Source organism: Saccharopolyspora sp. NPDC000359 (assembly GCF_040300525.1).
Lineage (GTDB): Bacteria > Actinomycetota > Actinomycetes > Mycobacteriales > Pseudonocardiaceae > Saccharopolyspora.
Map to the genome: position 1 here is coordinate 1 of NZ_JBEPDU010000034.1, position 56,064 is coordinate 56,064.

Sequence of the window (56,064 nt, forward strand, 5' to 3'; positions counted from 1 at the left end):
CTTGCTGTGGTGCAACTCGTTGATCTCACCAGCGATCGCCGGCTCCAACGCCGCGTAGTCGTAATCCAACTCCGGCAACACGTACTGCGCCATCGAGCGTCTCCCTTCGCTGTCGACAGACTCTAGCTATTGCCACCCTATTGCAACTACCCAGGATGGAGGCGTTGATCTCACCAGCCGGGCGAGTCGCGCGAACAGTCTTGCTGACCAGCGGAAACGCCGTGCTCGGGAGAAAACTGGCCAGTTGACCGGGCTCGGCGGGTGGGGCAGCATCGCCTGCGTCCCCGGGAGCGGGAGAAGCCGGTCGAAGTCCGGCGCTGACCCGCAACGGTAGGCCGCGCACGTCGCGGCGAGCCCGATCGCCCGCTCGCGAGGGGAGGCTCCAACGACTGTCGCGGTCTGCGGTCGGGGTCTGGGACGCCCGCGTGCGGTCCTGGTCTCGCGCAACCGCGCACGACCCCGGAAGGCACGATGCGCCGCACATTCGCCCTGCTCCTGGCCGCGCTGTTCCTGACCGGCTGCACCGCCGCCGAATCCCAGCAGAACGGTCTGCGCGTGGCGAACTGCGGCAACGTCGAGACCTTCGCGCGCCCACCACAGCGCGTGGTGAGCCTCAACCAGCACGCGACCGAGGTCCTGCTGGCGCTCGGGCTGGGCGACCGGCTGGTCGGCACCGCCTTCCCGGACGACCACGAGCCGCCGCCGGAAGTGGCCGCCCAGTACGCCGACGTGCCGCTGCTGTCCGCCCGGTACCCGTCCTACGAGCGCATCCTCGAAGCCGAGCCGGACCTGGTCGTCGGCGGCTACGCCAGCGCCTTCGACGAGGCCGAGGGGCGCGGCCGCGAGCTGTTCGAGCGCAACGGCATCAACACGCTGCTGCTGTCGGAATCCTGCGCGAGCGGGCCGAGCGGGATGGGCACGCTGCTGGCCGACATCACGATGTTCGGCGAAGCGCTCGGGCTGCAGGACAACGCGCGCCAGCTCAACGCCGACATCGAGGGCCGGGTGCGCGCGGTCGAGCAGCGGTTGCGGGGCGTGCCGCCGGTCGACGTCTTCGTCTACGACTCCGGCGAGCAGGCCGCGTTCACCTTGGGTGGCAACGGTGTTGGCAACGACGCGCTGACCCGGGCTGGCGGGCGCAACGTGTTCAGCGACGTGCCGAAGGTCTTCGAGGACGTCAGCTGGGAGCAGGTGGCCGCGCGGTCCCCGGAGGCGATCGTGCTGGTCGACTACCTCGGGGCCCCGGTGCAGCACAAGCAGTCCTACCTCGAAGGCCACCCGCTGGCCTCGGGCACACCCGCGGCGCGGAACCACCGGTTCAGCACCATTCCGCTGGTCGAGCTGACCGAGGGCATCCGGTTCCCCGCCGCGGTCGAGCGCCTGGCCCGCGACCTGCACGGCGCATGAGCGGACGGGGCGGCGTGAAGCAGCGGCGCACCGCGTTCGTGCACGCCGGGCTGCTGGTTGCCCTGGTGGTGATCGGTGGTCTCGCGGTGTCGCTCGGGTCGGTGCAGCTGCCGCTGGGGCAGGTGTGGCGGATCGTGCTGGAGCCGGTGGTGCCGTGGATCGAGCCGGACTGGAGCCCGGCGCGCTCGGCGATCGTCCTCGACTCGCGGATGCCGCGGGTGGTCGGCGGGATGCTGGTCGGCGCGGCGCTGGCGCTGTCCGGGGCGGTCGCGCAGCTGGTCACCGGCAACCCGCTGGCCGACCCGTACCTGCTCGGTGTCTCCGAGGGAGCCGGGTTCGCGGTGTCGCTGACCATCGTCCTGGGTGTCGGGGCCGGGGCCATCGGGATGCCGGTGGTGGCCTTCCTCGGCGGGCTGGCCGCGCTGGTGACCGTGCTGGCCGTGGCCGGGCGCTCCGGGTCGGTGACCACGCTGGTGCTCGGCGGGCTGGCCGTCGGGCAGGTGGCGTTCGCCATGACCTCGTTCGTGCTGCACGCCTTCGGCACCGGTGACCAGGCTAAGCAGGTGCTGTTCTGGATCAGCGGCGGGCTCGGGGCGGTGCGCTGGGAGTCGCTGCCGGTGCCCGCCGTGGTGCTCGGGCTCGGGCTGGTCGCGGCGGGTGCTTCGGGGCGGTGGATGAACGTCCTGCACAGCGGTGACGACGCCGCGGCGTCGCTCGGGATCAACGCGCGGGTGTTCCGGACGTGCTGCCTGCTCGCGATCTCCCTGCTCGCCGGGACCGCGGTCTCGGTGGCGGGCGGCATCGTGTTCGTCGGACTGCTGGTGCCGCACGCGGCCACCTTCCTGGTCGGCTCCGAGGCGCACCGGCTGCTGCCGGTGTCGGCGCTGCTCGGCGCGGTGTTCCTGGTGCTGGCCGACCTGGTGGCGCGGCTGGTCGTCGCACCGGGGGAGCTGCCGGTGGGGGTGCTCACCGCACTGGTCGGCGGCCCGGTGTTCCTGGTGATGTTGCGGCGGCGGAGGAGGATCGCATGAGCCTGCGGGTCTGCGGGATGCGCGTCGACCTGGGTGGGCGACCGGTTCTGTCCGATGTGGACGTGGAGGTGCGCTCGGGGGAGGTGTTCGGCCTCGTCGGGCCCAACGGCAGCGGCAAGACGACCCTGCTGCGCACGCTCTACCGCGCGATCCAGCCGACGGCGGGGGCAGTGGAGGTCGCCGGGGTGGCGGCTGGTGGGAGGCGTCTGCTGGCGCGCGTGCTGGCCGCGACCACGCAGGAGCCGGAGGCCCGAGCGGCGCTCACCGTCCGGGAAGTGGTGTCACAGGGCCGGATCCCGCACCTCGGCCTGCTGGACCGGATGGGCGCTGCCGATCGGGAGATCGTCGATGACGCGCTGCGGGTGACAGGCCTGCTCGACTTGGCGGAGCGTGACGTGCGCCTGGTGTCAGGCGGGGAGCACCAGCGCACCTCGATCGCGCGGGCGCTCGCGCAGCAGCCCCAGGTCCTCGTCCTCGACGAGCCGACGAACCACCTCGACCTGCGCCACCAGTACGGAGTCCTGGCCCTGCTCCGCGACCTCGCGGCGAAGGGTCTGACGATCCTGCTGACCCTGCACGACCTCCGCCTGGCTGTGGAGTTCTGCGACCGCCTGGCGGTCCTGGACAACGGCCGCATCGCAGCGACCGGAACCCCCACCGGAGTCCTCTCCCAGGACCTCCTGGCAGAGGTCTTCGGAGTCCAGGCCCACCTCAGCACCCACAACGGCCACTCCAACCTCACCATTACCGGAGTGACCTGACCGACTGGGCAGTCAGCCGACTGGCCAGGTGTGGACTGGTTCTCCGGCGTCGGCCAGGGCGATGTAGTGCTCCAGCATGGTGGCGAGGGCCGTCTGCCGGTCCGCGCCGCGTTCCTCCAGGCGGGCCACGGTTTCCCGTTGCCACGTCGCGCCGTTGCGGCGGGACAGGCAGCGCTGCTCGATCACGCCGAGGTAGCGCTCGCGGGCCTCGTCGGAGACCCCGCACGCGCGCAGGCCGTCGTGGGCCATCGGCAGCAGGCGGCGCATCACCAGCTCGTCCGGGGCCACCCACCCGATGCCCGGCCAGTACAGGTGCGAGTCGAAACCGCTGCGGGCACCGGCGAACAGGTTGTCCTCCGCCGCCGCGAACGACATCTGCGTCCACAGTGGTCGGTCCTGCTCGGTGAGCGCGCGCTGCGCACCGTAGAAGAAAGCCGCGTTGGCGATGATGTCCACCACCGACGGGCCCGAGGGCAGCACCCGGTTCTCGATCCGCAGGTGCGGGACCCCGTCCACCAGGTCGTACACCGGGCGGTTCCAGCGCCAGATGGTGCCGTTGTGCAAACGCAGCTCGGCCAGCATCGGGGCGCGGCCCGCGTCCAGCGCGGCCACCGGGTCCTCGTCCTCCGGGTCGGGCAGCAGCGCCGGGAAGTACCGCACGTTCTCCTCGAACAGGTCGAAGATCGAGGTGATCCACCGCTCCCCGAACCACACCCGCGGTCGCACGCCCTGGTTCTTCAGCTCCTCCGGCCGGGTGTCGGTGGCCTGCAGGAACAGCGGTACCCGGGTCTCGTGCCAGAGCGCTTTGCCCAGCAGGAACGGGGAATTCGCGCCGATGGCCACCTGCACCCCGGCCAGGCACTGCGCGGCGTTCCAGTGCGCCGCGAAGTCCTCCGGGGCGACCTGCAGGTGCAGCTGCACCGAAGTGCACGCCGACTCCGGCAGGATCGAGTCGGCGTAGGAGCGCAGCCGCTCGATGTGGTAGCCCTCGCCGAGCGGTACGCCCTCCATGTCCAGCAGCATCTCCTCGCCGCGGGCCAGGAAGATCTGCTCGTTGAGCAGCGAGTAGCGCGGGTTGCGGGACAGCCAGCCGGGGTCGAAGTGCGCGCTGCGCAACGTGGGGAGCGTGCCGATCATGACGACCTTCGCCCCGGCGTCGTGCGCCCCGGCGTCGGCCCGCCGGAGCGCGGCGCGCATCCGGTCCTCCAGCTTCAGTGCGCTGTCCCCGGCGAGCACCCGCGGCTCCACGTTCAGCTCGATGTTCTGCTGACCGAGCTCGGTGGTGAACAGCGACGGCTCGTCGATCTTCTCCAGCACCTCGGCGTTGGACATCGACGGTTGCATGCCCTGGTCCACCAGGCACAGTTCCATCTCCAGCCCCATCTGCTGGTGCGGGAAGGAGAAGTTCCCATCGGCGAGCATCCGGGCCAGGGCATCCAGGCCGCGTTGCATCTTGCTCCGATACCGCTGCCGGTCCACCGGCTTGAAACCTCGGTCGTCCACGTGCCGTCCCATGCCGTCTCTCCGCTCGATCGGCAGCACGTCAGCGCCCAGCGCTGGGGAAACCACCGTGACACATCCCTACCCGCCGAGCCAGCGGCCAAAACGGTGTCACCGAGCGGCGAGGCGGGTGATCACGTGGAGGCCTGGTCGAGCCGCTGCACCTCCTCCGCGGTGAGCTCCAGCTCAGCGGCGAGCAGGAGGGTGGCGAGCTGATCGGTGGTGCGGGCGCTGGCGATCGGAGTGGTGACGGTGCGTTGCGCGCGCAGCCAGGACAACGCGATCGAAGCCAGTGGGACGTTACGCTGCGTGGCGATTTCGTCCAGCGCGGCGAGCACCCGCAGGCCGCGGTCGTGCAGGTGCGCGCGGGCGCCTTCAGCGCGCGGGCTGCCGAAGTCGTCCTGGCCGGGGCGGTACTTGCCGGTCAGGAATCCCTTGGCGAGGGCGTAATACGGTGCCACGCCGAGGTTCTCCGCGGCGCAGAGATCGGCGAGCTCGCCCTCGAACTCGTCGCGCTCCACGCGGTTGTACTTCGGCTGCAGCGCGGTGAACTCGGCGAAGCCCTCGCGGCGCGAGACCGCCAGCGCTTCGGCGAGCCGCGGCGCGGTGTAGTTCGACGCCGCGATGTAGCGGACCTTGCTCGCGTGCACCAGGTCGTCGAAGGCACCCAAGGTCTCGGCCAACGGGATGGTCGGGTCGTCGTCGCCGTGCGCGTAGTAGAGGTCGATGCGGTCCGTGCCCAGGCGACGCAGTGAATCTTCCGCCGCCTTGATGTTCGCCGCCGACAACCCGCGGCGCTGCGGCATCCGACCCACCTTCGTGGCGACCACGACGTCGTCGCGGTTGCCGGGGGCGCGCAGCCACTCGCCGATGACCGCCTCGGACAACCCGCCCGCATTGCCCGGCGCCCACGCGGAGTAGGCGTCGGCGGTGTCGACGAAGTTGCCGCCTGCCGCCACGTAGCCGTCGAGGACGGCGAAGGACTTGTCGCGGTCAGCCGTCCAGCCGAACACGTTGCCGCCGAGGCAGATGGGGAGGACGTCGAGTGCCGTGCTGCCGAGCTGAGCCAGCCCCGAACGTGCTCCGGCACGCTGAGGACCGACCGGGGCAGCGCGGCGGGGGTGGGTGCGAGAATGCGGTACGTGGCGCATGTGGTCGAGATCGATGAGGCCGACGATCCGCGGGTCGACGACTTCCGCGACCTGTCGCGCGCGGACCGCCGACCGGACAGGCCGGGCGGGCGCGGGCTGGTGATCGCCGAGGGCGTGGTGGTGGTCGAGCGGCTGCTCGCCTCGCCGTACCCGGTGCGGGCGCTGTTCGGAGTGCGGCGCCGGATCGAGGAGCTGGCCGAGGCGACCGCCGCCCTGGACGTGCCCGCCTACGTCACGAGCGCCGACGTGATGGCGCAGGTCGTCGGCTTCCACCTCAACCGCGGCGTGCTGGCGGTGGCCGACCGCGCCCCGGTGGTGCCGCCAGCTGAGCTGGTCGAGCGGTCCCGGCGCCTGGTGGTGCTGGAGGGCATCGGCGACCACGAGAACCTGGGCGCGCTGTTCCGCAACGCCGCCGCGCTCGGCGTCGACGGGGTGCTCCTGGGCGCTGGCTGCTCGGACCCGCTGTACCGGCGCAGCGTGCGGGTGTCGATGGGGCACGTGCTCCGGGTGCCGTTCGCGCACCTGGAGTCGTGGCCGGAAGATCTCAAGCTGCTGCGCGACAACGACTTCCGGATCGCCGCGCTGACCCCGCGGGCGGATGCGGGACCACTTCGCGATGCGGGGCTGGACGAGGGGCGGGTCGCGGTGCTGCTCGGCTCGGAGGGCCCCGGCCTGACGGAGGAAGCGATCACCGCCGCGGACCTGGCGGTGCGCATCCCGATGGCCAGCGGGGTGGATTCGCTCAACGTCGCGACGGCCGGGGCGATCGCCTTCCACGCGATGAGCGGGGCGTGATGCGCGAGTCCGACTGGGAACTGCACGCGCGCTCCGGTCGCGCAGTGCTGGTGCGCGACGCCGAGCAGGAGGTGGACCCGAGCCGCCTCCGGCTGCCCGACTCGCTGGTCGAAGCCCTGCACGAGTGGGCGCACGTCGCGGAAGCGGCGCACGCGGAGGACACGGCGGCCGCCGACCTCGAACTGATCTCCCAGCGCGGACGCCAGCTGGCGATGCGGCTCGCCGCGGAAACCGGCGGCCAGGTCGGTTACCTGGACCCGCTCAGCGGCCGCGTCGCCCGCATCGGCCGACCCCGGCCCGCGGCCCCGCGCCGCTACGCCGTCCCGGTGCCCCCGGACGAGCCGACGCCGTGGGGGCCGGGCCTGGTGGTGAGCACCATCGTCGGAGCGATCGCGACGATCACCCTGGTGGTGGTGACCGACGGTCTGGCGGACGTGAGCGGTGTCCTGGCGACGGTGGTGAACCTGGCGGTGGCGGCGGGCTTCGCCCCGTCGATCTGGCTGGGCCGCCACATCGCGGTCTGGCGCTGGGTCGCCTACGGCACGGCGGCAGGCATCGTCCTGGCCTGGCTGGCCCTCCTCGTCAGCCTCCTAGGCCCCACCCTCCCGCACGACTGACGAAACCCCCGCGCCCCGCCCTTCCGCCACCCTCACAACTCCAATGGAACTCAGACGTCCAATTTCCATTGAAATCGCACAAGGCCCCGACACACCCCGGTGTGTCGGGGCCCGACACGCCGAGGACTCACAGTTTCAACCGAAACTGTAAACCCCATGGCGGCGGAGTCGAAATGTTCACCCCTCGCACAATCCTCGACGTACGTCGGTGTGTCGTGGTCCGGGCACGCCGAGACATACAGTTTCAGTTGAAACTGTGGAATTTTGTGGCAGCGGAGTCGGTGGTTCATTGCTTGCATGGGGTTCTGGCCCGACGCGCCCCGGTGTGTCGGGTCCCCGACACGTCGGGGTTTGCAGTTTCAATTGAAACTGCGGATTCTCCGTGGTGGTGGGGGCGGAGGTTTACTCATTCGTGTGAGACTTTGGCCCGACGTACGTCGGTGTGTCGGGTCCCCGACGCGCCGGGGTTTGCAGTTTCAATTGAAACTGCGAGGCCCCTGTGGTGGCGGAGTCGGAATGTTTATCAGCTCGCGCAGGGGCTCGATGTGGGTCGGTGTGTCGGGTCCTTGGCGCGCCGGGACTACAGTTTCAGTTGAAACTGTGGGGTTTCGTGGCGGTGGATTTGGATGTTCGCTTATTCGCATGAGCGGCCGAACGACGTGCTTCGGTGTGTCGTTGGTTCGAGGCGTTGGGGTGCGGTTTCTGTTGGGTTGTGGGGGACCGCGGTTCTTGAGCGGGGGTGGACAGCGGAAGGCCGGGGTGAGTCTTGCTCGCCCCGGCCTTCGGTGGTTGTGCTGTTAGCGGTGGGAGCGGACTCCGAGGAGGACGTCTTCCCAGGACGGGACGATGGGGTGGCTCTTCCGCCCGCGGCGCGGCTCCGCCTTGCGCGCCGCTTCGTCGTCCGGCTCCTCGACGGTCGCGCCTTCGGCGCTCTCCGCCGCGGGGGGTTCCGCGTCCGGGGCTCCCGGCTCCGCCGGTCGCTCCGGTGCTCCGGTGTCCAGGTCGAGCGTCGGCGCCTCCGCCAGTGGCGGCGCTGCCGCCACCGGGGCCTCCGGCGGGGCCGGGGCCGTCGGGGGTTCCGCGGGTCGTTCCTGCTGGTCGAGCTGGAGCGCTTCGCGCGCCAGCTCGGTGACCGGGCGGACCGTGCGGAGTGGGCGGTTGGGCGACGGGTCGAGGAGGTCGGCCGCGTGGTCGTCCAGGGCCGCGACGGTGCCGCCGTGCGCACCGGGGTGGAACACCCAGTGGGCGAGGTTCTCGGAGCGGCCCGCCTGCCAGGTCAGCTGGACGACCCACTTGCCGTCCTCGCCGCGCCAGGAGTCCCAGTCGGCTTCGGCGTAGTCGTGGCCGCGCATCCCGAAGGTGTGCGCGACGACCTCGCCGAGGGTCTGCACGTCGGGGCCGTCCTCGCGGACGGGGTGGGCGCGCTGGGCCATCTCGGCGATCTGGCGGCGTTCGAGCAGCACCGGGTAGGCGTAGCGCTCGACGCGGTGCTCCGGGATGCCGGAGGACTCGGCTATTTGCTGGACGGACGCGCCGGAGCGGATGCGGGCCTGGATCTCCCGGGGCCGCATCTGGGACTCCATCTCGATCTGGACCTGGCCGAGCCGGGTGAGGTCACCTCGGGCTGCGGCACGCAGTCGCTCGTCGGCGGGCACGGTGAAGCGCTCGCCGTTCTCCGGGTCCTCGCAGATGACGGATTCACCGTCCTCGTCGAGCCCGACCACTCGCAGCGCTCGCATACGCGTGCCTCCCACCGACCTACATGTCACCAAGCTGTGACGGTAACCCGGCGCGCCGCCTTGACGCGGGAGGCACGCCGGGCACGTCGCGTCGTAGTTGGTCGTCCTCCCGGCCTCGATCTTGCCGGAAAGGGGCCGCCCGAGCGAACCAGTAAAACCACTCATATTCGGTGAACATCACCCTGAGTGGTTGACTCTCACTCGGTGTTGTGGTGTGCGGAGCGAGGCTGCCGGGGCCCGCGCGGACCCCGGCAGCGCTGCGTCGTCAGGAGAGCTGCGAGACCACCCAGTCGATGGACTTCGTCAACGCGGTGACGTCATCCGGGGCGATCGCCGGGAACATGCCGATGCGCAGCTGGTTGCGCCCCAGCTTGCGGTACGGCTCGGTGTCCACGATGCCGTTGGCGCGCAGGGCCTTGGCCACCGCCGCGGCGTCCACCGAGTCGTCGAAGTCGACGGTGCCGACCACCTGGGAGCGCTTCGCCGGGTCGGTGACGAACGGGGTCGCGTACTCCGAGGCCTCGGCCCAGTCGTACAGCCGCTGCGAGGACTCGCGGGTGCGCTGCACGCACCAGTCCAGGCCGCCCTGGCCGTTCATCCACTCGACCTGGTCGGCGAGCAGGAACAGGGTGGCCACCGCGGGGGTGTTGTAGGTCTGGTCCTTGCGGGAGTTGTCCAGCGCGGTGGGCAGCGACAGGAACTCCGGCACCCAGCGGCCCGAGGCGCCGATCTCGCCGATCCGCTCGATGGCGGCCGGGCTCATCGCGGCCAGCCACAGCCCGCCGTCGGCGGCGAAGCACTTCTGCGGGGCGAAGTAGTAGACGTCGACGTCCGCGGCGTTGAACGGCAGGCCGCCCGCGCCGGAGGTCGCGTCCACCGCGATCAGCGCCTGCTCCGAACCCGCCGGGCGGGTCGGCGCGAGCATGACGCCGGTGGAGGTCTCGTTGTGCGCCCAGCCGATCAGGTCGACGCTCGGGTCCGACACCGGCTCCGGGGCGTCACCCGGCTCGGCCGAGACGACGATCGGGTCGCCCACGAACGGGGCGGTCTTCGCGGCCTTGGCGAACTTCGCGGAGAACTCGCCGTAGGTCAGGTGCAGGGAGCGCTCGCGGATCAGGCCGAAGGTCGCCGCGTCCCAGAACGCCGTGGTGCCGCCGACGCCGAGCACGACCTCGTAGCCGTCGGGCAGCGAGAACAGTTCGCTCAGCCCTTCGCGGACCCGACCCACCAGGGACTTCACCGGCTTCTGGCGGTGCGAGGTGCCCATCACGGCAGCGCCTTCGCCAGCCAGGCGGGCCAGCTGCTCGTCGCGCACCTTGGACGGGCCGCAGCCGAACCGGCCGTCGGCGGGCTTGAACTCGTCGGGCAGCTTCAGGGTCGTGGGGTCGATGGTCTCGGCCTGCGTCATGCCGGCGCCTCCGGGCGTTGTCGTGGTGATCGTGCGGGGGACAAGACCTCGCCCCCCGCGCGCCAGTGGCTCGCTGACCGGCGCCGTTGCCGGTTCGGCTCCAGTGTTGCAGCAGGGTTTCCGGCAGGTGACGGGCACCTGCTGCGAACAGCCGCACCGCAACTTACTGCGGCTCGCGCCGGTTGGCCAGCACCGTGTGCGGAGACGCTCCGCGCCTGCGGGTGATCACCGTCGAACGGCTCAGGCGAAGCCCGGGGAGCCGCAGCACTTCTTGTACTTGCGGTCCGCGCCGCACCAGCAGCGGTCGTTGCGGCCCGGTGGCCACGCGGTGGTCCGGGCGGCTTCGGCGGCGAACTCCGCGCGCGTCGTCGGTGCGTCCAGCGGGAGCTCGTGGGCCTCGGCGAAGGCGATCAGCGCGTCCAGCGACCCGGTGGCCAGCACCGCGCCCGGGCGGTCCCCGAGCGACCGCTGGACCTGCTGCCGGTGCGCGACGTGCGTGGTGCCCGGGTACCAGGTCGGGTACCGGCGCTGGACCTCGGCGAACTCCGCCTCGGGCCAGTAGAGCACTGCGGCGGCCGCGTGCTGCTGCCTGCTGACCTCCTCGATCTGGGCGTAGACCTCGTGCGCGCGCTCCTCGGAACGGACGAGCACCTCGTCGTACTGGTCCTCGGGAAGACCAAGCTCGTGGCGCAGCTCAGCGCGTTCGCGGAGCAGCTCGAAGCCGGGGTCGCCCACCTCGACCTCGGCGTCGACGTCCGGGACGAACCGTTGCACGCCGATGTTGAGCCAGCGCAGCGCCTCCTGGTGGTTGCCGATCGCGTGGTAGCCCGCGGCGGCCTCGCCGTACGCCCAAGGGCACTCCGAGCCCTCGCGCATCAGCTGCGCCATGGCGCGCTCGCCCTCTTCGGTGCGGCCGTGGGTCAGCAGGAACGAGGCGTGGGCGGCGCGCCCGCTGAGCACGTTGTGCCCGTCGTCGATCTCGGCGGCGGTGGCGAGGGCCCGCTCCTCGCGCTCGTGCTCCTCAGCGAAGTGCCAGTAACCAGCCGCTTCCACGAGGTCGTCGCAACGCTGACCGCTGGTCTCCGCGTCGGCTTCGAGCGCCTCGGCGTACTCGATGTTCAGCTGCCGTTGTCGGGCTTCGGTGGATGGAGCTGCCACTAATCCACGTTATCGCTCGTGTCGATTCCCGCACCGGGCGTGGCCCGTGAGCACGGGAGGTGCTCACGGGCCACGTCGCGATCACACCGGGGCGGTGAGCTGGTCGAGCTGGTCCCAGCCCGGGACGTCCTGCGGGGAGCGGGGGTCCGGGCCGATGTACTGGGCGGACGGGCGCACCAGCCGACCGGTGCGCTTGTCCTCCAGGACGTGCGCCGACCAGCCCGCCAGCCGAGCGCAGGTGAACATCGCGGGCATCATCGCCGTGGGCACCTCGGCGAAGTCCAGCACCACCGCGGCCCAGAACTCCACGTTGGTCTCGATCTGCCGGTCCGGGCGCCGTTCCCGCAGCACGGCCAGCGCCGCCTGCTCCAGCTCGCGGGCCACCTCGAAGCGCGGGGCGCCGAGCCGGTCGCAGGTGTTGCGCAGCACCCGGGCGCGCGGGTCCTCGGCGCGGTAGACGCGGTGCCCGAAGCCCATCAGCCGGTCGCCGCGGTCCAGGATCGACTCCACCACGCGGCGGGCGTCCCCGGTGCGCTCGACCTCCTCGATCATCGGCAGCACGCGGGCCGGGGCGCCGCCGTGCAGCGGCCCGGACATCGCGCCCACCGCGCCGGACAGGCAGGCCGCCACGTCGGCGCCGGTGGAGGCGATCACCCGCGCGGTGAAGGTGGAGGCGTTCAGGCCGTGCTCGGCGGCGGACACCCAGTACGCGTCGAGGGCCCGGACGTGCGCTGGGTCGGGTTCGCCGCGCCAGCGGACCAGGAACTGCTCGGTGGCGGTGGTCGCTTCGGCGATCCGCGACTGCGGGACCGGCGGCTGGTCGCCGCGCGCGGACTGCGCGACGAAGGAGAGCCCGAGCGCGCAGGCACGGGCGAGCTGGTCGCGGGCCTGTGCCTCGTCGACGTCGAGCAGCGGCGCGAAGCCGTGGGCGGGCGCGAGCATCGCCAGGGAGGCCTGCGCGTCCGCGCGCACGTCGCCGGTGCGGACCGGTACCGGGGTGTCGTCGGCGGCGGGCAGGCCGTTGCCGAACCTGCCGTCCACCAGCAGCGCCCACACGTCGCCGTAGGAGGCGGTGCCCACCAAGTCCTCGATGTCGACACCGCGGTAGCGCAGGGCGCCGCCGTCGCGGTCGGGCTCGGCGATCTCCGTGCGGAAGGCGATCACGCCCTCCAGGCCGGGGCGGAACTCGGACTGAGCTGCACTGCTCATGCTTTGCCTCGTCTCCATCGCAGGTCGCGTGCGCGCGGGTGCGCGGACGCGCGGGACGTGGCGGGGTGCAGTGCGTCGGGACCACAGTGCACCCGCCCGCGGCGGCGCACCATCCCGCACGGTCGAGGTCACACCATGAGGTGCGTCACAGGAAATCCAAGAAAAACCGTTAGCCACGTAAAAGTCCGGAAAAATGGTTGTAACGGGGCAATTAGACGGCATTAAAACCGCAGGGCATCCCGCACGGGCGAAATCGGGTGTGTTAAAGAAGTTTCATGCACCTTGCTCCTCATGAGCGCGACAAGCTGCTCGTCCACGTGGCGGCCAGGTTGGCGCGCGAACGGTTGGACCGCGGATTGAAGCTCAACTACCCGGAAGCGGTCGCGCTGATCACCGACCACGTCGTGGAAGGTGCCCGGGACGGCCGGACGGTCGCCGAGCTCATGCAGAGCGGCCGCCAGGTGCTGCGAGCCGACCAGGTGATGGACGGCATCGCCGAGATGATCCACGACGTGCAGGTGGAGGCGACCTTCCCGGACGGCACCAAGCTCGTCACGGTCCACGACCCCATCACCTGAGCGCTCCCGCCCCAGCGTTCCCGGCGCGCCACCGCGGGCCCGATCCGCTCACCACACACCGCTTAGGGAGTTGTCCATGCGTCCTGGGGAGATCATCACCGCCGAGGGCCCGATCCCGCTGAACCCGGGTCGGGACCGGATCCGCATCACCGTCGTCAACCGCGCCGACCGCGCCGTGCAGGTCGGCTCGCACTACCACTTCGCCGCGGTCAACCCCGGTCTCGAGTTCGACCGGGCCGCCGCCTGGGGCCACCGGCTCGACGTGCCCTCGGGCACCGCCGTGCGGTTCGAGCCCGGCGTGGCGCGCGAGGTCGACCTCGTCGACGTCGGCGGGGACCGGCTGGTGCGCGGCCTGCGCCTGGAGTACGCGGGCGAGCTCGACGCCCGCGACCACGAACCCACCCCGTTCACCTACGGCGAGAAAGGCGAGGGACACCACGGTGAGCACATCGTCCATTGACCGCTCCCAGTACGTCGAGCTGTTCGGCCCGACCACCGGAGACCGGATCCGGCTGGCCGACACCGACCTGCTGATCGAGGTCACCGAGGACCGCAGCCAGGGGCCCACCGGCTCCGGCGACGAGGTCGTCTTCGGCGGCGGCAAGGTGATCCGCGAGTCGATGGGCCAGTCCGCCGCGATCCGCGCCGAGGGCACGCCGGACGTGGTGATCACGGGTGCGGTGATCCTGGACCACTGGGGCGTCATCAAGGCCGACGTCGGCATCCGCGACGGCCGCATCGTCGGCATCGGCAAGGCCGGCAACCCCAGCGCCAACAACGACGTGGACAGCTCGCTGGTGATCGGCCCGTCCACCGAGGTCATCGCGGGCAACGGCAAGATCCTCACGGCCGGTGGCATCGACTCGCACGTGCACTTCATCTGCCCGCAGGAGGTGGACACCGCGCTCGCCTCCGGGCTGACCACGCTGATCGGCGGCGGCACCGGGCCGGGCGAGGGCAGCAAGGCCACCACGGTCACGCCCGGCGCGTGGAACCTGCGGATGGTCATGCAGTCGGTGGACTACATGCCGGTCAACGTGCTCCTGCTCGGCAAGGGCAGCACCATGCGCCGCGAAGCCCTCTGGGAGCAGCTGCGCGCGGGCGCGGGCGGGTTCAAGATCCACGAGGACTGGGGCGCGACCCCGGCGGTGCTGGACAGCGCGCTGCGCGTCGCCGAGGAGTCCGGCGTGCAGATCGCGCTGCACGCCGACACGCTGAACGAGGCCGGGTTCTACGAGTCCACGCTGGAGGCGATCAACGGGCGCTCGATCAGCGCGTTCCACGTCGAAGGCGCTGGTGGCGGGCACGCCCCGGACATCATCCGGCTCGCCCAGCACGACAACGTGCTGCCCTCGTCGACCAACCCGACCCGGCCGCACACGGTGAACACCATCGACGAGCACCTCGACATGGTCATGGTCTGCCACCACCTGAACCCGGCGGTGCCCGAGGACCTGGCGTTCGCCGAGAGCCGCATCCGGCCGTCGACCATCGCCGCCGAGGACATCCTGCACGACATCGGGGCCATCTCGATGATGAGCTCGGACGCGCAGGCCATGGGCCGCATCGGCGAGGTCATCATGCGCACCTGGCAGACCGCGCACGTGATGAAGCGGCGCCGCGGCGCGCTGCCCGGCGACGGCCGCGCGGACAACCACCGCGCGCAGCGCTACGTCGCGAAGTACACGATCAACCCGGCCATCGCGCACGGGATCTCGCACCACGTGGGTTCGGTGGAGGTCGGCAAGATGGCCGACCTGGTGCTGTGGGACCCGAAGTTCTTCGGGGTCCGGCCGCACATCGTGCTCAAGGGCGGGTTCGCGGCGTGGGCGGCGGTGGGCGACGCGAACGCGTCGATCCCCACGCCGCAGCCCTACCTCGCGCGGCCGAACTTCGGGGCGCAGCCGCGCGCTGCCGCGGCGAGCAGCGTGTTCTTCGTGGCGCCGGTGGCGTTGGACGCGCAGTTGCCGGAGCAGTTGCAGCTGAGCTCGCGGATGGTCGCGGTGGCGAACACCCGCGACGTCGGCAAGGCGGACATGCGGCTCAACGACGCGACCCCGGACATCCGGGTGGACCCGGACAGCTTCGCCGTGCACATCGACGGCGAGCTGGTCGAGCCGGCGCCGGTCGCCGAGGTGCCGATGGCTCAGCGCTACTTCCTGTTCTGAGCGGATCCACGCGACTCCGAACGGGAACCGGACGTCTGGTCCGCATCGGAATCGCACCACACATCACTGGAACGGGCGGGTGCGCTCGTTCGGAAGGGGGGAGCGGAGTGCGAGCCGGTCTGGCGGTGCTGGCGCTGGCCGACTCCCGGTTCCCCGGCGGAGGGCACGTGCACTCCGGCGGGGTCGAGGAGGCCGCGGCGCGGGGGCTGATCACCGGGATCGGCGACCTGCGCGGGTTCCTGTACGGGCGGCTGCGCGCCGCAGGTGCCCTGCAAGCGGTGTTCGCCGCCGCCGCGGCGCACGCCGCCACCCGTCAAGTCCGAAGTGGACATTGGCGGAAGCTGGACGTCGAACTCGACGCCCGCACCCCGTCCCCGGCGCAGCGGGAGGCCTCGCGCGCGCAGGGGAAGGGGATGATCCGAGCTGGCAGGGCGGCCTGGCCGTCGCCGGTGCTGGCCGAACTGGTGGCCGCGAACCCGCGACCACACCACCCGATCGTGCTCGGCGTGCTGGCCGCGACAGCCGGTGCCGGGCCGCGGGAAGCGGCGCTGGTCGCCGGGTACCTGTCCGTCAGCGGGCCGTCCTCCGCGGTGGTCCGGCTGCTCGGCATGGACCCCTTCGCGGTCAACGCCGTGGTCACCGAGCTGTCCGACGACCTGGACCGGATCGCCGCCGAAGCCGCGGCGACCGCCGGGCTCGACCCGGCCGACCTGCCCGCCCCCGGCGCCCCGGTGCTGGACCTGCTCGCCGAAGCGCACGATCGTCATCACCGGGAAGAGGTGCGTCTCTTTGCTTCCTGAACACGGCCACGGTCACGGCCACACGCATCCGGTCAACTTCGACCCGACCGCCACCGAGCCCGACCCGTTCCCCGCCGAACCCCAGCACGGGCGGCCGTTCCGCCTCGGCATCGGCGGCCCGGTCGGCAGCGGGAAGACGGCGCTGACCGCCGCGCTGTGCCGCGCGCTCGGCCAGGAGGTCGAGCTCGCCGTGGTGACCAACGACATCTACACCACCGAGGACGCCGACTTCCTGCGCAGGGCCGGGGTGCTGGACACCGACCGGATCGAGGCGGTGCAGACCGGCGCCTGCCCGCACACCGCGATCCGCGACGACATCACCGCCAACCTCGACGCCGTCGACCGGCTCACCGAGCGCCACCCCGGCCTGGAGCTGGTCATCGTGGAGAGCGGCGGGGACAACCTGACCGCGGTGTTCAGCCGCGGCCTGGCGGACAAGCAGATCTTCGTGGTGGACGTCGCGGGCGGCGACAAGGTGCCGCGCAAGGGCGGTCCGGGCGTGACCACCGCGGACCTGCTGGTGATCAACAAGGTCGACCTGGCCGAGCTGGTCGGGGCGGACATGGAGGTGATGGTCTCCGACGCGCACCGGATGCGCGGTGAGCTGCCGGTGATCACCCAGTCCCTGACCCGGACCCCGAACGCCCCGGACGTCTCGGCCTGGGTTCGCGAGCAGCTCAAGGTCGGCGTCAGTGCCTGACGTGGGCCCGCAGTTTCAACTGAAACTGCGGGCCACCGTGGCTTCATGTTTGCAGTTTCCATTGAAACTGCGGGCCGTCGTGGCTTCATGTTTGCAGTTTCCATTGAAACTGCGGGCCGTCGTGGCTTCATGTTTGCAGTTTCCATTGAAACTGTGGGTCATTGTGGCTTCACGTTTGCAGTTTCAACTGAAACTGCGCCCGGTGGGAGGTGGTGCGGGGTGCGCGCCAGTGCGCTGCTCAGCGTTGAGCTCGGGCGTGGCGGGCGCAGCGTCGTCCGGGGGCTGCGGTCGCAGTCCCCGATGGCGATGGTGCCCCGCCGGGCCGCCGCCACCAGCGCCGACGGCACCGCCGTGGTGCACCTCGTCGGGTCGGCGGCCACCCCGGTCGGCGGTGACGTGGTGGACCTGCGCGTGCACGTCGGCCCTGGCGCGCGGCTGCTGCTGCGCGGGACCGCCGCGACCGTGGCGCTGCCGGGGCAGCACGCCGGACCCAGCCGGTCCACCGTGCTCATCGAGGTCGCCGACGGCGGGACGGTCGAGTACCTGCCCGAGGCCACCGTGATCAGCTCGCGGGCCGACCACCAGGCGGAGATGTCCGTCGTCCTCGGCGACGGCGCGCGGGTGCGCTGCCGGGAGACGCTGGTGCTCGGCCGGTACGGCGAGCGGTCCGGGCGGCTGGCCACCACGACGCACGTGGTGCGCGGTGGCACGCCTTTGCTGCGGCAGCGGCTGGACATCGGTGACGAGCGGCTGACCGCGAGCGCCGGCTACCTGGCCGGGGCCCGGGTGCTGGCCACCGAAACCGTGGTGTGGGACAGCGATCCGGTCGAGCCGAGCAGCGGTGACTGGTGGTCGCTGGCGCCGCTGGCGGCGGGCGGGGCGCTGGCCACCGCCGTGGCCGATGACGCCGTGGTCGCCGAGAAGCGGCTCGCCGAGGCCGTTTCGCACCACCCGGACGCGAAGGAACTAGAGGTTCGGAGCTGGTGAGCGACACCGCCGCGGCGAAGGAGCCGGTGCGGCACGGCGCGCGGCAGCTGCTGCGCGCCGTGCCCGCGGGCATTTCCCAGGTGTACCTGCAGGATGGCGTGCCGACCGGGATCGTGTTTTTGGTCGCGCTCGCGCTGGTCGGTCCGGAGTTCGCACTCGCGGGGCTGGTCGGCAGCGCGGTCGGGGCGCTCACGGCGACCGCGCTGCGCGTGCCCCGGCCCCGCGAGCGGATTTCCCAGGGCCTGTTCGGCTTCAACGCTGCGCTGGTGGTGTTGGGGACGGTGGTGTCCTTCCAGCCGTTCGGACCGGCGTTGCTGGTCGGCATCGCGGGGGCGGTCGTTGCGACGGTGCTGGCGCGCGTCGCGGACCTCCTCCTCGCGGTCCCCGCCCGCACCGCCCCGTTCGTCCTCACCTACTGGCTGATCGTCTACACGGGACACCACTTCGACTGGGTCCGCGCGGCGCCCGCCGCCGTGTCGCCGGTGCTCGGGCTGGAGGCCGATCCGCTCGCCCTGTTCAGCGCCGAGGCAGAGGTGTTCCTGATGAGCGGTTGGCTGCCGGGCCTGGTGGTGCTGATCGGGTTGGCGATCGCGCGGTTCCGGCTGGCGGTGGGCGCGTTCTGCGGTGCGGCGGTGGCACTCGCCGTCGTCGAAGCGCTGCCGTTCACCCCGCCGGGGGTCGCCAGTGGGGTCTACGGCTTCAACGCCGCGCTGGTCGTCGTGGGCCTGCTGACGACCGGGCGCACCTGGCGGTCCTGCCTGCTCGCGGTCCCGGCGGTGCTGCTCCTGCAAGGCGGGATCGAAGCCGTGGGGCTGGTGCCGACCACCGCTCCGTTCGTGCTGGTGATGTGGACCGCCGACCTGCACCGGCTGCGTCGGACCGGCTTCGTGCGGCCGTGAACCAGACCGGTTCCTGCCGTTCTGACCTGTGTGCACGGTTGGTGACGTTTCACGGGGAAGTGTGAGTACCGGGCGTCCGAACGGGTGTGGAACCGATCACTGCATCGGTTGCGGAATCGATTGCGAAGCACCGCCGATTCGGCGTCCGTTCCGATCCCGTTTACCGTCGTAGGTGGCTGGCGCCCACTTGGTCCTGTCGCGCCAGCCGGTCCAACCCGTACCGTCCGGCTGCGCAGCCGGAGGAGTTCGAGTCGTGCCGCTGCCGGGCGAGTCAGGGAGGAAGAGGGATGTCGGAGGCCAACGTCGCGCTGCCCTCGATGCGGGTGTCCTACGAGGCCGGGGCGCTGGACGAGTCCTCGCTCGCGGCCACCTGGCACGAGCAGCTGCAGCTGTGGTTCGACGAAGCCGTGCAGGCCGACCTGGTCGAGCCGAACGCGATGGTGCTGGCCACCGCTGACGCGGAGGGCTTCCCGTCCTCGCGCACGGTGCTGTGCAAGGGCTTCGACGAGCGGGGCGTGGTGTTCTTCACCAACTACACCTCAGCCAAGAGTCACGACCTGAAGTCCACCCGGGTCGCCGCGGCCACGTTCCCGTGGCTGGGCCTGCAGCGCCAGGTCAACGTGCGCGGCACCGTGGAGAAGGTCGCCCCGGCGGAGACCGCGGAGTACTGGGAGGTCCGCCCGCGGGGCTCGCAGCTCGGCGCCTGGGCGTCGCCGCAGTCCCGGGTCGTCGCTGGCCGGGAGGCGTTGAGGTCCTCGCTGACGGGCATCGAGCGCCGGTTCGCCGACGCGGAGAAGGTGCCGGTGCCGCCGCACTGGGGTGGCTGGCGCATCCGGCCGGACCACGTGGAGTTCTGGCAGGGGCGTCCGGACCGGCTCCACGACCGGCTCCGCTTCCGCCGCACCGACCAGACCTGGACGGTCGAGCGTCTCGCGCCGTGAGGGTCGTGAGTGCATAACAGTGTTCGAACACTGTTACGCACTCACGACCTCGCGCCAGTCACACGCGCGGTGAGATTTACAGTTTCAATTGAAACTGTAAATCTACGAGTGGCGACTTGGGTCACACGGGGGATTTATTCGAGTGCTGTTAGGGCTGCTAACGGCTAGGCTCCAGCTCTCGTGCGGCCCAGCAGCGGAACTCCCACAGCCCCTCGTCGATCCCTGAAGTCCCTGCTGAGCAAGGTCTTCCTGGACACCAGGCCGCTGCAGTACCCGGCCTACCGCCGGTTGTGGCTGACCAACATCGTCACCGCCGTGGGGGCGCAGTTCGCCGCCGTCGCGGTGCCCAAGCAGCTCTACGACATCACCGGCTCCTCCGCCTACGTCGGCCTCGCCGGGATCTTCGGCCTGGTGCCGCTGCTGGTGTTCGGTCTCTGGGGCGGCGCGGTCGCCGACACCGTCGACCGCCGCCGCCTGCTGCTGATCACCAATGGTGGCTTGGCGATCACCTCCGTCCTGTTGTGGCTGGTCGCCGCCTCCGGCATCCGGTCGGTGTGGCTGGTGCTGGTGCTCTTCGCCGCGCAGCAGACGTTCTTCGCGGTCAACATGCCGACCCGCGGCGCCGCCATCGCCCGGCTGATCCCGGCGCACCTGCTGCCGTCCGCGCAAGCACTGGGCAGCACCGTGTTCCAGCTCGGGTCGATCGCCGGGCCGCTGCTGGCGGGCGTGCTGCTGCCGGTGGCCGGGCTCTCGGTGCTGTACCTGGTCGACGCGGTGGCCCTGTGCGCCGCGCTCTGGGCGGTGTTCCGGCTGCCGCCGCTGCCGCCGCAGGACGGTGCGCCGAAGAAGGCTGGTCTGCGCACCGTGCTGGACGGCTTCCGCTACCTGGGCCTGCACTCGGTGCTGCTGGCCTCGTTCGTGCTGGACATCGTCGCGATGGTGTTCGGGATGCCGCGCGCGCTGTTCCCGGAGATGGCCGAGCGGACCTTCGGCGACCCGCCGGGTGGCGGGGCCTCGCTGGGGTGGCTGTTCGCCGCGATCCCGCTCGGCGCGTTCGTCTTCGGCGTGTTCTCCGGGTGGCTGCACCGGATCGCCCGGCACGGCGTGGGCGTCACGGTCGCGGTGGTCGCCTGGGGCTTCGCGGTGATCGGCTTCGGGCTGGCGGACTCGCTCTGGCTGGCCGTGCTGTTCCTGGCGCTGGGCGGCGGGGCGGACCTGGTCAGCGCGGTCTACCGCAGCTCGATCATGCAGGCGGCGGCGACCGACGAGATGCGCGGCCGCGTCCAGGGCGTGTTCACCGTGGTCGTGGCCGGTGGCCCGAGGCTGGCCGACACGGTCCACGGCCTGGCTGGTGCCGCCGTGGGCACCACGACGTCGGTGGTGGCGGGTGGGGCGCTGGTGGTCGTCGGCGCGGTGGTCTCGGCGGCGCTGCTGCCCGCCTTCTGGCGCTACCGCGCACCCACCTCTGACGAGGGCTGATGCCTGCGCGTTGTGCAGTTCGCCACGTCTGCCCCGGTCGGCGCAGTGCGGTTCGACCAGGGGTGGGCAGACGGCCGAATCACCTTGCCTGCACACTTCTCAGCTATGGCCAACGAATTGACCGTGAACGACAACGCGCCCAGCGGTGCGCAGGGCCCCGGCCTGAAGAAGGTGATGGGCCCGAAACTGCTGCTCTTCTTCGTGGTCGGCGACATCATCGGGACCACGATCTACGCGCTCACCGGCAAGATCGCCGGCAAGGTTGGCGGCGCGCTGTGGATCCCGTTCCTGGTCGCGTTCGTGGTCGCCTTCCTGACCGCGTTCAGCTACCTCGAGCTGGTCGGGAAGTACCCGAAGGCGGGCGGGGCGCCGCTCTACATCCACAAGGCCTTCGGCGTCCAGTTCCTGACCTTCATGGTCGCCTTCGCCGTCATGTGCTCCGGGATCACCTCGGCCTCCTCCGGTGCGCAGGCGTTCAGCGGGGAGTACCTGCAGGAGATCCTGCCCGGTGCCCCGTCGTGGGTGGTGGCGATCCTGTTCCTGCTGCTCATCGCGGCGATCAACTTCCGCGGCGTGGGGGAGTCGGCCAAGCTGAACCTGGTGCTGACGATCGCGCTGATGCTGGGCCTGGGCATCGTGATCGTCACCGGGGTCTACGCGATCTTCGCGGGCGTCAGCGACCCGACCTACACTCCGGACCCGAGTCGGCTGCTGCAGTTCAACACCGACACCACCCCGCTGCTGGCGGTGACCTCGGCGACCGCGCTGGCCTTCTTCGCGATGGTCGGGTTCGAGGACACCGTGAACATGGCCGAGGAGACCAAGGACCCGGCCAAGACGTTCCCCCGCGCGGTGCTGTGGGGCATGGCGATCACCGCCGCGATCTACCTGGCCATCGCGCTGATCACCTCGACGCTGGTGCCGACGGACGTCCTCGGCGAGTCCACCGCCCCGCTGCTGCTGGTCGTGCAGGTCGCGGCGCCGTGGTTCCCGCCGATCGTGTTCTCCTTCATCGCGCTGATCGCGCTGAGCAACACCGCGCTGATCAACATGATGATGGCCAGCCGCCTGCTCTACGGCATGGCCAACGAGAAGATCATCCCGGCGAAGTTCGGCCTCGTGCACCACGCCCGGCAGACGCCGTGGGTCTCGATCCTGTTCACCAGCGTCCTCGCCGTCATCCTGGTGAGCTCGCTGGAGATCTCCCAGCTGGGCGGCACCACCTCGCTGCTGCTCCTGCTGGTGTTCGCGCTGGTCAACGTCGCGGTGCTGGTGCTGCGCAAGGACAAGGTCGAGCACGAGCACTTCAAGGCGCCCACCTGGGTCCCGGTGGCGGGTGCGCTGACCTGCGCTTACTTCGCCAGCCCGCTGACCGGTCGGCCGCTGGTGGAGTACGGGATCGTCGGCATCCTGCTGGCCATCGGCGTGATCTTCTGGGGCCTCAACTTCCTCCTGCACGGCCGTCGCGAGTTCGACGCCGCGCAGCTGGGCAAGTAACCCGCTGGTGACTGGGCCTCCTGAACCGTTCGAGCGGTTCGGGGGGCCCAGCGCCATTAAGGTGGCCTGGTGCATGAACCTGTTCCCGCGACCGGACGGCAGTTCGAGATCTCGTCCGGCAGCGTGCGCGCCGTGGTCACCGAGGTGGGGGCGGGCCTGCGGGCCTTCGACGTGGACGGGGTGCCGCACGTCGAAACCTACGACGCGGACCAGCGGCCACCCGGCGGTGCCGGGGCGGTGCTGGTGCCCTGGCCGAACCGCGTGGCGGACGGGCGTTGGGTGCTCGACGGGGAGTCCCAGCAGCTCCCGCTGACCGAACCCGCGCGGCACAACGCGATCCACGGCCTGCTGCGGCACACCGCGTGGACCCTGGTCGAGCACGCCGAGTCGACGGTGGTGCTGCAGGCGATGGTGGCCGCGCAGCCGGGCTGGCCGGTGCCGCTGCTGACCTCGGTCGGCTACTCCGTCGGCCCCGACGGCCTCACCGTGACGCACACGATGGAGAACCTGGGGTCGCGGGCCACGCCCTTCGGGCTCGGCGTGCACCCGTACCCGCGCGCGGGCGCGGCGGCGACCGACGACTGCTCGCTGCGGTTGTCCGCGTCGTCGCTGCTGCCGGTGGACGCCGAGCGGATGGTTCCGGTGCGTCCGCCGCGCGAGCTGCAGGGCGACGAGCTGGACTTCCGCACCGGGCGCCCGCTGGCCGGGCTGCTGCTGGACACCGCCTTCGGTGGCGCGGCCCCGGCACCGGGCGACGAGCACGTCCGGCACACCCTCACCGGTCCGGACGGCCACGGCGTCGCGCTGTGGGCGGACCCGGTGTTCAAGTGGGTGCAGGTCTACACGCCCGACGACTTCCCCGGGCGCGGCCGGGCGGTCGCCATCGAGCCGATGACCTGCCCGCCGAACGCCCTCAACACCGGCACCGACCTGCTGACCCTGCACCCCGGCGAGACCTGGATCGCGCACTGGGGCCTCGCTCCGTTCTGAGTCTCAGGCCTTCAGTCCGCGGGCGATGAGCATGCGCTGAATCTGGTTGGTGCCCTCGAAGATCTGCAGGACCTTGGCCTCGCGCATGTAGCGCTCCGCCGGGAAGTCCCTGGTGTAGCCCGCGCCGCCGAGGACCTGGACCGCGTCGGTGGTCACCTTCATCGCCGCGTCGGTCGCCACCAGCTTCGCCACCGACGCCTGCTGGCCGAACGGCATGCCCGCGTCGCGGCGGCGGGCCCCGTCGAGGTAGCTCGCGCGGGCCGACTGCACCGCCGCCGCCATGTCGGCGAGCAGGAACTCCAGGCCCTGGAAGTCGATGATCGGCCGCCCGAACTGGGTCCGCTGCTTGGCGAAGTCCACCGCCAGGTCCAGGGCGGCCTGGGCCAGCCCGACGGCGCAGGCGGCGATACCCAGCCGACCGGAGTCCAGGGCGCTGAGCGCGATCTTCAGTCCGTCGCCCTCCCCGCCGACGAGCCGGTCGGCGGGGACCCGGGCGTCCTCGAAGTACAGCGGGGTGGTGGGAGACCCGGTCAGGCCCATCTTCTGCTCCGGCGGCCCAGCTGAGAGCCCCGCCGTCGAGCCGTCGACCAGGAAGCAGCTGATGCCGCGCGGGCCGTCGTCGGAGGTGCGGGCCATGAGGGTGTAGAAGTCCGCGGCGTTGCCGTGCGTGATCCAGGCCTTGGCGCCGTTGACGGTGTAGGCGTCCTCCCCGCGCACAGCGCGCGTGCTCAGCGACGCCGCGTCGGAACCCGCGTGCGGCTCGGACAGCGCGTAGGCGCCGAGCAGGTCGCCGCCGAGCATGTCCGGCAGCCAGCGGGAGCGCTGCTCGTCGGTGCCGAAGTGGGCCAGCGGGAAGCAGCTCATGGTGTGCACCGACAGGCCGACGCCGACGGTCATCCACGCGCTGCTCAGCTCCTCCAGCACCTGGAGGTAGACCTCGTACGGCTGGGCGCCGCCGCCGTGCTCCTCGGCGTAGGGCAGGCCGAGGAAGCCGGACTCGCCGAGCAGGCGGAAGACGTCGCGCGGGAACTTCTCCGCAGCCTCGTCGCCTGCTGCGCGCCCGGCGAGCTCGTCGCGGGCGATCTCCCTGGTCAGGGCGAGTAGGTCGGTGGCCTCGGGGGTGGGGAGCAGGCGTTGGACGGACATGGCGGATCGCGCTCCTGATGCCGGTGTGACAACTGCCATTAGTACTGTCGCCAGTACTGTAGGACGTCTCCCAGTACTGTGGAAGTCCCAGCGGGGGAGAACCCGCACAACCACCCGACTGCGCTGTGGCAGGCTTCCAGCGATGACCACCTCCCCAAGTCGCCGACCGGCCAACGCCCGGCGGGCCGAGCTGCTGGACCAGCTGCGCGACCTGTTCCTCGCGGAAGGGTTCGCGCACTTCACGCTCGACGACCTGGTGGCCCGGCTGCACTGCTCGAAGTCGACGCTGTACACGCTGGCCAGCAGCAAGGAGCAGCTCGCGGTCCGCGTGGTGGCGCACTACTTCAAGTGCGCGACGCAGCGCGTCGAGCAGCGGGTCGCGGAGGTCCCCGACGTGCGGGAGAAGGTCCGCGTCTACCTGGACGCCGCGGCCGAAGCGCTGCGCCCGGCGTCCCGCGAGTTCATCGACGACATGGCCGCCAACCTGTCCACCCGCGCCACCTACGAGGCCAACGCGCACGCCGCCGCCGACCGCATCCGCGGCTTCATCGGCGAGGGCGTGCGGCAGGGCGTGTTCCGGGAGGTGCACGCCGGGTTCGTCGGTGAGCTGGTCGGCCACGCCATCGTCGGCATCCAGCGCGGCGAGATCGGCGAGCGCACCGGGCTCTCGGACGCGGCCGCGTTCGCCGAGCTCGCGCACTTCCTGCTCGGCGGGCTGGCCGCCGCGCCGCAGAACACGGAGGAGGAGAAGTGATCGTCATCGGCGGTGAGGCCCTCGTCGACCTCGTCCCGGACCCGGCCACGGCGGAGGGCGAGCTCGGCCCGCTGCACCCGCTGCTGGGCGGCGGGCCGTACAACGTGGCCATCGCCCTCGGGCGGCTCGGCGTCCCGGCCGCGTTCTACGCCAAGGTCTCCACCGACCAGTTCGGCGACAAGCTCGTCGAGCGGCTGGTGGCCTCCAACGTGGACATCGAGCTGGTGCAACGCGGCCCGGAGCCGACCACGCTCGCCGTCGTCGGGCTCGCCGAGGACGGTTCGGCGCGGTACAGCTTCCACACCGAGGGCACCGCGACCCGCTTCGTCACGGCCCAGGAGCTGCCCGCGCGCACCACCGCGCTCTGCCTGGGCACCCTCGGCATGGTGCTGGAACCCGGCGCCTCGGTGTACGAAGCAGCGCTGTTCCGGGAGGCCGAGCGCGGCCGGTTCGTCGCGCTGGACCCCAACATCCGCGCCGACCTGATCACCGACCCCGACGCCTACCGCGCCCGGTTCCGCTCCTGGCTGCCCGCGGTGGGGCTGCTGAAGGTCTCCGACGACGACGCCGGGTGGCTCGCCGACGGCGGCGACGTGCTCGACGCGGCCCGCGACTGGCAGCGCCAGGGCCCCGCCGCGGTGGTGCTGACCCGCGGCGCGGACGGGCTGACCGCGGTCACCGCCGACGGCGAGGTCACCGTGCCCGGGCAGCGCGTGCAGGTGGCCGACACCATCGGCGCGGGCGACACCGTGCAGGCCGCGCTGCTGGCGTGGCTGCACCGCAACGACGCGCTCTCCGCGGCGGGTGTGCGCAAGCTCGACGGCGAGCAGTGGGAGCAGGCGCTGCGGTTCGCCGCGGCCGCTGCCGCGATCACCGTCTCCCGGCCGGGCGCCGAACCGCCGTGGGCCGGGGAGCTACCGACCGATTGAACTGGGCGGACGTGCCCGAGGACACCCTGTGAGCTCAACCGCCCACCACCCGGACGGCCGAACCACCACTGCGCCGTCCGGGTGGTCCGGTTGGTCACTATGACCGGCCCATCCGGCTCCGGAGCGTCGAAAAATCTCCGGCGAAAGCCGCCCGATGTGATGTGATCGTGGTCCCACCTGCCAAAAAGCCGAAACGCGATTGCTGCGCCGGGGGCCCACTGCGGTCTAGCGTGACTACTGACAGGACCCCAACGGGGTGGTGCTGCGGCGGTTCGGACACCCCGGGCCGCGCGCGGGCGACAACGCAGCCCTGCCGGTCGGCCGGGCACCCGCGGTCGTCACCACACGCACCCCGACGAGCGCGAGAGGTTCCCGAATGCCCGACGACGTGACCGCCAAACGTACCGTCGCGCTGCGCTATGACGCCGGCGAGCACGAGATGCAGGTGACGCAGCCGACCGAGGGTGCGCCTGGCGTGGACCTCGGCAAGTTGTTGGCCCAGACCGGTTTGGTGACGTTGGACCCGGGCTTCGTCAACACGGCGGCCTGCCTTTCCGACATCACCTACATCGACGGGGACGCCGGCATCCTCCGCTACCGCGGCTACCCGATCGAGGAGCTGGCTGCCAAGTCCAACTTCATCGAGGTCAGCTACCTGCTGATCTACGGCGAGCTGCCGACCCAGCAGCAGTACGACGACTTCGCCGACCGGATCCAGCGGCACACCCTGCTGCACGAAGACCTCAAGCAGTTCTTCGACGGCTTCCCGCGCGACGCGCACCCGATGCCGGTGCTGTCCTCCGCGGTGTCCGCGCTGTCCACCTTCTACCAGGACAGCCTCAACCCCTTCGACAAGGACCAGGTGGAGCTGTCCACCGTCCGGCTGCTGGCCAAGCTGCCCACCATCGCGGCCTACGCCTACAAGAAGTCGGTCGGCCAGCCCTTCCTGTACCCGGACAACTCGCTGGGCCTGGTGGAGAACTTCCTCCGGATGACCTTCGGCTTCCCCGCCGAGCCCTACGAGGTCGACCCCACCCTGGCCCGCGCCCTGGACCTGCTGTTCATCCTGCACGCCGACCACGAGCAGAACTGCTCCACCTCGACCGTGCGGATGGTCGGCTCGGCCGAGACCAACCTGTTCGCCAGCATCTCGGCGGGCATCAACGCCCTGTTCGGCCCGCTGCACGGCGGCGCGAACAGCGCGGTGCTGGAGATGCTGGAGGGCATCCACGCCAACGGTGGCGACGTCGACTCGTTCGTCAACCGGGTCAAGAACAAGGAGCCCGGCGTCCGGCTGATGGGCTTCGGCCACCGGGTCTACAAGAACTACGACCCGCGCGCGGCGATCATCAAGAAGACCGCCGACGAGGTGCTCAGCAAGCTGGGTGCGAACGACCCGCTGCTGGACATCGCGATGAAGCTCGAGGAGAAGGCGCTCGCCGACGACTACTTCATCGAGCGCAAGCTCTACCCGAACGTCGACTTCTACACCGGCCTGATCTACAAGGCCATGGGCTTCCCGACGAAGTACTTCACCGTCCTGTTCGCGCTCGGTCGGCTGCCCGGCTGGATCGCGCACTGGCGGGAGATGCTGGAGGACCCGGCCCGCAAGATCAGCCGCCCGCGGCAGGTCTACACCGGCTCGCCGGAGCGGTCGTACCAGCCGATCACCGAGCGCTGAATCGAAACCTGAATCCTGTCGGATGCCACGGCACCCGACACCAGAACGGCCCCGGACACCAGTGGTGCCCGGGGCCGACCCGTGCCCGGACCGGCGTGTCCGGGCACGGCACGCCGGTGAGTCGTCGGACCGCGCCACTCGGCGGTGGGCGGGACCGTCCGTTCGTCGGGAGTGGGGTTGCGCGACCTCAATGGAGGTCGGACGCCTGACCTCCATTGAGGTCGCGGCCCCGGGCCCCGGTCCGGACGGGGCCCGGGGCCGCGATCAGCTGGTGCGGAGGGCGTCTCGGAGCTTGACCCGGGAGCCCGTGCGGAGGACCGCGTTGGAGTAGATGCGGCCGCCGAGGCGCAGGAGGAGGACGAAGGCCAGGACGCTCAGGACCAGCGACACCGCGATCTCCCAGGGGGCCGCCGAGCCGAGGGCGATCCGCATCGGCATCAGCGTCGGGGCGAAGCCCGGGACCAGCGACAGGACCCCCGCCAGGGTGTTGTCCGGCGAGCCCGGCAGCAGCGAGACGCCGATGACGAACGGCACCACCAGCAGCATGATCACCGGGCTGATCACGTTCTGCAGCTCCTCCTGGCGGGACACCAGCGAGGACGCCGCGGCGAGCACCGTGGCGTAGGTGAAGAAGCCGAGCAGGAACCACACCAGCATCCAGACCAGCGAGCCGGTCAGCGCCGTCGACGGCAGCGTCAGCACCCCGCCGAAGCCCGCCGCGACCAGCGCCGCCCCGGCGATCACCACCAGCTGCAGCAGGTTCGTCAGGCCGATGCCGACGACCTTCCCGGCGAGCAGCTGGGTCGGCTTGATGGTGGACAGCAGCAGCTCGACGACGCGGCTGGACTTCTCCTCCACCACGCCCTGGGCGATCATCTGCCCGCCCATGAGCAGGAACATGTAGAGCACGATCCCGGCCGCGATGGCCAGCGCGATCCGCTCCCCCCGGTGCGGGTCGTCGGTCTCCAGGCTGGTGATGGCGACGTGGGCGTTCCCGGCGGCTGCCCGCACCGCGGCCGGGTCGGCCCCGGCGCGCGTGAGCTCGGTGTCCACCACCTGCTGCTGCACGATGGCGTTCAGCGCGGCCTCGACCGCGCTGTCCGGGGCCCGCTTGACGACCAGGCGCGGCTCCTCGGGCGTGCCGGTGACCAGCGCGTCCAGGTCGCCGTCGCGCACCTGCTGCTCACCCGCCGGGACCGGGACGGTGCTGATCTCGAACGTCTGCCCGTAGGCCGAGCCAGCCGCCCGCAGCGGCTCGCCGACGGCCGCCACCTCCGGCGCGACGCCCAGCCTGGTGGTGCTGGCCTGCTGCCCGATGAAGGCCATCAGCGCGGCGTAGCCGCCCATCACCGCGATGATCGCCAGGGTGCCGATGATGAACCCGCGGGTGCGCACCCGGGTGCGGATCTCGCGGCGGGCGACCAACCAGACGGCGCTCATGCGGCGGCCTCCTCGGTGACGACGTTGCGGAACAGTTCGGTGAGGGTGGGCCGGTGCCGGGTGAACTCCCGGACCGGGCCGGTGGCCAGCGCGGCCTTCAGCACCGCCTGGTCGTCGGCGTCCTCGGCCAGCTGGAGCGTGGTGCGGCTGCCGTCGACCGCGACGACCTGCGCGCCAGGGACGTCGTCGGCCCAGCCGGGCGCTGCGTCGGGCGCGTCGACGACCAGCGTCACCGGGCCCTGGTCGCGCAGCTCGGCGACCGAGCCGGTGGCCATCATCCGTCCACTGCGGACGATGCCGATGCGGTCGCACAGCCGCTGCACCAGGTCGAGCTGGTGGCTGGAGAACACCACCGGCACCCCGGAGTCGCACTTGTCCCGCAGCACCGTGCTCATCACGTCGACGGCGACCGGGTCCAGCCCGGAGAACGGCTCGTCGAGGATCAGCACCTCCGGGTCGTGCACCAGCGCGGCGGCCAGCTGCACCCGCTGCTGGTTGCCGAGGCTGAGCTTCTGCACCTCCTCGTCGCGGCGCTCGGCCAGCCCCAGCCGCTCGGTCCAGCGGGTCGCGGCGGCCCGGGCGTCGGCGCTGGTCAAGCCGTGCAGCTCGCCGAGGTAGGCCAGCTGCTCGGCGACCTTCATCTTGGGGTAGAGGCCGCGTTCCTCCGGCATGTAGCCGATGCGGCGGCGGGTGGTGAGGTCCAGCGGTGTGCCGTTCCACCGCACCTGGCCGGAGTCGGCGGACAGCACGCCGAGCGCGATCCGCATCGTGGTGGTCTTCCCGGCGCCGTTGCTGCCGACGAATCCGAACATCTCGCCCGCGCGGACGCTGAACGTCATCTCCTGCAGTGCGGTGACGGTGCCGTAGCGCTTGGAGATCCGGTCGACCTCCAGCACGCGATCAGTCACGGATCGTCCCCCTCTTCGTGTTGACGAGTTCCATCTGAGTGGCGGTTCCGCTCAGCGGCCGCCGGTGGCTGCGCCGCTGCGAAAGCAGCTGCACGGCCGTTCCCCCCCCATTCGGCTCTATCTCAACACACCTTCGAGAGCGCGTCGCACGAACTCGGTGATCGCGGGCTCCGCGGCGGCGCGCTCGGCGGGATCCAGGCCGATGCGGCTGCGCCGGTCCAGGACGTCGTCGGCGTCCAGCGCGCCCTCGTGGCGCACCGCCCACAGCACTTCGGCGGCGGTGAGCGGGATGCCTTCGGCGACAGGTTCGGCCAGGTCGGGGTCGAACTCGGCCAGCGCGGCCAGCCGCGCGGCCTCGGTGCCGTACTTCGCGATCAGGCGGGCTGGAGCCTCCACGTCGGAGAGGTGGCGCCGGGGCGCGGCGCCGACCAGCGCGACCGCGGAGGTCCTGGACGGCCCGGCGGACAGGCCGCCCGCGCGCACTGCGGCGTCGACGGCTTCGGCGGCCATCCTGCGGTAGGTGGTGAGCTTGCCGCCGACCACCGTCACCACGCCTTCCGGCGAGGTCAGCACCGCGTGCTTGCGGGACAGGTCGGAGGACTCCTTGCGCCGCGCCTGCTCCAGCAGCGGGCGCAGCCCGGCGAAGGACCCGAGCACGTGCTCGCGCCGCAGCGGTTGGCCGAGGACGTCGCGGACCCCGGCCAGCAGGAAGTCCACATCGAACTCCGGGACCTCGGGCACCGCGGGGATCGGCCCGGGGGCCGGCTCGTCGGTCAGCCCGAGCAGGGCGCGGCCGTCGGCCTGCGGCAGCAGCAGGAGGAACCGGCCGGAGGTGCCCGGCATCGGCGCGACCAGCGCGGTCCCGGCGATGCCCGCGGCGTCGGCGTCGACGACCAGGTGCGATCCGCGCGAGGGCCGGAGCTTGACGTCCGGCGAGAGCTCGCCCGCCCACACCCCGGCCGCGTTGACCACCGAGCGGGCGCGGATCCGCAGCGACTCACCGGTGCGCTGGTCCACGACGTCCGCACCAGTGCCGTCGAGCCGCTGCGCGCGCACGTGCGTGAGCACCCGCGCGCCAAAGCCCGCAGCGGTGCGTGCCAGCGCGACGACGAGGCGCGCGTCGTCGATCAGCTGCCCGTCGTAGCCGAGCAGCCCGCCGCGCAGCCCCGCGGTGCGCAGTCCCGGTACCAGGGCGAGGGCTTCTGGGGTGGGGATGCGCCGTGGTGGTGGGAGCACGTCCGACGGCGTGCGCGCGGCTCGGCGCAACGCGTCACCTGCGCGCATGCCCGCGGTGAGAACCAGCTCGGAGCGGCGGGAGACGCTGCTGTGCAGGGGGATCAGCTGCGGCATCGTGCGCACCAGGTGCGGCGCGGTGCGGGTCATCAGGATGTTGCGCTCAACGGCGCTCTCGTGGGCCAGGGCCACGTCGCCGTGCGCGAGGTACCGCAGACCGCCGTGCACGAGCTTGCTGGACCAACGGGAAGTCCCCCAGGCGAGGTCCTCGGCCTCGACCAGGGCGACGGACAGCCCGCGGGCGGCGGCGTCGAGCGCGGTCCCGGCACCGGTGACCCCGCCGCCGACCACCAGCAGGTCGATCTCGGACTCGGCGACCTCGGACAGGTCGGCGGCGCGGCGCGCGGCGTTCAGCGAGGTCGCGCGCAGCGAACCGGCGGGCAACGGCGTGGTGGTCATCGCAACTCCGAGTGGTTCGGCGGGAGGTCGGGAGACCGCAGTTTCAATTGAAACCGCGAACGGTCCCCAGGGCGGATCGCAGTTTCAATTGAAACTGCGCAGGGTCAGGCATCGGTGGGCTCCGGTCGGAGGGCCCCGTCGAGGAGCTTGGTGAGTTCGGCGGTGAGGTCGTCGGCGTCGATGCCGGTGGTGGCGGGTCCGGCGGTGACCACGAACGACTGCACGAGCAGCAGCAGCGACCGGGCCTGGACCGCTGGGTTGCCGGGGCGGACGGAGCCGTCCGCGTGGCCCGCGACGAGGTATTCGCGGAGGAAGCCCTCGGCGGCGAGCTGGGTGCTGCCCAACCGTTCGACGAGGTAGGGCAGCAGGAGCTCGGCGTCGGCCTCCAGGACGCGTTGCAGCAGCGGTGCGGTTTGCAGTAGCTGCACGCCGTGGACGGTCGCGCTGACCAGCCGCTGGCGGGCGTTGCCGGTCCGCTCCGCCGCTCGCGCCAGGTGCAGGACCTCGCCGAACTCCACGGTCATCAGCGCGGTGACCACGCTGTCGACGTCCGGGAACCGGCGGTACAGGGTCATCCGGCTGACCCCGGCGCGGCGGGCGATCTCGGTCAGCGTGGTCCGCCGCACGCCGTGGGCGAGCACGCACTCCCGGGCGGCGCGCAGCAGCTCGGCATCGCCGACCCGGTTCGGTGCGGGGCGCGCTCGCGTGCCGTGCGAGTCGCTGTGACATTGCGACGTCATGTGTAACACTGTACTGGTGAGCGGGCTGATCGAACACACCCTCCGCGGCACCTGGACCCCATCGGGGGCCTCCGCCGCGCCGTTGTCCCCCCGAGCTCTGCGCTGGTTGCGGGCGCGCATCGGGCTCGCCGAGACCACCACCCCGGCCGTCCCGGCCTCGCTTTTGGCGGTGCCGCAGAGCGCCCTGCCGGAAGCGGCCCGCGAGGAGCTCGTGGCGCTGCTGGGCGCCGAGCACGTGCTGACCGACGCCGCTGCGCGACTGGGACGCGCGGGCGGCATGTCCTACTCCGACCTGATGCGCCGCCGGAGCGCTGCCGAGCTCGCCGTGCCGGACGCGGTGCTGCTGCCCTCGGACCCCGAGGCGGTGCAGGCCGTCCTGGAGGTCTGCGTGCGGCGCGACATCGCCGTGGTCCCGTTCGGCGGCGGCACCTCGGTGGTCGGCGGGGTCGACGCGCTGCGCGGGTCCAAGGACGTCGTGGTGGCGCTGGACCTCGCCCGCCTCGACCGGCTCGTCTCGCTCGACCCGAGTTCGCGGATTGCCGTGCTGCAGGCCGGGATGCGCGCCGTCGAGGCCGAGTCGCTGCTGGGCGCGCAGGGCTTCACCCTCGGGCACTTCCCGCAGTCCTTCGAGCGGGCCACCATCGGCGGGTTCGCCGCCACCCGGTCCGCCGGGCAGGCCTCCTCCGGCTACGGCCGGTTCGAGGACATGGTGGCCGGGGTCCGGCTGGCCACCCCAGCCGGGGAGTGGCGGCTCGGCGTCGCTCCGGCGTCAGCAGCGGGGCCCGACCTGCGCCAGCTTGCGGTCGGCAGCGAGGGCGCGCTCGGCGTGATCACCGAGGTCGCGGTGCGGGTCCGGCCGGTGCCGGTGCGTAGCCGCTACGAGGCGTTCGTGGTCGACGGCTGGCAGGGCGGGGTGGACGCGGTGCGGGCGCTCGCGCAGCACCGCGTGCTGGCCGACGTCACCCGGCTGTCCGATGTGGACGAGACCGAGGTGCAGTTCGAGCTGGCCGGCGCGCTGAAGGTCAAGGCCCTGCAGTTCCTGCTGCGCAGTAAGGGAATCCGCCAGCCCTGCCTGCTGGTGCTGGGCTGGGACGCGGGCTCGCGGGCGGAGCTCGACCAGCGGCGCAAGGCCACGCTGCGGGTGCTGGACGGGACGCGGGCGGTGCGGCTGGGCCGCGCTGTCGGCGAGTCCTGGCGGTCGCACCGGTTCTCCGGCCCCCGCCAGCGCGACGCGCTGCTGGACCGCGGGGTGTGCGTGGAGACGCTGGAGACCGCGGCGCACTGGACCGGGATCAGCGAGCTGCGGTCCGCGGTGCGCAACGCGCTGGTGCGCAACCTCCGGTCCGGGGGCAAGAAGCCGATCGTGATGTGCCACATCTCGCACGCCTACGAGACCGGGGCTTCGCTGTACTTCACGGTCCTCGCGGCGCGCAGCGAGCAGGACCCGCTCGGTCAGTGGCAGCGGGCCAAGCAGGCGGCGTCGGACGCCATCGCCGGGCGCGGCACCATCAGCCACCACCACGCCGTCGGCGCCGACCACCTTCCGTGGCTGGCGGACGAGATCGGCGAGGTCGGTGAGTCGGTGCTGGCCGCCGCCAAGCAGGCGGTGGACCCGACCGGGATCCTCAACCCCGGCAAGCTCATCCGGCCAAAGCGCTGACCGAGTGGTAGCGGTACCCGAGCCTGCGGTAGACCTTGAGCGCGGGCTCGTTGTCCGCATCCACCATCAGCGCCACGTCCCCCTCGCGGGCCAGCTCACGGGTCAGGAACGCGCAGACCTCGGCGGCCAGACCAGCACCGCGGTGGTCGGGGTGGGTGGCGACGCCGGAGATGAAGCGCACGCCCGGTGCGGCCCAGCAGTCGCCGCCCACCGAGAGCACCGTCCCGTCGGCCCCGCGGATGCCCGCCCAGCGGCGGGCCCCGGGGTCGTCGGGGAACAGGTAGGCGCGCGGATTCGCCTTGCGCAGCAGGCTCTCGACGGCCTGGTCGTCGTCGAGCCACTCGACGTCCGGCGTCGGCTCGGACGGGGGCGCGGCGGACAGCTCCATCCAGCCGAACGTCGCCCGCACCTCCAAGCCCAGGCGGCTGGCGACCCGGTGCGCCAGCGCGGTCCGGGCCAGCGGGCGGAGCTTGTCGACGCGCAGCGTCGGCAGCACCTCGGCGAGCAGCTCGGCGCAGTCGTCGGCCGGGCCGCTGAAGACGACGCGGTCGTTGCGGCTGAGCTTCGGTGCGTACACCACGACCGCGCTGCGGTGCTGCCAAGCGGCACCGCCGGGGTGCGGGTAGTCCGCGACGAGCGCTTGCGCGGCCCAGCGGACCAGCAGGTCATCGGTGGCGTTGCCGACATCGTTGGCGGAACGGAGCTCTTGCATGCTCCCGATGGTGCCCGGGGCGGAGTGGTCGCCGGAAGTGGATTTCCTGTGACGTCAAGCAAGGACCTGGCGGACGCTGGGGCGCGGTGGCCGCGCCGATGACGCGGGAGCGCCAGGTGGGGCTTGCGCGCGCACCGGTGCCCACTCTGCCGCCGAAACGATCAAGGGCGCTGCTGAACTGCGGAAACCGCGGAGGAGGTCATCGACGACCTGGACGGCTTGCTGGTGGCGCAGGGCAAGGACGAGCGGACTGCGCGGAGCTTAGGGCCAAGGCCATCGCGGCGTCCTTGCTGGAAAAGGTCCCAAGCTCGCCAGCAGTGCGATCTCAATGGAAGTTGCGCTACTCCCGATAACTCCCAAGGGTTCCCGGGAAGCCGATGCCGGGGTGCCTGTACGAGCTGGTGCGCGCCGCCCGCGGGCTGCTGCTCGACCAGACCGGTCGCCTCTCGGCGCGCGGCTGGGCGGACCGCATCGACCACGTCGTGGCCGTCAGCGAGGCGCCGGACGTCCTCGCCGTCCTGCTGAGGCCGGACGGGCACGTGGCGTGGGCGGGGAGGGAAAACCGGCAGGGATTCGGCGGCCAGCTGCTGGTTCGGCGAGGGGCGTGGCTGACCCGCCAGGTCAGGACTTCTTGCGACGGGGGAGGATGCCGGAGCCGAAGCGTGGCTTCTCCAGGGAGTTGTAGAGCTCCATGAAGGCATCCTGGAGGTGGCGGCGGGAGTCCTCCGGGGTCGCCGGTGGGGCCGAGCGGTCCGGTTCGGGCAGGCCCCTGACCTGCATCCAGCGCTCGTCCCAGAGGGCTTCCATCGCGGCCTTCCAGCGCACCCGGACGTCGTCGACGACCTGCTGGCGCTGCTCCTCCGCCTCGTCCTTGCGCTTCTGACCTGCGGCGACGGCTTCGCCGAGCTCGGTCGCCCTGGCGCGCTCGTGCTTGCGGAGCTGCTGGGCGGCCGTGGTCGCCAGCGCGGTCAGCTCCTTGTACCGGATCGATGCCGGAACCTGGTCAGTCACCGGCTTCCTCCCAAACCTCGACGTGCTCGGCGGACCGCTGCTGCGGGACCTGAGGGGAGCTCGGCTCACCGAGGTCGAACGGGAGGATCACCTCGGGCCGGGAGTGCACCGCCCGGTCGAAGAACAGGCCGCGCCGGGCCCGCGGCGACCAGCTGACCACCTGCCCGGCCGCGAAGGTGGACAGCTCCTGGCCGTGCACGTCGAAGGCCACCCACGCGCCGATGTCGTCCACCGGGCCCATGCCGAGCGTGTTCTTGACCCGCTGGACGCTGCGCCACCAGCCGATCACGTGCACCCGGGACTCCGGGCCCTGCTTGAGGATCTTCCGCAGGTGGTCCAGCCCGCTGGGCTGCCCCGGTGCCTTGCGCTCCAGGGTCGTCTGCGCCGCGTCCGCGGCGTAGAGCAGCAGGCAGTGCGGCACGTCGGCGCCGGACCGGCCGTCGATCGAGTCGGCCACCCCGGTCAGCGCCTCCGCGATGCCGTCCAGCCCGACCCGGTCGACTCCGTGGCCGATGGCGCCCAGCTCGTCGACGACGCGCTGGACGTCGTCGTCGACGTCGTCCAGCAGACCCGCGACGGTGAACTTGATGTCGCCCGGGACGTGCTGGCGGGCGAGGGACAGCGCCGCCGCCCCCAGCGCGCTCACCGCGTCCACCCGGACCGAGCCGATCACCGCGATGTTGCGCCCCGGCGACCGGCTCAGGCGGACCGCGGCGGCGGTCCCGGCCACGTCGATGATCTGGCCGAGCAGCACCTTCGGCGTGGGCACCGGCGCGGACAGCTGCCGGTAGTCGTCCAGGGTGGACAGCGCGGGCAGGTTCGAGCCGTCGAACAGGCGCGGCGGCGCGGCGGACTCGTCCAGCTGCTTCCACAGCTCCAGCTGCAGCGCGTCGAAGGTGTTGCGCGCGGTGGCGTCCGGGATGCGGGCGATCTCGTTGCCGTGCTTGACGCCCGACTCGTGGTTGACCACCGCGTGCCAGCGCGGCAGCTCCATCGCGGCCAGGTTCTGCTCGGCCAGCACCCGGCGGGCCTTGGGCAGCGCGATCCGCAGGATGAACTGCTCGAAGATGGCCGGCTTGCCCCAGAACGCCTCGATGCCGGACACGTCCTGGCTGGCCAGCACCAGGTGGATGCCCTGCGAGCGGCCACGCCGCGCCACGTCCTCCAGCAGCGCGGTGGCCTGGGTGGTGACGTTGTCGCGCTCGGCGAACAGGTACTGGAACTCGTCGATCACCGCGACGATCCGCGGCCACCGGCCGCCCGGGTCCTCGGCGCGCAGCTCCTCCAGCTTGGTGACCTCGTGCTCCTTCGCCGCCTCCGCGCGCCGCCGCATCTCGGCGGCCAGGAACCGCAGCAGCGCCAACCCGAACTCGCGGTCGGTGTTGACGTTCACCCCGACCAGCTGGGCGTGCGGCAACCAGCTCGGGTCCCGCTTGCCCGGGGTGAACTGGGCGAAGGACACGCCCTCCTTGAAGTCCAGCAGGTAGAGCTCCAGCTCGTCCGGCGAGTACCGGGCGGCCAGCCCGCCGAGCATGCCGTACAGGAAGTTCGTCTTGCCGGACCCGCTGGGCCCGCCGATCAGGGTGTGCGGGCTGCTGTCGCCAAGCGTGATCCACACCGGCTCGCCCTCGTTGAACCCGACCGGGGCCTGCAGCCCGGACTTCGAGCTGTGCGCCCAGTACTGCTCGGGCACCAGGTCCTCGAAGGTCCGCACCCGGGCGCGGCGGGCCAGGAACGCCTCCGCGATCGCCGCGCACGCCTTGGTGACCTCGTTGCGGGAGGGCGACTCGTCCAGCTGCACCACGGCTCCCGGGCCGGTGGTGCTGGTGCGCGCGCGGTCGTCGCCGATCAGCCGGACCGACTCAATCGCGCTGTTCACCGACAGGGACAGGTCCACGACGACCAGGTGGATGCCGCAGGCCGGCCCGCTGCGCGCGATCCGCTGCAGCTGCTGCTGCTGTTCCTCGCGCAGCGGCTCGCCGTTGCCGAACAGCACGCCGATCCGCCACGGCTCGGAGCGGTGCCCCTTTTCGTCGGCCAGCGCCCGCAGCGAGGTGTGCCCGCCGAGCAGCGCGCTGGTGTGGATCCGCCGGATGTGGTCGGTCAGCGCGTCCAGCATCTCGTCCAGCCGCGTCGGGTCGTGCGCGGTGAGCAGCCCGGCGCGGGTCAGCGGGTACAGGCCGGGCAGCGTGCCGGTCAGCTGCGCGACGTCCCAGACGTGCAGGCGCACCGCGCCCGGCTGGAAGTGGCCGAGCAGCCGCAGCAGCAGGTTCTGCACCAGGGTTTCGGCCGCTTCCGGGTTGCCGTCGGTGGTGATCCGCAGGTGCGACTCGTCGAGCAGCGGGACGGCGGCGGGGAAGGGCTGCGGATCCGGCGAGTCCGGCACGATCGCGGTGCCGAGCCGCCACAGCTCGGGTGGCGGGGCGGACGACTCCCGCGTGCCGACCTGGCCGAGCCACTCCGACCAGGGCAGCCCGGCCGAACCGGGCGCGACCTCGGCCACCAGCTGCGCGAGCTGGTCCGGGCCGCTGCTGGTCCACTCGGCGTAGATCTCGGCGCGCGCGTCCAGCGCTTCCCGCATCGCGGCCTGGAAGGCGGGGTTGGCAGGGTCACCGATCTCCTGCGGATCGCGGTCCGCGGCCGCGGTCCCGGCCTGCGCGATGCGGAGCGCGAACTCCTGCTGCGCGCAGTCGGCGAGGACGCGGTCGCGCGCGTTGTCGGCGGCGCCGAGCGCGGTGGCGATGCTGGTGCGCAGGCGCTCGAAGGCTGCTTCGACGCGGCTCCGCCGCTCGTTGCGTCTACCCACACCCCACCTCGGAAGCAGAGTTACTGATTGTGATCAAAGTACCACCCGGCGGATGACCGGGCAGAACCCATCTGACGCATCAACCTGGGCGAAAACCAACCGCCGAACCGGTTTTCCGCCGCGTGCTGGCGGTGCCGGAGGCGGGCGCAGCCGAGGTTCCACCCCCGGTGGCACCGCCCGCTCACAGCCGGGTGAGGAAGTCGCGCAGCGTGGTCAGCACCTGCTCGATCATGTCCTGCGCTCGCTCGATCTGGTCATCCGCGCGGTGCAGGCTCGGTGGCACCACCGTCTCCGGGTGCTCCGGGTCGAGCTTGACCAGCGCTTTCTCGGCCTCGCCCAACGACGTCCGGGTGGTGCCCAGGTGCGCACCGGCGTCGGTCAGGTGCTGCTCGACGACACCGAGCGCCTGGGCGAGCTCCTCGAGGGCGGACACGGTGCTACAGCCGACCCGCGTAGGCCTCGGCGGAGGACATCGTGGCCTGGATCGAGCCCTGCGCGCCGTTGATCACCTGCATCACCTCGGCGAGCATGCCGTGCGCGTGCTGCATGTCCTCCTGAGCGCTGCCCTGGGTGGCGGAGACGAGCGCGGATTGGGCCTCTTCCAGCACGAGGTTCGCCTGTTGCAGGGCGGCGATGCCCTCCTGCATCTTCTGGTTGGCCAACGTGATGCCTGCGCGAACTTCTTCCACGCCTGCCATGTGGGTCCGGTCCTCCGAAGTGGGGCGGGGGCTGTGACGGTCCACAAGTTAGCTGCCCGCCCGGCCGGGGGCGCAGGCAGGGGCATGAAGTTGATCACGGTCTGGTCGCGGTGTGTGATCACCTGCACCGATGATCCCCCGGCGGGGCGACAGAACGCGAGCGAACCCCACGTTTCCTTGCTGTTTCCCTGGAATTCAGGTTCCCGGATTCTGGGAGGTCGCGGGTCAGGCGCGGCTGGTGGAGTCCACAGTGGAGTTCGCGGTGACCTCGATGGCGGCGACACCCGACGGGGGCATCGGGGCCGCCGCCCACCGGGCGGTGGCGCCGTCGCCCTCGGTGGAGACCCGGGACCAGCCGTTGCCGCCCAGGACCGACACCGCGCCCTGCACAATCTCCGCCGGTTCGCCCACCGCGGGACCGAGGTCGAGCGACACCCGCACCACCGGCGGTTCCACCGAGTACCCAGCGATGTCGGCGGTGCGCGACAGGCGGCTGGCGACGGCGCGCGCGGGCCACTCCGCACCCGCGCGGCGGTCGGTCACCACGTCCACCACCAGCGCCAACCTGGGCCGCGGTCGACCCTGCTCGTCGAACTCGCCGACCGCCGGCGGGACCGGCGCGGGCGGCTCGTCCGGGTCGACGGGCTCGGACCGGCCGAACAGCAGCGAGCCACCGGCCCACGCCTCGACCAGCAGCCGCTCGCCGCCGCGGACCAGCGCGCCGACCAGCTCGGGGTGGTCCACCACGGTCCACGCCGTCGGCGGCTCGCAGGCCACCCGGTGGCGGGCGTAGTCGGGGCCCAGCTCGCGCAGGAAGTTGCGCACCGCCCGGGACAACCCGGCCACGTGCTGCCCGGTCTCCGCGCAGTCCCGGCTGATGGTGACCGACCAGCAGCCCGGTTCCTCGTCGGAGCAGTCGCCGGAGGCCACCACCCGGCCGCCCACGGTCTGCACCAGGTCGCGGCAGGCGGCGCGCGCCGAATGCTCGTCATCGGCCCCGACGACGACGGTGATCAGCAGCTCGAGCTCGTTGTCGTTCTTCATCGCGGGTGAATTGTCCCGCACCGCCAACCGGTTGGGCGAGCACTGATCACTGCCGAGCGGCTGTGTCCGGCGTCATAGCGCTGGGTGCGCCGGCCCGGGCCTCGTCGCGCTGCTGGAAGTGGCTGCGCGGCCGGGCGGTCCTGCGCGCGGTGGGCTACTCCGAGACCTGCTCGGCGTGGCCCTGGTCGACGCCGTAGTAGTGGTAGAGGTCGCGGCCCTCCTCTGGGGAGAGGTGGCCCTGCTCGGCTTCGACCTGCGGGGCGTTCTTCACCCGGTCCCGGTCCACGTCGAGTTCGAGCCGGTTCTCCTCGGCGATCGCCCCGGTGAGCGGGACGAAGGTCTCCCGGACGCCGAGCAGCCCGATCCGGACGGTGACCCACTCCGGCTGCTGAGTCACGTCGTCGACGTAGACGTTGCCGACCCGGCCAACCCGGTTGCCGTTGCGGTCGAACACCGGTGTGCCGATCAGGTCCTGAGCGCGCTCGACGTCCATGGCTGCCTCACTCGATCCACCCCCGGCAGGGCGGGAGGTCCGCCTGCGGGCCAACGTCAGTCAGCTCCCCAAGCTTCCCGCCCCACGCCCGACCTGCAACTTCGCAAGCGACACGCCCCACCCGATCGAGTAATGATCGAGATTCCTACTCCCGGCTACTAATACTCGTTACCCCTGCGACCAACGACCAACCCCAATGGAGGTCAGACGCCCAACCTCCATTGAAATCGCGCCAAGACGCCCACCCCCAGCACACGGCACACCAACGCGGCCAGCCACCACCCAGGCGTTGGGGCAGCAGCAGGTGAAGCACGAAGGCCCCCCGACACGGACCTCCGAGGTCGGAAGTGGGCCGCAACCGGAGTTGGGCACCCGCACTCCAGCCGGTGAAGGGCACTTTCGCCGAGTGAGGCGGCGAAGGGTCCCTTCACCAGCGTCTAGGGCGGTGAGGTTCCGCTGGCCGCCCCGCCACGCGAGGCGGTCCGGAGCCGTCAGGAATTGAGCGAGCGGGCGATGAAGGTCAGCACGTCTGCTGTGACCTCTTCCTTGTTCGTCTCGTTGAACAGCTCGTGGCGGCCGCCTGGGTAGATGTGCTCGTGGAACTCGTTGCCGCGGATGCGGTCGATGCCGGTGCGGGTGTCGGCTTCCGGCACCAGTTCGTCGTCCTCGCCGTGCACCCACAGGGTCGGCTTCTCCAGCGTCGGGCCTTCGTTGATGGCCAGCAGGCAGTTGTCGATCGCCTGGAGGGTGCGGCGCTTGAACGGGCCGTGCCAGACCAGCGGGTCGGCCACGTAGGCGGCGCCGACCTCGGGGTCGCGGGACAGCGTCGACGGATCGATCGGAGTGTCCGGGATCTCGTCGTGCTCCAGCAGGTCCAGCACGTGCCAGGTGCCCAGCACCGGCGCGGAGAGCACGACCGCCGCCAGGTGCTCCTGGTGCTCCTGCGCGTAGCGGGCGGCGAGCATGCCGCCCATGGAGTGTCCGATGAGGACGGCCGGCAGGCCTGGGTGCTCGGCGGTGATCTCCTGCCGCAGCGTCTCCAGATCGGCCACGATCTCCTCGGCGTCGGAGAACAGCACCCGCTCGCCGTCCGAGCGCCCGTGCCCCACGTGGTCCGGTGCGACGACGTGGGCGCGGGCGGCCACCAGCTGCTCGGCGACCCACTGGTACCGCCCGGAGTGCTCGCCGTACCCGTGCGCGATCAGCGCGATCCAGCCGGGGTTGGTCGCGGCCCACTCCCGCACCACCAGGTTGCCGTGACGTCCGGTGATCTCTCGATCCGTTGGCTCGATCATGCTGCCACCACAGCACAACTCATCCGATCGAGCCAAATGCGGCGCCGCGTTCCGGTGGCGACGCGCCCGGCCGGGCGTGCGCGGGCGGCACGCCCAGCGGCGGGGTCACTGGTGGTAGGCGGTGCCGTCGATGGTGCCGAAGCCGCAGACCGGGCCGGCGTTCCAGGTGACCGCCAGCGGGTCGGTCTCGTCGGGCGGGATGACCTCGAGGCGGGATGGGGTGGGCGCGCACGGGCCGTCGGTCGGTTCGCCTTCGTGCGGGACCGCCGTCCAGTGCAGCGTGGCGCTGGCCGACTCACCCGGGGCCAGCGTGATCAGCGAGGGGCCGGGGTTCGGGGTGCGCTTGGCGTCGGTCGGCAGCGGGTGGCCGGAGGCGTCGACCAGCTGCAGGCCGCCGTAGCCGTACAGGGTGCAGGTCTCGCCGCTGCTGTTGGTCAGGGTCAGCTCGGCGTAGCGCTGCCCGGCGCCTGCATCCGGGTTCTGCATCGAACCGGTGAGCATCGAGGTGTGGCAGCGGGTGCCTTTGCTGGCCCGCGGCTCCTGCACCTCCGGCGTGGCCTGGGCAGTGGTGCTGGTGGGGCTGCTGGAGGCCTCGGTGACCGGTTGGGACTGCTCGGCGGGGGGTTGGGGCAGCTCGGGCGCTTGCGCCTCCATCGCGGCTGCCGGTGGCTGGGGGTTGGAGACCGGTTCGGTGATGACCTGGCCGGTCTGGGCTGCCTGGCCGCACCCGGTCATCAGCCCGGCGATCAGCACGGCTCCGGACGCCTGGAGCGTCCGCAGTCCGATGGTCCGCAGTCGGTTCGCGGTCACGACGACCACCTCCCGTTCCCGCCCTGCGCGGCGGGGTCCGTGGGTCACTGCTCTGCTGTTGGGAAGACGTCCGGTGGGCTCGTGGGTTGCCTGCCGGTTCCCGGGACCCACCGGGGCCCGTGCGGTGCGTGGCCAGCGGCTGCTCCGCGGGGCTGAAAACCGGTCCTCCCTGATCGGCTGATCGGGTGCATTCCAGTCGGTGGGGTTACCCGGTCGTGCAATTGCTGATTCGAGAATTCGGAGGCTCTCGATTTGAGATGCCCCGATCGGGTGGTTCTCTTGACCTGAACGGCGGGACTGCGGGTTCCGGCGACTTCGATATCTTGGGGCCCCGCAGCAGGCCGAGCTCAGGGGGTCCGATCATGGCCGAACGCATTCCCGGCATTGATGTGGCGCGATATCAGGGGGAACCGGACTGGGGCGCGGTTCGCGGCGCCGGATACGTCTTCAGCTACATCAAGGCGACCGAGGGCGTCGGGTACGTCAGCCCGACGCTGGACGCCCAGCTGGCCGGGGCCCGCGGCGCGGGCGTGGTCACCGGGCTCTACCACTTCGCCCGACCGGACACGAACACCCCGCAGCAGGACGCGGCGGACTTCGCCGCCCAGCTGGCGCGGTTGGACTCCAGCGCGGCCGGGAACCTGCCGCCGTGCCTGGACATCGAGACCGACGCGCCGGACCTCGGCGCCTGGGTGAAGGGCTTCATCGACGCCATCCGCGGGCACACCGGCCGCCACGAGGTCGTCGTGTACGCCTCGTCGTCGTGGTTCCAGGACAAGCTCGCAACCGACACCTGGGTGGACCCCGGGGTGTTCCTGTGGGTGGCGCACTACGGCCGCCCGCCGGGCGAGCCTGGCTACCTGACCGACCGCGTGGTGGTGCACCAGCACGCGTCCGACGGGCAGGTGCCGGGCATCGGCGGCAACACCGACCTGAACGTCTCGATGGTGCCGCTGGAGGTGCTCACCGGGGCTGGCGCGCCGCCCCCGCCGCCACCTCCGCCGAAGGAGGAGACCTACGTGGTTCAGCCGGGCGACACGCTGTCGGAGATCGGCGCGCGGCTCGGCGTGGACTGGCGGGAGATCGCGCGGGTCAACGGGATCGCCAACCCGGACCTGATCTACGTCGGCCAGGTGCTGAAGATCCCGCGCTGATCGCAGCGGGTTCACCAAAACGTTACTGGCTGGTACGCCGATGACCGGCTCCGCTGATCGAATCCGCACTACCGTCGTCGCGTGGACGTCGCGAAGCGGAGGTGAACGCGATGGCGGGGACGACGGCGGAGCTGGTCCGCGGCCACTGGACGCGCGGCGAGCCGGGCCGGGACGCGCCCCGGCAGCTCGTGGTCGCGCTCTACCGCTGGTGGGTCCTCGCGATGGTCTTCAAGATCGCGGGCGCGACCTGGGACATCTGCTGGCACTTCAAGTGGCTGCGCGACGACCTCGCGCCGCCACACCTGATCAACACCGTCGGCACGGTGATCGTGGTGGGGCTGGTGGTCTTCCACACCTACACCGGGATCGGCGCCGACCGCGCCACGCTGCGCTGGATGCAGTGGGGGCTCGGCATCTTCCTGGTCGCCGCCCCGCTGGACGTGATCAACCACCGGGTCAACGGCCTGGACATCACCGCGTGGAGCCCGTCGCACGCGCTGCTCTACATCGGCACCGGGTTCATGAGCATCGGCCTGATCCGCGGCTGGGCGCAGCACGGTCGCGGCGACCGGTACGCCCACCCGATCACCTGCTTCCTGTGGTTCACGGTGGTGGACAACTTCCTGTTCCTGAACCAGCACCAGGAGTACGGCGTGCTGGGGCTGGCCGCCTGGGACCGCGGCACGCCCTACGCCGAGGACATCCTGCTGCAGTTCGCCGCCGACGACCTGGGGCGGCCGCTGGACCGGATCGCCGTCGAGCACTTCACGCTGCCGGTGCCGGACTGGGTCTACCCGTCGTGGGCGGTGCTCACCGGCCTCGGGACCCTGGTGCTGGCGCGGCGGCTGGTCGGCACCAGGTGGACCGCGACCACCATCGCCGCCGGTTACCTGGCGTTCCGCTGCGTGGCCTGGGGGCTGCTGGCCGCCGCTGACTTCCCGATCTCGACCGTGCCGTTCTTCCTGCTGGCAGGGGCGGTGGCGATCGACCTGTCGTTCCAGCTCGCGGCGCGGATCCGGCCGCTGGTCGGTGCGGTGGCGGTGACCGCCGTGTCCTACGCGGCGCTGTCGCTGCAGCAGACCTACCTGGCCGCGCCGCCCTCGGACTACTGGTCGGCGGCGTACGTGGTGGTGCTGTTCGCCGGGCTGTGGTGGTTCCTGCAGTTCCTGCTGGACAGCGGAGCTTGGCAGCGGCTCGTCCCGCGGGGTCAGATGACGACCGGAGCGCGGGAGAGCACCACGCCCAGCCCGTAGGCCACACCCATCACCGCGACCTCGGCGGCTGCCCAGCCCAGGAGCGCGGTGTGCTGGTGGCGGGCGATGAGCGGCAGCAGGCGGAAGCGCATCTGCGCCGCCACCGCGCCCAACACCACCAGGCAGACCGCCTTCGCCACGATGATCTGGCCGTAACCGGTGGTGACCAGGCCGAGCAGACCGACGTTCGGCGTGATGAGCAGCGTCATCAGGCCGTTGAACAGGCCTGAGGCACCGACCACGACGAACGCGGTGGTGGCGAGCTTGGAGAAGCGCGGCAGCGCTTCGGCCAGCAACCCGCGGCGCGGCGCGACGAACACCGCGACCGCAGCCAGCCCGCCGGTCCACATCGCCGCACCGATCACGTGCAGCTCCATCGAGATCATGCTGAAGTCGTGGTACCGCCAGTCCGTGGCGTGCCCGGTCAGCGGGATCGGCAGCAGGCCGAGCAGGGCGACGATGGTGCGCAGCTCGGCGGGCACCGACTCGCCGAACCGGATGGCCAGCAGTCCCAGCGCGGCGCAGGCCAGACCCGCTCCAGCGCTGGCGAGCAGACCCGGACCGGCCGGGACGTTCGCGACGTAGTCGACGATCAGCTGGAAGGTCACCGCGCGGTCCGGGCTGAGCTCCGCGGCCTGCAGGACCAGGGACACCAGGGCGGCGAGCATCCACACCAGCGCGGTGATCACGGTGATCCGCCGGGCCAGCGCCATGATCGGTTCGGTCTGCTTCGGTCGGTCGAAGCCCAGCAGCTTCGGCAGCATGCTCAGGCCGACCGTGGCCAGCGCGGCCAGGTCGAGCACAACCCGCGCGGCGGGCAGGCCGAAGCGCACCAGCGACGGTGGGTCGGGCAGGCCGGGGATGGTGCCCACCGCGGTGTAGGCGGTGGTGATCAGGGCGGTCAGCAGGGCGGCGTCGACCAGGGCGAGCACCACGGCGGTCTTCGCGCCGGTCGTGCCGCGCTTCCCGGCGCCGCTGGGGCGATCCGGTTCCGCGTGTCGTTTCGACCGGGCGACGGCATCAGAATCGGCGGCCACGATTGCATCGTCTCACCCGGCCGGGCGGCGATTCCCGAGTGGCACCGAAGTAGATCACTGGTCGTGACTGAACTGTTTCGGTGCGCGAGTTCACCGATCCTGGCGTGATGTTGGCGATGTGTAGTCTCGGTCACCGCTCGCGAGCTGAACAGTTGATCTTCGAAAAGGGTGATTGCCCAGTTCGCGGGGTGTTTTCACGGCTGCTCCGGATTCACCGGGATTGTCGGGGCGGCAATCCCGGCGGACATCCGGACCAGATGGGTTGTGTTGCTGACAGGGTCCTCAGCATCGTTGTTCTAGAGTCGAGCACGTGTATCCGGCGGCCAGCGCAGAAGCGCACGCGGAGGGCGCGCCCGGCGCAGCTCGACCGTGCGCGGGCGCAGCGGTTCCGGACCCCGCGCTGTTCTTCCCGCTCGATTCGTCGGGCCGTCGGCTTTCGTTCACCGGCACGGTTCACGCTTATTCGGCCGGTGTTTCACGCAGCGCCGCAATGGCGTTTCGCAGCGCATCGGCGAGTGCGCGGGTCAGGGTCAGCACGGAGATCCCCGGAGGTGCTCAGGGTCACGGATGGAGATCGCGTTCCACCTGGTCAGCGGCGCGTGGTGGGTCGTTCGCCGGGTGCATCGGCCCCGCGGCGCGCCCGGTTCCGCGAAATGCGAGCCTGGACCGTCTCAGGGAAATTGGGGGACCGACCCCGGATGTGAGTCGGACCCGCGAAGCGCGAGATTGATCGGTGTGGACGGACAGCGAAGGCGGGAACCGCCTGGGGTGGATCCCGACGCGGGCAGCAGGCCGCCGCGGTGGACGCCGCGAGCCTCGACAGCGGGACGTGACATGGGTCGCCGACTAGGGTGTTCGGTAGTCGAACGTTCCCGCAGACTGCTGAAGAGGACTGACCCGGTCGTGCAGCCCTACCTGAATCCGGCGACTGGGCGTGGTTCGAGATGACTGCGCTCGCGGTGTTGCTCGCCGCACTGGGGGCTCTCGGGAACGCGGTCGGGGCGCGGATGCAGCACGCCGCGGTCCACGACACGATGGATGGCTCCGGCCTGGGCCTGCGGGTCCAGTCGAAGCTCGTCCGCAACCCGCGCTGGTTGGTCGGCCTCGCCTCGCTCGGCACCGGCGCGGTGCTGCACGCCTGCGCGCTCGGCCTCGCCCCGCTCAGCGTGGTCCAGCCGATCGGCGTGCTGGCGCTGCCGATCACCGTGCTGCTGAACGCCCGCCAGCAGGGCACTCAGGTCCGCGACCTGAACCCCAACGTCCTGCTCGCGGTGACCGCGGCCACCGGCGGCGTCGCCGCGTTCGTCTTCCTCGCCGCTGGCAGCGCGACCGCCACCCCGGTGGCCGGGGACGTCCAGCTGACGGCCACCCAGTTGGTCGCCGCCGCCGTCCTGGCGGTGGGCGTGCTGGCCGTGTTGACCCGGTCGAAGGTGCGCTGCATCCTCTTCGCCGCCGGGTGCGCGATCGCCTACGGGTACGTGTCGCTGCTGATGCGTGCTGTCGCGCAGCAGCTCGGCACCACCGACCTGCTGGACATCAACCCCCTCCCCCTGCTCGGCATCGCCGTGGCGATGGTCGTGGGCGGCTGGCTGCTGCAGCACGGCTACGCCAGCGGCCCGCCCGACCTCGTGGTGGCCTGCCTGACCGTGATCGACCCGATCGTCGCGGTCGGCCTGGGCATCGGCCTGCTCGGCGAGGCCGACCAGGTCAGCGCTGGGACCGCCACCGGCCAGGCCCTCTGCGCGGTGGTGGCCTGCATCGGGGTGTTCGCGCTCGCGCGCTACCACCCCGACACCCAGGAGCGGCGCGAGCCCGCTCCGGTGACCGGCAGTAGTGATCTTGCCGGACCGAGTTCGACAGATCGTCCTGACGGGAGTTCCTCTTGACTTCGCAACCGGACAGCCGACCGCTGCGGATCGTGGTCGGTGCGACCACCTACCCGCCCCACGTGAACGGTGCGGCGAACTTCGGGCACCGGTTGGCGACCGGGCTTTCCGCACGCGGCCACGACGTGCACGTCGTCTGCCACTCCTCCGACCGCACCGAGCACCTCGAGGTCGAGGACGGGGTGACGGTGCACCGCGTGCCCTCCTACGGCTCGCCGTTCCACCCGTCGATCCGCGGCATCATGCCGTGGCAGGCCCGCCGCGCCGACGAGCTGCTGGCCGACATCCAGCCCGACGTCGTGCACGTGCAGTCGCACTTCTTCATCTGCCGAGGGTTGATCAACTCCGCCCAGCAGCGCGACCTGCCGCTGGTGGCCACCAACCACTTCATGCCGGAGAACATCTTCGGTTACATCAAGGTTCCGCAGGTGCTGCAGGACGCGGCCGGCCGCCTGCTGTGGCGCAACCTGATCAAGCACTACAGCAAGGCGCAGTTGGTCACCGCGCCGACTCCCCGCGCCGTCCAGCTGCTGCAGGACAACGGGTTCGCCGACGTGGCGCTCCCGGTCTCCTGCGGGATCGACGTCGAGCGGTACCGGCGGCCCGCCGAGCGCTACCGTGCGCAGAACCCGGACCCGGAGACCCGGACCGTGCTCTTCGTCGGGCGCCTCGACGAGGAGAAGCACATCGACGACCTGCTCCGCGCGATGTCGCTGCTGCGCACCAAGGCCCCGACCCGACTGGAGATCGTCGGCAACGGAAGCCGCCGCGCCGCCTTCGAGCAGCTCGCCGCGGAGCTCGGAGTCGCCGACCGGGTGCAGTTCCACGGCTACCTCAGCGAGGAGGAGCTGCTGGCGGCCTACGCCCGCGCCGACCTGTTCTGCATGCCCAGCATCGCCGAGCTGCAGAGCCTGGCCACCATGGAGGCCATGTCGGCGGGCACCCCGGTCGTGCTGGCCAACGCCATGGCGCTGCCGCACCTCGTGCAGCCGGGCGGGAACGGTTGGCTCTACCCGCCGCGCGACGTGCACGCGCTGGCCCGTGCCATCGACGACGTGCTGGTCGACCGCGCCACCATCGACCGGATGGGCAAGGCCAGCGAGCGGCTGGTCTCCCGGCACGACATCGACGAGGTCCTCGGCCGGTTCGAGTCGATCTACCACCACGTGATCGACCCGGCGGGTGCCGTCGAGCTCGACGAGATCCGCGCCGAGCTGGCGAGCTGAGCCGCCGTGGTCACCCCGGAACTCCACCCCGTCGAGCGGGCGGTGCGGATCAGCGGCGCTGACCTGCACTACTGGACCTACCGCGACGACCTCGCCGGTGCCGACCCCCGGGTCGCGACCGGTCCCGGCGCGCCGGACGGACCTGGCGCGGCGGACGGGCCGGTTGGCCCGGTCGGCGCTGACACGGTGCTGATGGTGCACGGGCTGCGCGGCACGCACCACGGCTTGGAGCTCATCGCCGCGGGCCTGCCCGACCACCGGGTGGTCATCCCCGACCTGCCCGGGTTCGGCGACTCCGGACCGATGACCGGGCAGCGCCACGACGTCGTCGGCTACGCGAAGGTGATCAGCGAGCTGATCGAGCAGCTCGGCGGTCGCCAGCGGCCGCTGGTGTTGCTGGGCCACTCGTTCGGCTCGATCATCGCGGCCCGGGTGGCCGCCACCGCGCCCGAGCTCGTCCGCAAGCTGGTGTTGATCAACCCGATCGCCACCCCCGCGCTGCGCGGGCCGCGCGTGCTGCTGTCCGGGTTGACCTCCGCCTACTACACGCTGGGCAAGCGGTTGCCGCTCCGGGCCGGGCACTCGCTGCTGAGCAACCGCTGGGTGGTGCTGGCGGCGAGCCGGGCGATGACCCGGACCAAGGACAAGCAGCTGCGCGAGTTCATCGACACCAACCACCTGCGCTACTTCAGCCGGTTCCACAGCCCCGCCCTGGTCAGCGAGACCTTCGACGCGTCGACGGCGCACACCGTCGCCGAGCACGCCGACGACATCCACCTGCCGACGCTGCTGATCGCCGGGGAATCCGACGAGATCGCACCGCTGGCGGGCCAGCAGGCCCTCGCCGCCCGGATGTCCAACGCCGAGCTCGTGGTGATCCCGGACGTCGGGCACCTGGTGCACTACGAGACACCGGGTCCGGCGGCCGAAGCGGTCCAGCGCTTCCTGGGAACGCCATGAGCAGCGCGGGCAGGGGACAGGTGGGCACCGCCGAGCAGCGTGCCGACGAGACCGGGACGATGAAGATCGTGGTCGACGCACGCTGGACGCGCACCGATCAGCACGACGGGATCAGCCGCTACGGGGCGAGCCTGATCGAAGCATTGCATCACCTCCATCCGGTGACGATGTTGATCCACGACGAGCGGCAGCTGCGGTTGCTGCCGGAAGATGTTCCGCACCTGAAGGTCAACAGCCCGTTTTCACCTCGCGAGCTGTGGCTCTCGCGCACGCTGAACCGGCTCGGTGCCGACGTGGTGTTCAGCCCGCTGCAGGTGATCGGGGGGTTCCGCCGCGAGTACCGGCTGGTCCTCACGCTGCACGACCTGATCTACTACCGGCACCCGGAGCCCCCGGGGTTCCTGCCGCTGCCGGTCCGCATCGCGTGGCGGCTGTACCACAAGGCGTTCTGGCCGCAGCGCGTGATGCTGAACCGCGCCGACGCGGTGGTCACGGTCAGCGAGACGACGCGGAAGCTCATCGCCGAGCACCGGCTCACCCGGCGCCCGGTCACGGTCGTCCACAATGCACCGTCACCGCTGCCCGGAGGCGAGCCGGACGCGACCGCGGCGGACGAGGGCGGTCCTCGGGAACTCGTGTACATGGGTTCGTTCATGCCGTACAAGAACGTGGAAACCCTGATCTCGGGCATGGCCCTCCTTCCTGGGTACCGGCTGCACCTGGTCAGCCGGATCGCGCCGCAGCGGGAAGCGGAGCTGCGGGCGCAGCTGCCGCCGGGCGCGGACGTGGTCTTCTGGCGGGGTATCGGTGAGGGCGACTACCAGCGGCTGCTCGGTCGGGCCAGCGCGCTGGTCACCGCTTCACGGGACGAGGGGTTCGGACTGCCGATCATCGAGGCGATGAACGCGGGGACGCCGGTGGTCTGCAGCGACCTGGAGATCTTCCACGAGGTCACCGGTGGCTGCGCGGAGTTCTTCGACCCCGGGTCGTCGAAGGACTTCGCCGCCGCGGTGCGCCGGGTGGAGGACGCCAGCGCGCGCGAGGAGCTGGTCGCCGCGGCTCGGGGCCAGGCGGCGAAGTTCACCTGGAACAACTCCGCCCAGCGGCTCCTCGGGCTGATGCGGGACCTGGTCCGCTGAACGGCTGCGGGTTCAGGACTGCGGTACCTGGTGAGGCATCGGGGTTGCCCCACCAGGAGGGTGTCGGGGCCCGCACCGCGTGCTGAACCGCTCCCTCAGTGCGACCAGACCTTGATGGCCCGGACCACGAACGTCGACTGCGGCGCGTGTGCCCCGGGTGGGTAGGTCGCGAAGTCGGCGTGGGTGTCGCAGTGCGGGTCCTGGTACGCGGTGACCTGGTGACCGGTGTTGTTCACAAAGGACAGTGCCTCACCCTCGTGCTCCAGCGCGACGCAGCGCTCCATCTCGAAGGTGGAGGTGTGGATGCTGACGTCGTGCCGCTGCCCGGCGTGGTCCTGCTCGGTCCACACGCAGAAGTTCCCCTCGGGACAAGGGTTTTCCGGCGGTGCCGCAGCGCGCGCGTTGGTGGCACCGAGCAGCACGGTGGCCACCGCGAGCAGTGCGGCGAGGGCCACGCGCACGCCCCAGGACGAGCGCGCGCCGAGCCGGTTCGGGGCGGTGGTGCTGGAAGCGGACATGCGAATTTCCTTCCTTGCTGGGAGAATCAGGGGTTCGCGGCCGGATTCGGCCTGCTGGGACCAAGATTCCCGAAGTCCCCACCGGAATGCCAGCAGATTTGCTGGATACACCCCGACCGGGTGGACTTCGCCGGCTGGCGGGCTCCGGCGGCGGGACTGCGGGATCGGCGCCCGGAGCCGACAATCGGAGGATGAGCGATCCCGCCGAGTCGAACCAGTGGGTGTTGCGGATCGGCCACGAGGAGCTGGTGGTCCGGCAGCGCTACGAGGTGCTCAGCATCGGCAACGACTTCCTCATCGCGCTCTGGTTCATCATCGGCAGCCTGCTGTTCTTCCAGGAGTCCACCGCGACCGCGGGCACCTGGTTGTTCCTGCTCGGCAGCTGCGAGCTGGCGGTCCGCCCGGCGATCCGGCTGACCCGGTACGTGCACCTGCGGCGACTGCGCCCGCCGGGGCTGCGCGGCTGCGACCAGGACTTCTGACCGGCGCCGACGGGCCGCGGCGCGGGATCAGAGGTAGCAGGCGCTGACGAAACCGCTGACCGAGGTGCGCCGATTCGTGATTTCGAACCATTCGGAATTGCTCGACCCATCCGCGCAGCGAATGGCTTCCCCCGGCACCGAACCGCGGACCGAGACCCGGTCGCCGGGGGCGCCGGAGCCGCGCGCGTCTGCGGCCGTGCTGGGTGCCGAGCGGATCAGCACACCGGGCTCGGAGAAGTCTTTGGACCGCGTCTGATCAGCGGTTTTGGCCAGCGCGTCCGTGATTCCCGCAGCGATGGTGCCCAGGTGCGCGCCCAGTCCGGACAGCGGCAGCGCGGCGGCGACGAACGCGCTCAGCAGCGCATTGCGGATGGCGGTGCGCATTGTGTCCCCCCACTTCGCCCGCCGGATCGCCCCATTCCCCCTGCTGTTGCGGCAGCGATCTCTTCGGCGGATCGACCTCCATTTTATGGACAATTCCGGGGCGGGGGCAGTATCCGATTGGGTAGAGCGAATTCGTGCGCGCAGGCCGGGCGGCCGGTGACGGTCCGCGACGGCGTCAGACCGCCGGGCGCCACCTGTGGGGGAGTGGCGGGCGCGCTCGACGCGGTGCGTGCCGGAAGCGGCGGAGGCCCCCGGGACAGCTTGTCCCAGGGGCCTCCGGCGGGGTGCGCGTCAGCTGAGCCGCGAGCCGATCCCGGTCAGCGACCGGACCTCCATCTCCGCCCGGCGCTCCTCGTCCACCTCGTCGCGGCCGCCCAGGAAGGTGCCGATGATGCCGCAGATGAACGAGATCGGGATGGACACGATGCCCGGGTTCTTCAGCGGGAAGAACGCGAAGTCCACGCTCGGCAGGATCGAGTCCGGGGAGCCCGAGACCACCGGGGAGAAGATCACCAGCAGCAGGCAGGACGACAGGCCGCCGTAGATGCCCCACAGCGTGCCGCGGGTGTTGAACCGCTTCCAGAACAGCGAGTACAGCAGCGTGGACAGGTTCGCCGAGGCGGCGAAGGCGAACGCCAGGCCGACCAGGAAGGCGATGTTTTGGCCGTTGACCAGGATGCCGCCCAGGATCGACGCCCCGCCGATCACCAGCGCGGTCATCCGGGCCACCTTCACCACGTCGTCGGAGTCGACGTCACCGCGGCGGATCACGTTGGCGTAGATGTCGTGCGCGAAGGACGCCGATGCGGTCAGCGTCAGCCCGGCCACCACGGCCAGGATGGTCGCGAAGGCGACCGCGGCGACGATGCCCAGCAGCACGGTGCCGCCGATGCGGTAGGCCAGCAGCGGCGCCGCCGAGTTCTCCGCGCCCGGCGCGTTCTGGATGGCCTCGGTGCCCACCAGCGCGGCCGCGCCGTAGCCGATGATCAGCGTGCAGATGTAGAACGCGGCGACCACCCAGATCGCCCACGCCACCGAGCGGCGGGCCTCGCGGGCGTTGGGCACGGTGTAGAACCGCATCAGCACGTGCGGCAGGCCGCCGACGCCCAGCACCAGCGCCAGGGACAGCGACACGAAGTCCAGCTGGGTCAGCTCCGACTTCCCGTACTGGACGCCCGGGGCGAAGATCTCCCGGCCGTTCGGGTTGTTCTCCGCGGCCCCCAGCAGCAGGTCGGTCATGCTGTAGCCGAACTTGCCGAGCAGGAAGATCGTGATCAGGGCCACGCACAGCAGCAGCATCGCGGCCTTGATGATCTGCACCCAGGTGGTGCCCTTCATGCCGCCGACCAGCACGTAGACCATCATCACCAGGCCGACCACGGCGATCACCAGCGCCTGGCCGAACGTGCTGTGCACGTCCAGCAGCAGCGCGACCAGACCGCCCGCACCGGCCATCTGGGCGATCATGTAGATGATCGTGATGGCCAGCGTGGAGGCGGCGGCCGCCGCGCGCACCGGGCGTTGCTTCATTCGGAAGCTGAGCACGTCGCCCATGGTGAAGCGGCCGGTGTTGCGCATCCGCTCGGCGACCAGCAGCAGGTTGATCAGCCAGGCGACCAGGAAGCCGATGGAGTACAGGAAGCCGTCGTAGCCGTAGACCGCGATGGCCCCGGCGATGCCGAGGAAGGACGCCGCGGAGAGGTAGTCCCCGGACAGCGCGATGCCGTTCTGCGCGCCGCTGAACGAACTGCCCGCGACGAAGTAGTCGCTGGAGCTGCCACGGCTGCTCACCCGGTACACGATGAACAGCGTGATCAGCACGAACGCCGCGAAGACGGAGGTGTTGATGATCGCGTTGTCGGCGGGCATCAGCTGCTGGTCGTTCATCGCTGGAGATCTCCCGCGTCCTGTCGGATCTCGTCGACCTTCGGGTCGATGCGGCGGCGGGCGAACCGCAGGTAGAGCGTGGTCAGCCCGACCGTGGTGACGAACTGGGCGACACCCAGGACCAGGCCCACGTTGATCTCGCCGATCAGCGGGCGGGCCATGAATTCCCGGGCGTAGGCGGCGACCGCGACGTAGCCGAGGTACCAGATGAGGAAAAACGCGGTCGCCGGGAAAACGAACCATTTCAGGCGTCGACGCAGCGCGCGGAATTCCGGGCTCTGCTCGATAGCGGTGAAATCAGGGCGGTCCTGGGTCGTGCGAACCGCGCTCTTGTCGATTCCGCCGAAGGCCGACCGCGGATTTCCGGGCTGGTCACCTGGGCTGCCGCGCAGCGCGGATTGCGTTGCGTTGCTCATGCATCCTTCCTGGGACTTCGCGGTGGGCCCGCCGGGCGCGCGCGGGCCGGCGGAGGCGGGGAATTCTAACCACTTCCCGCGCTGGATC

52 protein-coding genes and 2 pseudogenes (1 of these 54 only partly in view) are annotated in these 56,064 nt (G+C 71.3%); 28 read left to right on the plus strand and 26 right to left on the minus strand.

Annotated features, from left to right (window positions below):
* Positions 1-93, minus strand: a pseudogene (locus ABT324_RS21280) (superoxide dismutase); the annotation flags it as partial.
* Between the two features lie 378 nt (positions 94-471).
* On the opposite strand from ABT324_RS21280, the gene ABT324_RS21285 reads away from it, so the two are divergent.
* The 3 genes from ABT324_RS21285 to ABT324_RS21295 are packed head-to-tail and all read left to right on the plus strand — an operon-like array spanning position 472 to position 3,199.
* On the plus strand, positions 472-1,407 hold the full coding sequence (locus ABT324_RS21285; protein WP_351180174.1) for an ABC transporter substrate-binding protein: 936 nt from the start codon (positions 472-474) through the stop codon (positions 1,405-1,407).
* Positions 1,404-2,438, plus strand: coding sequence for a FecCD family ABC transporter permease (locus ABT324_RS21290; RefSeq protein WP_351180177.1), 1,035 nt, complete (start codon positions 1,404-1,406; stop codon positions 2,436-2,438). Before ABT324_RS21285 ends, ABT324_RS21290 begins: the two co-directional genes overlap by 4 nt.
* Positions 2,435-3,199, plus strand: coding sequence for an ABC transporter ATP-binding protein (locus tag ABT324_RS21295; protein WP_351180180.1), 765 nt, complete (start codon positions 2,435-2,437; stop codon positions 3,197-3,199). Before ABT324_RS21290 ends, ABT324_RS21295 begins: the two co-directional genes overlap by 4 nt.
* 12 nt (positions 3,200-3,211) lie before the next feature.
* Here the strand turns inward: ABT324_RS21295 and ABT324_RS21300 are convergent, their stop codons facing one another.
* Both ABT324_RS21300 and ABT324_RS21305 read right to left on the minus strand, forming a co-directional pair.
* Entirely contained in the window at positions 3,212-4,714 is a 1,503-nt protein-coding gene (locus ABT324_RS21300) for a glutamate-cysteine ligase family protein (protein WP_351180390.1), read from the minus strand.
* Positions 4,715-4,833: 119 nt separating this feature from the next.
* The gene (locus ABT324_RS21305; RefSeq protein ID WP_351180393.1) at positions 4,834-5,769 is read right to left on the minus strand and encodes an aldo/keto reductase; all 936 of its coding nucleotides are present in this window, start codon (positions 5,767-5,769) and stop codon (positions 4,834-4,836) included.
* Positions 5,770-5,832: 63 nt separating this feature from the next.
* On the opposite strand from ABT324_RS21305, the gene ABT324_RS21310 reads away from it, so the two are divergent.
* Positions 5,833-6,645 (plus strand): TrmH family RNA methyltransferase, encoded by an 813-nt coding sequence (locus ABT324_RS21310; RefSeq protein ID WP_502949779.1) that lies wholly within the window; start codon positions 5,833-5,835, stop codon positions 6,643-6,645.
* Entirely contained in the window at positions 6,645-7,262 is a 618-nt protein-coding gene (locus ABT324_RS21315; protein WP_351180396.1) for a DUF2537 domain-containing protein, read from the plus strand. Before ABT324_RS21310 ends, ABT324_RS21315 begins: the two co-directional genes overlap by 1 nt.
* Positions 7,263-8,059: 797 nt before the next feature.
* On the opposite strand, the gene sepH is transcribed toward ABT324_RS21315, so the two are convergent.
* The 4 genes from sepH to ABT324_RS21335 form a co-directional block, all read right to left on the minus strand.
* Positions 8,060-9,001 carry a septation protein SepH gene (sepH, locus tag ABT324_RS21320; protein ID WP_351180186.1) on the minus strand — a complete coding sequence of 314 codons (942 nt, stop codon included), beginning with the start codon at positions 8,999-9,001 and terminating at the stop codon, positions 8,060-8,062.
* Between the two features lie 265 nt (positions 9,002-9,266).
* A complete protein-coding gene (gene serC / locus ABT324_RS21325; RefSeq protein ID WP_351180189.1) occupies positions 9,267-10,409 on the minus strand; it encodes a phosphoserine transaminase in 1,143 nt (380 codons plus the stop codon).
* A 240-nt stretch (positions 10,410-10,649) separates the two neighbouring features.
* Positions 10,650-11,567 (minus strand): SEC-C domain-containing protein, encoded by a 918-nt coding sequence (locus ABT324_RS21330; protein WP_351180192.1) that lies wholly within the window; start codon positions 11,565-11,567, stop codon positions 10,650-10,652.
* An 81-nt stretch (positions 11,568-11,648) separates the two neighbouring features.
* Positions 11,649-12,776 (minus strand): citrate synthase 2, encoded by a 1,128-nt coding sequence (locus tag ABT324_RS21335; protein WP_351180195.1) that lies wholly within the window; start codon positions 12,774-12,776, stop codon positions 11,649-11,651.
* 275 nt (positions 12,777-13,051) lie between these two features.
* Here ABT324_RS21335 and ABT324_RS21340 point away from each other — a divergent pair, with 275 nt between their 5' ends.
* The 11 genes from ABT324_RS21340 to ABT324_RS21390 all read left to right on the plus strand — a co-directional run bounded on the left by ABT324_RS21340 (position 13,052) and on the right by ABT324_RS21390 (position 23,815).
* Entirely contained in the window at positions 13,052-13,354 is a 303-nt protein-coding gene (locus tag ABT324_RS21340) for an urease subunit gamma (RefSeq protein ID WP_351180198.1), read from the plus strand.
* Positions 13,355-13,430: 76 nt separating this feature from the next.
* Positions 13,431-13,814: an urease subunit beta gene (locus ABT324_RS21345; RefSeq protein ID WP_351180201.1), complete on the plus strand. Its 384-nt coding sequence runs from the start codon at positions 13,431-13,433 to the stop codon at positions 13,812-13,814.
* Positions 13,795-15,522, plus strand: coding sequence for an urease subunit alpha (locus ABT324_RS21350; RefSeq protein WP_351180204.1), 1,728 nt, complete (start codon positions 13,795-13,797; stop codon positions 15,520-15,522). Before ABT324_RS21345 ends, ABT324_RS21350 begins: the two co-directional genes overlap by 20 nt.
* Before the next feature lie 107 nt (positions 15,523-15,629).
* Positions 15,630-16,322 carry an urease accessory protein UreF gene (locus ABT324_RS21355; RefSeq protein WP_351180207.1) on the plus strand — a complete coding sequence of 231 codons (693 nt, stop codon included), beginning with the start codon at positions 15,630-15,632 and terminating at the stop codon, positions 16,320-16,322.
* Positions 16,312-17,022, plus strand: coding sequence for an urease accessory protein UreG (gene ureG / locus ABT324_RS21360; protein WP_351180210.1), 711 nt, complete (start codon positions 16,312-16,314; stop codon positions 17,020-17,022). The genes ABT324_RS21355 and ureG overlap by 11 nt, the downstream gene beginning before the upstream one ends.
* Before the next feature lie 219 nt (positions 17,023-17,241).
* Complete coding sequence (locus tag ABT324_RS21365; protein ID WP_351180213.1) at positions 17,242-18,009, plus strand: urease accessory protein UreD; 768 nt, start codon at positions 17,242-17,244, stop codon at positions 18,007-18,009.
* On the plus strand, positions 18,006-18,908 hold the full coding sequence (locus tag ABT324_RS21370; protein WP_351180216.1) for an urea transporter: 903 nt from the start codon (positions 18,006-18,008) through the stop codon (positions 18,906-18,908). The genes ABT324_RS21365 and ABT324_RS21370 overlap by 4 nt, the downstream gene beginning before the upstream one ends.
* Before the next feature lie 287 nt (positions 18,909-19,195).
* Entirely contained in the window at positions 19,196-19,849 is a 654-nt protein-coding gene (pdxH, locus tag ABT324_RS21375) for a pyridoxamine 5'-phosphate oxidase (RefSeq protein ID WP_351180219.1), read from the plus strand.
* Between the two features lie 180 nt (positions 19,850-20,029).
* A complete protein-coding gene (locus ABT324_RS21380; RefSeq protein WP_351180221.1) occupies positions 20,030-21,328 on the plus strand; it encodes an MFS transporter in 1,299 nt (432 codons plus the stop codon).
* 105 nt (positions 21,329-21,433) lie between these two features.
* Positions 21,434-22,825, plus strand: a complete 1,392-nt coding sequence (locus tag ABT324_RS21385) for an APC family permease (protein ID WP_351180224.1) — start codon at positions 21,434-21,436, stop codon at positions 22,823-22,825.
* Between the two features lie 69 nt (positions 22,826-22,894).
* Complete coding sequence (locus tag ABT324_RS21390) at positions 22,895-23,815, plus strand: aldose 1-epimerase family protein (protein WP_351180227.1); 921 nt, start codon at positions 22,895-22,897, stop codon at positions 23,813-23,815.
* Between the two features lie 3 nt (positions 23,816-23,818).
* Here the strand turns inward: ABT324_RS21390 and ABT324_RS21395 are convergent, their stop codons facing one another.
* Positions 23,819-24,961, minus strand: coding sequence for an acyl-CoA dehydrogenase family protein (locus ABT324_RS21395; protein ID WP_351180230.1), 1,143 nt, complete (start codon positions 24,959-24,961; stop codon positions 23,819-23,821).
* A gap of 142 nt (positions 24,962-25,103) precedes the next feature.
* On the opposite strand from ABT324_RS21395, the gene ABT324_RS21400 reads away from it, so the two are divergent.
* The 3 genes from ABT324_RS21400 (at position 25,104) to ABT324_RS21410 (ending at position 28,325) form a co-directional block, all read left to right on the plus strand.
* On the plus strand, positions 25,104-25,715 hold the full coding sequence (locus ABT324_RS21400) for a TetR/AcrR family transcriptional regulator (RefSeq protein ID WP_351180233.1): 612 nt from the start codon (positions 25,104-25,106) through the stop codon (positions 25,713-25,715).
* Entirely contained in the window at positions 25,712-26,644 is a 933-nt protein-coding gene (locus ABT324_RS21405) for a carbohydrate kinase family protein (RefSeq protein WP_351180236.1), read from the plus strand. Before ABT324_RS21400 ends, ABT324_RS21405 begins: the two co-directional genes overlap by 4 nt.
* Before the next feature lie 376 nt (positions 26,645-27,020).
* A complete protein-coding gene (locus ABT324_RS21410) occupies positions 27,021-28,325 on the plus strand; it encodes a citrate synthase (RefSeq protein WP_351180239.1) in 1,305 nt (434 codons plus the stop codon).
* 264 nt (positions 28,326-28,589) lie between these two features.
* Here ABT324_RS21410 and ABT324_RS21415 read toward each other — a convergent pair whose 3' ends face one another.
* The 4 genes from ABT324_RS21415 to ABT324_RS21430 form a co-directional block, all read right to left on the minus strand.
* The gene (locus ABT324_RS21415; RefSeq protein ID WP_351180242.1) at positions 28,590-29,765 is read right to left on the minus strand and encodes an ABC transporter permease; all 1,176 of its coding nucleotides are present in this window, start codon (positions 29,763-29,765) and stop codon (positions 28,590-28,592) included.
* Positions 29,762-30,673: an ABC transporter ATP-binding protein gene (locus ABT324_RS21420; RefSeq protein ID WP_351180245.1), complete on the minus strand. Its 912-nt coding sequence runs from the start codon at positions 30,671-30,673 to the stop codon at positions 29,762-29,764. The genes ABT324_RS21415 and ABT324_RS21420 overlap by 4 nt, the downstream gene beginning before the upstream one ends.
* Before the next feature lie 117 nt (positions 30,674-30,790).
* On the minus strand, positions 30,791-32,365 hold the full coding sequence (locus ABT324_RS21425; RefSeq protein ID WP_351180248.1) for a glycerol-3-phosphate dehydrogenase/oxidase: 1,575 nt from the start codon (positions 32,363-32,365) through the stop codon (positions 30,791-30,793).
* A 104-nt stretch (positions 32,366-32,469) separates the two neighbouring features.
* Positions 32,470-33,105: a TetR/AcrR family transcriptional regulator gene (locus tag ABT324_RS21430; RefSeq protein ID WP_351180251.1), complete on the minus strand. Its 636-nt coding sequence runs from the start codon at positions 33,103-33,105 to the stop codon at positions 32,470-32,472.
* A gap of 16 nt (positions 33,106-33,121) precedes the next feature.
* Here ABT324_RS21430 and ABT324_RS21435 point away from each other — a divergent pair, with 16 nt between their 5' ends.
* Positions 33,122-34,765 (plus strand): FAD-binding oxidoreductase, encoded by a 1,644-nt coding sequence (locus tag ABT324_RS21435; RefSeq protein ID WP_351180254.1) that lies wholly within the window; start codon positions 33,122-33,124, stop codon positions 34,763-34,765.
* Here the strand turns inward: ABT324_RS21435 and ABT324_RS21440 are convergent.
* Positions 34,746-35,477, minus strand: coding sequence for a GNAT family N-acetyltransferase (locus ABT324_RS21440; protein WP_351180258.1), 732 nt, complete (start codon positions 35,475-35,477; stop codon positions 34,746-34,748). The genes ABT324_RS21435 and ABT324_RS21440 overlap by 20 nt on opposite strands.
* Before the next feature lie 383 nt (positions 35,478-35,860).
* Between ABT324_RS21440 and ABT324_RS21445 the strand changes: the two are divergent.
* Positions 35,861-36,089, plus strand: a pseudogene (locus ABT324_RS21445) (aromatic-ring hydroxylase C-terminal domain-containing protein); the annotation flags it as partial.
* Between the two features lie 9 nt (positions 36,090-36,098).
* Here the strand turns inward: ABT324_RS21445 and ABT324_RS21450 are convergent.
* From ABT324_RS21450 to ABT324_RS21485, 8 genes are all read right to left on the minus strand, one after another.
* The gene (locus ABT324_RS21450) at positions 36,099-36,488 is read right to left on the minus strand and encodes a hypothetical protein (RefSeq protein WP_351180261.1); all 390 of its coding nucleotides are present in this window, start codon (positions 36,486-36,488) and stop codon (positions 36,099-36,101) included.
* Entirely contained in the window at positions 36,481-39,294 is a 2,814-nt protein-coding gene (locus ABT324_RS21455; protein WP_351180264.1) for an FtsK/SpoIIIE domain-containing protein, read from the minus strand. The genes ABT324_RS21450 and ABT324_RS21455 overlap by 8 nt, the downstream gene beginning before the upstream one ends.
* Positions 39,295-39,475: 181 nt before the next feature.
* Positions 39,476-39,727 (minus strand): hypothetical protein, encoded by a 252-nt coding sequence (locus ABT324_RS21460; protein ID WP_351180267.1) that lies wholly within the window; start codon positions 39,725-39,727, stop codon positions 39,476-39,478.
* A gap of 4 nt (positions 39,728-39,731) precedes the next feature.
* Positions 39,732-39,992 carry a hypothetical protein gene (locus tag ABT324_RS21465; RefSeq protein ID WP_351180270.1) on the minus strand — a complete coding sequence of 87 codons (261 nt, stop codon included), beginning with the start codon at positions 39,990-39,992 and terminating at the stop codon, positions 39,732-39,734.
* 225 nt (positions 39,993-40,217) lie between these two features.
* Complete coding sequence (locus ABT324_RS21470) at positions 40,218-41,036, minus strand: hypothetical protein (protein WP_351180273.1); 819 nt, start codon at positions 41,034-41,036, stop codon at positions 40,218-40,220.
* A 154-nt stretch (positions 41,037-41,190) separates the two neighbouring features.
* Positions 41,191-41,529 carry a PRC-barrel domain-containing protein gene (locus ABT324_RS21475; RefSeq protein WP_351180276.1) on the minus strand — a complete coding sequence of 113 codons (339 nt, stop codon included), beginning with the start codon at positions 41,527-41,529 and terminating at the stop codon, positions 41,191-41,193.
* Positions 41,530-42,020: 491 nt separating this feature from the next.
* Entirely contained in the window at positions 42,021-42,824 is an 804-nt protein-coding gene (locus ABT324_RS21480; RefSeq protein WP_351180279.1) for an alpha/beta hydrolase, read from the minus strand.
* A 105-nt stretch (positions 42,825-42,929) separates the two neighbouring features.
* Positions 42,930-43,634, minus strand: a complete 705-nt coding sequence (locus ABT324_RS21485; RefSeq protein ID WP_351180282.1) for a DUF4232 domain-containing protein — start codon at positions 43,632-43,634, stop codon at positions 42,930-42,932.
* 362 nt (positions 43,635-43,996) lie between these two features.
* On the opposite strand from ABT324_RS21485, the gene ABT324_RS21490 reads away from it, so the two are divergent.
* Entirely contained in the window at positions 43,997-44,788 is a 792-nt protein-coding gene (locus ABT324_RS21490; protein ID WP_351180285.1) for a GH25 family lysozyme, read from the plus strand.
* 110 nt (positions 44,789-44,898) lie between these two features.
* Complete coding sequence (locus tag ABT324_RS21495) at positions 44,899-46,041, plus strand: hypothetical protein (RefSeq protein WP_351180288.1); 1,143 nt, start codon at positions 44,899-44,901, stop codon at positions 46,039-46,041.
* Here ABT324_RS21495 and ABT324_RS21500 read toward each other — a convergent pair.
* Positions 45,996-47,078 (minus strand): CopD family protein, encoded by a 1,083-nt coding sequence (locus ABT324_RS21500; protein WP_351180291.1) that lies wholly within the window; start codon positions 47,076-47,078, stop codon positions 45,996-45,998. The genes ABT324_RS21495 and ABT324_RS21500 overlap by 46 nt on opposite strands.
* A 944-nt stretch (positions 47,079-48,022) precedes the next feature.
* Here ABT324_RS21500 and ABT324_RS21505 point away from each other — a divergent pair.
* The 4 genes from ABT324_RS21505 to ABT324_RS21520 are packed head-to-tail and all read left to right on the plus strand — an operon-like array spanning position 48,023 to position 52,289.
* Entirely contained in the window at positions 48,023-48,964 is a 942-nt protein-coding gene (locus tag ABT324_RS21505) for a DMT family protein (RefSeq protein WP_351180294.1), read from the plus strand.
* Positions 48,961-50,190 (plus strand): glycosyltransferase, encoded by a 1,230-nt coding sequence (locus ABT324_RS21510; protein WP_351180297.1) that lies wholly within the window; start codon positions 48,961-48,963, stop codon positions 50,188-50,190. The genes ABT324_RS21505 and ABT324_RS21510 overlap by 4 nt, the downstream gene beginning before the upstream one ends.
* A 6-nt stretch (positions 50,191-50,196) precedes the next feature.
* Complete coding sequence (locus ABT324_RS21515; protein ID WP_351180300.1) at positions 50,197-51,150, plus strand: alpha/beta fold hydrolase; 954 nt, start codon at positions 50,197-50,199, stop codon at positions 51,148-51,150.
* Complete coding sequence (locus ABT324_RS21520; protein WP_351180303.1) at positions 51,147-52,289, plus strand: glycosyltransferase family 4 protein; 1,143 nt, start codon at positions 51,147-51,149, stop codon at positions 52,287-52,289. The genes ABT324_RS21515 and ABT324_RS21520 overlap by 4 nt, the downstream gene beginning before the upstream one ends.
* A 95-nt stretch (positions 52,290-52,384) precedes the next feature.
* Here ABT324_RS21520 and ABT324_RS21525 read toward each other — a convergent pair whose 3' ends face one another.
* The gene (locus ABT324_RS21525; RefSeq protein ID WP_351180306.1) at positions 52,385-52,807 is read right to left on the minus strand and encodes a peptidase inhibitor family I36 protein; all 423 of its coding nucleotides are present in this window, start codon (positions 52,805-52,807) and stop codon (positions 52,385-52,387) included.
* A 191-nt stretch (positions 52,808-52,998) separates the two neighbouring features.
* Between ABT324_RS21525 and ABT324_RS21530 the strand changes: the two genes are divergently transcribed.
* Positions 52,999-53,289, plus strand: a complete 291-nt coding sequence (locus ABT324_RS21530; RefSeq protein WP_351180309.1) for a YrhK family protein — start codon at positions 52,999-53,001, stop codon at positions 53,287-53,289.
* Between the two features lie 27 nt (positions 53,290-53,316).
* On the opposite strand, the gene ABT324_RS21535 is transcribed toward ABT324_RS21530, so the two are convergent.
* From ABT324_RS21535 to ABT324_RS21545, 3 genes are all read right to left on the minus strand, one after another.
* Positions 53,317-53,673: an SH3 domain-containing protein gene (locus tag ABT324_RS21535; protein ID WP_351180312.1), complete on the minus strand. Its 357-nt coding sequence runs from the start codon at positions 53,671-53,673 to the stop codon at positions 53,317-53,319.
* A 291-nt stretch (positions 53,674-53,964) separates the two neighbouring features.
* Positions 53,965-55,560: a monocarboxylic acid transporter gene (locus tag ABT324_RS21540; RefSeq protein WP_351180314.1), complete on the minus strand. Its 1,596-nt coding sequence runs from the start codon at positions 55,558-55,560 to the stop codon at positions 53,965-53,967.
* Positions 55,557-56,064: the 3' portion of a DUF485 domain-containing protein gene (locus ABT324_RS21545; RefSeq protein WP_351180317.1), read on the minus strand. The gene runs 20 nt beyond the window's last position; the window shows 508 of its 528 coding nt (coding positions 21-528); its start codon lies off the right edge, out of view — the gene reads right to left on this strand; the stop codon is at positions 55,557-55,559. The genes ABT324_RS21540 and ABT324_RS21545 overlap by 4 nt, the downstream gene beginning before the upstream one ends.

Excerpts from the sequence above, each read along its gene's own strand:
- sepH (WP_351180186.1), bottom strand. The coding sequence starts at position 9,001 with ATGCGAGCGCTGCGAGTGGTCGGGCTCGACGAGGACGGTGAATCCGTC.
- ABT324_RS21400 (WP_351180233.1), top strand. The coding sequence starts at position 25,104 with ATGACCACCTCCCCAAGTCGCCGACCGGCCAACGCCCGGCGGGCCGAG.
- serC (WP_351180189.1), bottom strand. The coding sequence starts at position 10,409 with ATGACGCAGGCCGAGACCATCGACCCCACGACCCTGAAGCTGCCCGAC.
- ABT324_RS21415 (WP_351180242.1), bottom strand. The coding sequence starts at position 29,765 with ATGAGCGCCGTCTGGTTGGTCGCCCGCCGCGAGATCCGCACCCGGGTG.
- ABT324_RS21395 (WP_351180230.1), bottom strand. The coding sequence starts at position 24,961 with ATGTCCGTCCAACGCCTGCTCCCCACCCCCGAGGCCACCGACCTACTC.
- ABT324_RS21315 (WP_351180396.1), top strand. The coding sequence starts at position 6,645 with ATGCGCGAGTCCGACTGGGAACTGCACGCGCGCTCCGGTCGCGCAGTG.
- ABT324_RS21475 (WP_351180276.1), bottom strand. The coding sequence starts at position 41,529 with ATGGACGTCGAGCGCGCTCAGGACCTGATCGGCACACCGGTGTTCGAC.
- ABT324_RS21535 (WP_351180312.1), bottom strand. The coding sequence starts at position 53,673 with ATGCGCACCGCCATCCGCAATGCGCTGCTGAGCGCGTTCGTCGCCGCC.
- ABT324_RS21495 (WP_351180288.1), top strand. The coding sequence starts at position 44,899 with ATGGCGGGGACGACGGCGGAGCTGGTCCGCGGCCACTGGACGCGCGGC.
- ABT324_RS21505 (WP_351180294.1), top strand. The coding sequence starts at position 48,023 with ATGACTGCGCTCGCGGTGTTGCTCGCCGCACTGGGGGCTCTCGGGAAC.
- ABT324_RS21430 (WP_351180251.1), bottom strand. The coding sequence starts at position 33,105 with ATGACGTCGCAATGTCACAGCGACTCGCACGGCACGCGAGCGCGCCCC.
- ABT324_RS21345 (WP_351180201.1), top strand. The coding sequence starts at position 13,431 with ATGCGTCCTGGGGAGATCATCACCGCCGAGGGCCCGATCCCGCTGAAC.
- ABT324_RS21480 (WP_351180279.1), bottom strand. The coding sequence starts at position 42,824 with ATGATCGAGCCAACGGATCGAGAGATCACCGGACGTCACGGCAACCTG.
- ABT324_RS21335 (WP_351180195.1), bottom strand. The coding sequence starts at position 12,776 with ATGAGCAGTGCAGCTCAGTCCGAGTTCCGCCCCGGCCTGGAGGGCGTG.
- ABT324_RS21470 (WP_351180273.1), bottom strand. The coding sequence starts at position 41,036 with ATGAAGAACGACAACGAGCTCGAGCTGCTGATCACCGTCGTCGTCGGG.
- ABT324_RS21310 (WP_502949779.1), top strand. The coding sequence starts at position 5,833 with ATGCGGTACGTGGCGCATGTGGTCGAGATCGATGAGGCCGACGATCCG.
- ABT324_RS21300 (WP_351180390.1), bottom strand. The coding sequence starts at position 4,714 with ATGGGACGGCACGTGGACGACCGAGGTTTCAAGCCGGTGGACCGGCAG.
- ABT324_RS21295 (WP_351180180.1), top strand. The coding sequence starts at position 2,435 with ATGAGCCTGCGGGTCTGCGGGATGCGCGTCGACCTGGGTGGGCGACCG.
- ABT324_RS21410 (WP_351180239.1), top strand. The coding sequence starts at position 27,021 with ATGCCCGACGACGTGACCGCCAAACGTACCGTCGCGCTGCGCTATGAC.
- ABT324_RS21285 (WP_351180174.1), top strand. The coding sequence starts at position 472 with ATGCGCCGCACATTCGCCCTGCTCCTGGCCGCGCTGTTCCTGACCGGC.
- ABT324_RS21530 (WP_351180309.1), top strand. The coding sequence starts at position 52,999 with ATGAGCGATCCCGCCGAGTCGAACCAGTGGGTGTTGCGGATCGGCCAC.
- ABT324_RS21340 (WP_351180198.1), top strand. The coding sequence starts at position 13,052 with ATGCACCTTGCTCCTCATGAGCGCGACAAGCTGCTCGTCCACGTGGCG.
- pdxH (WP_351180219.1), top strand. The coding sequence starts at position 19,196 with ATGTCGGAGGCCAACGTCGCGCTGCCCTCGATGCGGGTGTCCTACGAG.
- ABT324_RS21525 (WP_351180306.1), bottom strand. The coding sequence starts at position 52,807 with ATGTCCGCTTCCAGCACCACCGCCCCGAACCGGCTCGGCGCGCGCTCG.
- ABT324_RS21290 (WP_351180177.1), top strand. The coding sequence starts at position 1,404 with ATGAGCGGACGGGGCGGCGTGAAGCAGCGGCGCACCGCGTTCGTGCAC.
- ABT324_RS21385 (WP_351180224.1), top strand. The coding sequence starts at position 21,434 with ATGGCCAACGAATTGACCGTGAACGACAACGCGCCCAGCGGTGCGCAG.
- ABT324_RS21540 (WP_351180314.1), bottom strand. The coding sequence starts at position 55,560 with ATGAACGACCAGCAGCTGATGCCCGCCGACAACGCGATCATCAACACC.
- ABT324_RS21520 (WP_351180303.1), top strand. The coding sequence starts at position 51,147 with ATGAGCAGCGCGGGCAGGGGACAGGTGGGCACCGCCGAGCAGCGTGCC.
- ABT324_RS21490 (WP_351180285.1), top strand. The coding sequence starts at position 43,997 with ATGGCCGAACGCATTCCCGGCATTGATGTGGCGCGATATCAGGGGGAA.
- ABT324_RS21425 (WP_351180248.1), bottom strand. The coding sequence starts at position 32,365 with ATGACCACCACGCCGTTGCCCGCCGGTTCGCTGCGCGCGACCTCGCTG.
- ABT324_RS21440 (WP_351180258.1), bottom strand. The coding sequence starts at position 35,477 with ATGCAAGAGCTCCGTTCCGCCAACGATGTCGGCAACGCCACCGATGAC.
- ABT324_RS21465 (WP_351180270.1), bottom strand. The coding sequence starts at position 39,992 with ATGGCAGGCGTGGAAGAAGTTCGCGCAGGCATCACGTTGGCCAACCAG.